Origin of the sequence: Methylobacterium sp. J-068 (genome assembly GCF_022829445.1) — a bacterium.
Classification (GTDB): Bacteria; Pseudomonadota; Alphaproteobacteria; order Rhizobiales; family Beijerinckiaceae; genus Methylobacterium.
Genome location: NZ_JAKSXY010000073.1, coordinates 1 through 55890, shown reverse-complemented (window position 1 = coordinate 55890; position 55890 = coordinate 1). Strand labels below are relative to the sequence as shown.

At 70.9% G+C, this 55890-nt stretch carries 52 protein-coding genes (1 of these 52 only partly in view); 25 read left to right on the top strand and 27 right to left on the bottom strand.

Annotated elements, in window-relative coordinates; translation table 11 throughout:
* From MKK54_RS11320 to MKK54_RS11310, 3 genes are all read left to right on the top strand, one after another.
* Nucleotides 1-498, top strand: partial view of an amino acid ABC transporter permease gene (locus MKK54_RS11320; protein ID WP_244010893.1) — the 3' portion only. It extends 195 nt beyond the left edge of the window; the window shows 498 of its 693 coding nt (coding positions 196-693); its start codon lies beyond the left edge, outside the window; it ends in the stop codon at nucleotides 496-498.
* A 108-nt stretch (nucleotides 499-606) separates the two neighbouring features.
* Nucleotides 607-1335 carry an amino acid ABC transporter ATP-binding protein gene (locus MKK54_RS11315; RefSeq protein WP_244010943.1) on the top strand — a complete coding sequence of 243 codons (729 nt, stop codon included), beginning with the start codon at nucleotides 607-609 and terminating at the stop codon, nucleotides 1333-1335.
* 215 nt (nucleotides 1336-1550) lie between these two features.
* Nucleotides 1551-2048: a lipocalin-like domain-containing protein gene (locus MKK54_RS11310; RefSeq protein ID WP_244010892.1), complete on the top strand. Its 498-nt coding sequence runs from the start codon at nucleotides 1551-1553 to the stop codon at nucleotides 2046-2048.
* Nucleotides 2049-2068: 20 nt separating this feature from the next.
* Here MKK54_RS11310 and MKK54_RS11305 read toward each other — a convergent pair whose 3' ends face one another.
* The 4 genes from MKK54_RS11305 to ptsP form a co-directional block, all read right to left on the bottom strand.
* Nucleotides 2069-3562 carry a carbohydrate porin gene (locus MKK54_RS11305; RefSeq protein ID WP_244010891.1) on the bottom strand — a complete coding sequence of 498 codons (1494 nt, stop codon included), beginning with the start codon at nucleotides 3560-3562 and terminating at the stop codon, nucleotides 2069-2071.
* Between the two features lie 86 nt (nucleotides 3563-3648).
* Entirely contained in the window at nucleotides 3649-5355 is a 1707-nt protein-coding gene (locus MKK54_RS11300; protein ID WP_244010890.1) for a fructose-specific PTS transporter subunit EIIC, read from the bottom strand.
* Between the two features lie 105 nt (nucleotides 5356-5460).
* Entirely contained in the window at nucleotides 5461-6426 is a 966-nt protein-coding gene (pfkB, locus tag MKK54_RS11295) for a 1-phosphofructokinase (protein ID WP_244010889.1), read from the bottom strand.
* Nucleotides 6423-8975 (bottom strand): phosphoenolpyruvate--protein phosphotransferase, encoded by a 2553-nt coding sequence (gene ptsP, locus MKK54_RS11290; RefSeq protein WP_244010888.1) that lies wholly within the window; start codon nucleotides 8973-8975, stop codon nucleotides 6423-6425. The genes pfkB and ptsP overlap by 4 nt, the downstream gene beginning before the upstream one ends.
* A 153-nt stretch (nucleotides 8976-9128) precedes the next feature.
* Between ptsP and MKK54_RS11285 the strand changes: the two genes are divergently transcribed.
* From MKK54_RS11285 to MKK54_RS11265, 5 genes are all read left to right on the top strand, one after another.
* Nucleotides 9129-10112: a LacI family DNA-binding transcriptional regulator gene (locus MKK54_RS11285; RefSeq protein WP_244010887.1), complete on the top strand. Its 984-nt coding sequence runs from the start codon at nucleotides 9129-9131 to the stop codon at nucleotides 10110-10112.
* 285 nt (nucleotides 10113-10397) lie between these two features.
* The gene (aceE, locus tag MKK54_RS11280) at nucleotides 10398-13061 is read left to right on the top strand and encodes a pyruvate dehydrogenase (acetyl-transferring), homodimeric type (RefSeq protein WP_244010886.1); all 2664 of its coding nucleotides are present in this window, start codon (nucleotides 10398-10400) and stop codon (nucleotides 13059-13061) included.
* 131 nt (nucleotides 13062-13192) lie between these two features.
* Nucleotides 13193-14512, top strand: coding sequence for a dihydrolipoyllysine-residue acetyltransferase (gene aceF, locus MKK54_RS11275; protein WP_244010885.1), 1320 nt, complete (start codon nucleotides 13193-13195; stop codon nucleotides 14510-14512).
* A 44-nt stretch (nucleotides 14513-14556) separates the two neighbouring features.
* Nucleotides 14557-16410, top strand: a complete 1854-nt coding sequence (gene lpdA, locus MKK54_RS11270; RefSeq protein ID WP_244010884.1) for a dihydrolipoyl dehydrogenase — start codon at nucleotides 14557-14559, stop codon at nucleotides 16408-16410.
* A gap of 142 nt (nucleotides 16411-16552) precedes the next feature.
* Nucleotides 16553-17026, top strand: coding sequence for a hypothetical protein (locus tag MKK54_RS11265; RefSeq protein ID WP_244010883.1), 474 nt, complete (start codon nucleotides 16553-16555; stop codon nucleotides 17024-17026).
* Between the two features lie 163 nt (nucleotides 17027-17189).
* Here MKK54_RS11265 and MKK54_RS11260 read toward each other — a convergent pair whose 3' ends face one another.
* Both MKK54_RS11260 and MKK54_RS11255 read right to left on the bottom strand, forming a co-directional pair.
* Nucleotides 17190-17432 (bottom strand): hypothetical protein, encoded by a 243-nt coding sequence (locus MKK54_RS11260; RefSeq protein WP_244010882.1) that lies wholly within the window; start codon nucleotides 17430-17432, stop codon nucleotides 17190-17192.
* A gap of 67 nt (nucleotides 17433-17499) precedes the next feature.
* Nucleotides 17500-18036, bottom strand: coding sequence for a L,D-transpeptidase (locus MKK54_RS11255; protein ID WP_244010881.1), 537 nt, complete (start codon nucleotides 18034-18036; stop codon nucleotides 17500-17502).
* A gap of 406 nt (nucleotides 18037-18442) precedes the next feature.
* Between MKK54_RS11255 and MKK54_RS11250 the strand changes: the two genes are divergently transcribed.
* The 5 genes from MKK54_RS11250 to MKK54_RS11230 all read left to right on the top strand — a co-directional run bounded on the left by MKK54_RS11250 (nucleotide 18443) and on the right by MKK54_RS11230 (nucleotide 22170).
* Entirely contained in the window at nucleotides 18443-19129 is a 687-nt protein-coding gene (locus MKK54_RS11250) for a response regulator transcription factor (RefSeq protein ID WP_244010880.1), read from the top strand.
* Nucleotides 19130-19192: 63 nt separating this feature from the next.
* A complete protein-coding gene (locus tag MKK54_RS11245; RefSeq protein ID WP_244010879.1) occupies nucleotides 19193-19651 on the top strand; it encodes a cyclic nucleotide-binding domain-containing protein in 459 nt (152 codons plus the stop codon).
* A 165-nt stretch (nucleotides 19652-19816) separates the two neighbouring features.
* The gene (locus MKK54_RS11240) at nucleotides 19817-20245 is read left to right on the top strand and encodes a hypothetical protein (protein WP_244010878.1); all 429 of its coding nucleotides are present in this window, start codon (nucleotides 19817-19819) and stop codon (nucleotides 20243-20245) included.
* A gap of 104 nt (nucleotides 20246-20349) precedes the next feature.
* A complete protein-coding gene (gene dapD, locus MKK54_RS11235) occupies nucleotides 20350-21192 on the top strand; it encodes a 2,3,4,5-tetrahydropyridine-2,6-dicarboxylate N-succinyltransferase (protein WP_244010877.1) in 843 nt (280 codons plus the stop codon).
* A 102-nt stretch (nucleotides 21193-21294) separates the two neighbouring features.
* Nucleotides 21295-22170 carry an alpha/beta fold hydrolase gene (locus MKK54_RS11230; RefSeq protein ID WP_244010876.1) on the top strand — a complete coding sequence of 292 codons (876 nt, stop codon included), beginning with the start codon at nucleotides 21295-21297 and terminating at the stop codon, nucleotides 22168-22170.
* A gap of 60 nt (nucleotides 22171-22230) precedes the next feature.
* On the opposite strand, the gene MKK54_RS11225 is transcribed toward MKK54_RS11230, so the two are convergent.
* The 3 genes from MKK54_RS11225 to MKK54_RS11215 form a co-directional block, all read right to left on the bottom strand.
* Nucleotides 22231-22893: an NrsF family protein gene (locus MKK54_RS11225; protein ID WP_244010875.1), complete on the bottom strand. Its 663-nt coding sequence runs from the start codon at nucleotides 22891-22893 to the stop codon at nucleotides 22231-22233.
* Entirely contained in the window at nucleotides 22886-23503 is a 618-nt protein-coding gene (locus MKK54_RS11220) for a sigma-70 family RNA polymerase sigma factor (RefSeq protein ID WP_244010941.1), read from the bottom strand. The genes MKK54_RS11225 and MKK54_RS11220 overlap by 8 nt, the downstream gene beginning before the upstream one ends.
* Nucleotides 23504-23638: 135 nt before the next feature.
* On the bottom strand, nucleotides 23639-24490 hold the full coding sequence (locus tag MKK54_RS11215) for a creatininase family protein (RefSeq protein ID WP_244010874.1): 852 nt from the start codon (nucleotides 24488-24490) through the stop codon (nucleotides 23639-23641).
* Nucleotides 24491-24673: 183 nt separating this feature from the next.
* On the opposite strand from MKK54_RS11215, the gene MKK54_RS11210 reads away from it, so the two are divergent.
* Nucleotides 24674-25612, top strand: a complete 939-nt coding sequence (locus MKK54_RS11210; protein WP_313898386.1) for a sensor domain-containing diguanylate cyclase — start codon at nucleotides 24674-24676, stop codon at nucleotides 25610-25612.
* An 81-nt stretch (nucleotides 25613-25693) separates the two neighbouring features.
* Here MKK54_RS11210 and MKK54_RS11205 read toward each other — a convergent pair whose 3' ends face one another.
* Entirely contained in the window at nucleotides 25694-26077 is a 384-nt protein-coding gene (locus tag MKK54_RS11205) for a CsbD family protein (RefSeq protein WP_244010872.1), read from the bottom strand.
* Nucleotides 26078-26279: 202 nt separating this feature from the next.
* On the bottom strand, nucleotides 26280-26492 hold the full coding sequence (locus MKK54_RS11200) for a CsbD family protein (RefSeq protein ID WP_244010871.1): 213 nt from the start codon (nucleotides 26490-26492) through the stop codon (nucleotides 26280-26282).
* A 369-nt stretch (nucleotides 26493-26861) separates the two neighbouring features.
* Between MKK54_RS11200 and oxlT the strand changes: the two genes are divergently transcribed.
* The 4 genes from oxlT to MKK54_RS11180 are packed head-to-tail and all read left to right on the top strand — an operon-like array spanning nucleotide 26862 to nucleotide 31572.
* Nucleotides 26862-28172, top strand: coding sequence for an oxalate/formate MFS antiporter (gene oxlT, locus MKK54_RS11195; protein WP_244010870.1), 1311 nt, complete (start codon nucleotides 26862-26864; stop codon nucleotides 28170-28172).
* Between the two features lie 5 nt (nucleotides 28173-28177).
* Nucleotides 28178-28942 (top strand): fumarylacetoacetate hydrolase family protein, encoded by a 765-nt coding sequence (locus tag MKK54_RS11190; RefSeq protein ID WP_244010869.1) that lies wholly within the window; start codon nucleotides 28178-28180, stop codon nucleotides 28940-28942.
* Between the two features lie 58 nt (nucleotides 28943-29000).
* Nucleotides 29001-30011 (top strand): ketopantoate reductase family protein, encoded by a 1011-nt coding sequence (locus tag MKK54_RS11185; RefSeq protein WP_244010868.1) that lies wholly within the window; start codon nucleotides 29001-29003, stop codon nucleotides 30009-30011.
* A 25-nt stretch (nucleotides 30012-30036) separates the two neighbouring features.
* Complete coding sequence (locus tag MKK54_RS11180) at nucleotides 30037-31572, top strand: acyl--CoA ligase (RefSeq protein WP_244010867.1); 1536 nt, start codon at nucleotides 30037-30039, stop codon at nucleotides 31570-31572.
* 60 nt (nucleotides 31573-31632) lie between these two features.
* Here MKK54_RS11180 and MKK54_RS11175 read toward each other — a convergent pair whose 3' ends face one another.
* The 11 genes from MKK54_RS11175 to ileS all read right to left on the bottom strand — a co-directional run bounded on the left by MKK54_RS11175 (nucleotide 31633) and on the right by ileS (nucleotide 45648).
* The gene (locus MKK54_RS11175; protein WP_244010866.1) at nucleotides 31633-32784 is read right to left on the bottom strand and encodes a sensor histidine kinase; all 1152 of its coding nucleotides are present in this window, start codon (nucleotides 32782-32784) and stop codon (nucleotides 31633-31635) included.
* A gap of 111 nt (nucleotides 32785-32895) precedes the next feature.
* Complete coding sequence (locus MKK54_RS11170) at nucleotides 32896-34746, bottom strand: potassium transporter Kup (protein ID WP_244010939.1); 1851 nt, start codon at nucleotides 34744-34746, stop codon at nucleotides 32896-32898.
* 257 nt (nucleotides 34747-35003) lie between these two features.
* A complete protein-coding gene (gene bioD, locus MKK54_RS11165; protein ID WP_244010865.1) occupies nucleotides 35004-35684 on the bottom strand; it encodes a dethiobiotin synthase in 681 nt (226 codons plus the stop codon).
* Nucleotides 35681-36454 carry a ferredoxin--NADP reductase gene (locus MKK54_RS11160; protein ID WP_244010864.1) on the bottom strand — a complete coding sequence of 258 codons (774 nt, stop codon included), beginning with the start codon at nucleotides 36452-36454 and terminating at the stop codon, nucleotides 35681-35683. Before MKK54_RS11160 ends, bioD begins: the two co-directional genes overlap by 4 nt.
* Before the next feature lie 145 nt (nucleotides 36455-36599).
* Nucleotides 36600-37535, bottom strand: a complete 936-nt coding sequence (locus tag MKK54_RS11155; RefSeq protein ID WP_244010863.1) for a ring-cleaving dioxygenase — start codon at nucleotides 37533-37535, stop codon at nucleotides 36600-36602.
* Nucleotides 37536-37619: 84 nt separating this feature from the next.
* The gene (locus MKK54_RS11150) at nucleotides 37620-38225 is read right to left on the bottom strand and encodes a HupE/UreJ family protein (protein ID WP_244010937.1); all 606 of its coding nucleotides are present in this window, start codon (nucleotides 38223-38225) and stop codon (nucleotides 37620-37622) included.
* Between the two features lie 145 nt (nucleotides 38226-38370).
* Nucleotides 38371-39666 carry a M16 family metallopeptidase gene (locus MKK54_RS11145; protein WP_244010862.1) on the bottom strand — a complete coding sequence of 432 codons (1296 nt, stop codon included), beginning with the start codon at nucleotides 39664-39666 and terminating at the stop codon, nucleotides 38371-38373.
* Nucleotides 39667-39735: 69 nt separating this feature from the next.
* Complete coding sequence (locus MKK54_RS11140) at nucleotides 39736-41115, bottom strand: M16 family metallopeptidase (RefSeq protein ID WP_244010861.1); 1380 nt, start codon at nucleotides 41113-41115, stop codon at nucleotides 39736-39738.
* Between the two features lie 154 nt (nucleotides 41116-41269).
* Nucleotides 41270-41908, bottom strand: coding sequence for a hypothetical protein (locus MKK54_RS11135; RefSeq protein ID WP_244010860.1), 639 nt, complete (start codon nucleotides 41906-41908; stop codon nucleotides 41270-41272).
* A 240-nt stretch (nucleotides 41909-42148) separates the two neighbouring features.
* Complete coding sequence (lspA, locus tag MKK54_RS11130) at nucleotides 42149-42670, bottom strand: signal peptidase II (RefSeq protein ID WP_244010859.1); 522 nt, start codon at nucleotides 42668-42670, stop codon at nucleotides 42149-42151.
* Nucleotides 42667-45648 (bottom strand): isoleucine--tRNA ligase, encoded by a 2982-nt coding sequence (ileS, locus tag MKK54_RS11125; protein WP_244010858.1) that lies wholly within the window; start codon nucleotides 45646-45648, stop codon nucleotides 42667-42669. Before ileS ends, lspA begins: the two co-directional genes overlap by 4 nt.
* A 389-nt stretch (nucleotides 45649-46037) precedes the next feature.
* Here ileS and MKK54_RS11120 point away from each other — a divergent pair, with 389 nt between their 5' ends.
* Nucleotides 46038-46301: a hypothetical protein gene (locus MKK54_RS11120; RefSeq protein ID WP_244010857.1), complete on the top strand. Its 264-nt coding sequence runs from the start codon at nucleotides 46038-46040 to the stop codon at nucleotides 46299-46301.
* On the opposite strand, the gene MKK54_RS11115 is transcribed toward MKK54_RS11120, so the two are convergent.
* The gene (locus tag MKK54_RS11115) at nucleotides 46292-47209 is read right to left on the bottom strand and encodes a DMT family transporter (RefSeq protein WP_244010856.1); all 918 of its coding nucleotides are present in this window, start codon (nucleotides 47207-47209) and stop codon (nucleotides 46292-46294) included. The genes MKK54_RS11120 and MKK54_RS11115 overlap by 10 nt on opposite strands.
* Nucleotides 47210-47435: 226 nt before the next feature.
* Between MKK54_RS11115 and MKK54_RS11110 the strand changes: the two genes are divergently transcribed.
* A complete protein-coding gene (locus MKK54_RS11110; protein ID WP_244010855.1) occupies nucleotides 47436-47816 on the top strand; it encodes a hypothetical protein in 381 nt (126 codons plus the stop codon).
* Nucleotides 47817-47860: 44 nt separating this feature from the next.
* Here the strand turns inward: MKK54_RS11110 and MKK54_RS11105 are convergent, their stop codons facing one another.
* On the bottom strand, nucleotides 47861-48502 hold the full coding sequence (locus MKK54_RS11105; RefSeq protein ID WP_409564161.1) for a MarR family winged helix-turn-helix transcriptional regulator: 642 nt from the start codon (nucleotides 48500-48502) through the stop codon (nucleotides 47861-47863).
* A 202-nt stretch (nucleotides 48503-48704) separates the two neighbouring features.
* Complete coding sequence (locus MKK54_RS11100) at nucleotides 48705-49025, bottom strand: DMT family transporter (protein ID WP_244010854.1); 321 nt, start codon at nucleotides 49023-49025, stop codon at nucleotides 48705-48707.
* A 340-nt stretch (nucleotides 49026-49365) separates the two neighbouring features.
* Here MKK54_RS11100 and rfbF point away from each other — a divergent pair, with 340 nt between their 5' ends.
* The 5 genes from rfbF to MKK54_RS11075 are packed head-to-tail and all read left to right on the top strand — an operon-like array spanning nucleotide 49366 to nucleotide 53957.
* On the top strand, nucleotides 49366-50133 hold the full coding sequence (gene rfbF, locus MKK54_RS11095; protein WP_244010853.1) for a glucose-1-phosphate cytidylyltransferase: 768 nt from the start codon (nucleotides 49366-49368) through the stop codon (nucleotides 50131-50133).
* Nucleotides 50134-50157: 24 nt separating this feature from the next.
* The gene (gene rfbG / locus MKK54_RS11090) at nucleotides 50158-51264 is read left to right on the top strand and encodes a CDP-glucose 4,6-dehydratase (protein WP_244010852.1); all 1107 of its coding nucleotides are present in this window, start codon (nucleotides 50158-50160) and stop codon (nucleotides 51262-51264) included.
* Nucleotides 51265-51269: 5 nt separating this feature from the next.
* Nucleotides 51270-52520, top strand: a complete 1251-nt coding sequence (locus MKK54_RS11085; protein ID WP_244010851.1) for a class I SAM-dependent methyltransferase — start codon at nucleotides 51270-51272, stop codon at nucleotides 52518-52520.
* A 4-nt stretch (nucleotides 52521-52524) separates the two neighbouring features.
* Nucleotides 52525-53055, top strand: coding sequence for a dTDP-4-dehydrorhamnose 3,5-epimerase family protein (locus MKK54_RS11080; RefSeq protein WP_244010850.1), 531 nt, complete (start codon nucleotides 52525-52527; stop codon nucleotides 53053-53055).
* A complete protein-coding gene (locus tag MKK54_RS11075; protein ID WP_409564160.1) occupies nucleotides 53043-53957 on the top strand; it encodes an NAD-dependent epimerase/dehydratase family protein in 915 nt (304 codons plus the stop codon). Before MKK54_RS11080 ends, MKK54_RS11075 begins: the two co-directional genes overlap by 13 nt.
* 7 nt (nucleotides 53958-53964) lie before the next feature.
* Here MKK54_RS11075 and MKK54_RS11070 read toward each other — a convergent pair whose 3' ends face one another.
* Together MKK54_RS11070 and MKK54_RS11065 are read right to left on the bottom strand one after the other, a co-directional pair.
* The gene (locus MKK54_RS11070) at nucleotides 53965-54357 is read right to left on the bottom strand and encodes a response regulator (protein WP_409564165.1); all 393 of its coding nucleotides are present in this window, start codon (nucleotides 54355-54357) and stop codon (nucleotides 53965-53967) included.
* Between the two features lie 165 nt (nucleotides 54358-54522).
* Nucleotides 54523-55776, bottom strand: coding sequence for an adenosylmethionine--8-amino-7-oxononanoate transaminase (locus MKK54_RS11065; RefSeq protein ID WP_244010847.1), 1254 nt, complete (start codon nucleotides 55774-55776; stop codon nucleotides 54523-54525).
* Between the last annotated feature and the right edge of the window lie 114 nt (nucleotides 55777-55890).

Here is a 55890-nt window from a genome sequence, read left to right as displayed (position 1 = left end):
CGGTCGCTGCCCCTCGTGCTGGTGATCTTCTGGTTCTACTTCCTGGTGCCCTATCTCGGGCAGTGGGTGACCGGCGCCGACCGGCCGATGAGCGTGGGCGCCTTCACCTCGTCGCTCGTGACCTTCACGCTGTTCGAGGCGGCCTACTTCTCCGAGATCATGCGCGCCGGCATCCAGTCGATCCCCAAGGGGCAGGCGGCGGCCGCTTCCGCTCTCGGCCTGACCTACTTCGCCTCGATGCGCAGCGTGATCCTGCCCCAGGTCTTCCGCAACATGACGCCGATCCTGCTGACCCAGACCATCGTGCTGTTCCAGGACACCTCGCTGGTCTACGTGCTCTCGATCACCGACTTCCTGGGCGCGGCCTCCAAGATCGCCCAGCGCGACGGCCGCCTCGTCGAAATGTACCTGTTCGCGGCCGTGGTCTACTTCGCGGTCTGCTTCGTCGCCTCCATGGCCGTGCGCCACCTGCAGAAGAAGATCGCCATCATTCGCTGACGCCGGACATCCCCCTTGTCGTGACGTCGCCGCCGCATCCGATCCGAGGATTCCTTACCCATGACCACGTCGCTGAACACCGCGCAGGCCCCCGAGACCACGGGCCCCATGATCACGATGAAGTCCGTCAGCAAATGGTACGGCGACTTCCAGGTCCTCACCGACTGCACCACCGCCGTGAACCGGGGCGAGGTGGTGGTGGTGTGCGGGCCGTCAGGCTCGGGCAAGTCGACCCTGATCAAGTGTGTCAACGCCCTCGAACCCTTCCAGAAGGGTGAGATCGTGGTCGACGGCACGCCCGTCCACGACAAGAAGACCAACCTGCCGAAGCTGCGCGCCCGCGTCGGCATGGTGTTCCAGCACTTCGAGCTGTTCCCGCACCTGTCGATCACCGACAACCTGACGCTCGCTCAGACCAAGGTGCTCAAGCGCGATACGGACACGGCCCTCAAGACCGGCCTGGCGCTGCTCGACCGGGTCGGCCTCTCGGCGCACGCCAAGAAGTTTCCGGGCCAGCTCTCCGGCGGCCAGCAGCAGCGCGTGGCCATCGCCCGCGCCCTCGCCATGAACCCGGTGGTGATGCTGTTCGACGAGCCGACCTCGGCCCTCGACCCCGAGATGGTCGGCGAGGTGCTCGACGTCATGGTCCAGCTCGCCCGCGAGGGCATGACCATGATGTGCGTGACCCACGAGATGGGCTTTGCCCGCAAGGTCGCCAACCGCGTCATCTTCATGGACAAGGGCGAGATCGTCGAAGACGCCACGAAGGACGATTTCTTCGGCAATGCCCGCTCCGAGCGCGCGCAGAACTTCCTGTCCAAGATCCTCGTCCACTGAGCCGACAGGCCCGATCGCTCCCGAGAGCCGGTTCCGGTGAGACGGAACCGGCTCTCTGTCGTTGCGGGACCCGTCTCAGCGCTCCGATCCGGCTCCCCCGATCCTGGAAACGCCCTATGCCTGTCGGGCCGAGACAATCGGCGGGCGGGCGCCCGGACCCCATCCCGCGGCGGGCAGGGACGGTGCGGCACGCACCTTCAGGGAGAGACACGGATATGCGGACGCGCACGACGACGATCCTGGCCACCCTCGCCACGGCCGGCCTGCTCTCAGGGCCGGCCCGGGCCGAGACGCCGGCCAGCCTGAAGGGGCTGTGGAAGCTGGTCTCCTACGAGGTCGAGGTCCGCGCGGACGGCAAGAAGCAGCCGGTGATGGGCGAGCACCCCACCGGCTACGCCTATTTCACCCCGGAGAACCGGGTCTTCTTCCTGCTCACGGGGGAGGGGCGCAAGCCCGCCGAGACCGATGCCGAGCGGGCCGCGCTGATGAAGACGCTCGTCTCCTACACCGGCAAGGTCACCCTCGAGGGGGACCGCTGGACCGCGAAGCTCGACGCGGCCTGGGACCCGAAATGGGTCGGCACCGAGCAGACCCGCACCTTCGCCTTCGAGGGAGACCGCCTGCGCGTCCTCACCCCCTGGCGCGTGATGCCGAACTGGGCCGACCAGGGCGAGACCCGCAGCATCGTCACCTTCGAGCGCACGACGGATTAGCGGGATCGCACGGTAAAGCCCTACTGCCCCGGCCCCTTCGCCAGCCCCGCCAGCGTGAACAGGTCCACCGAGAGCTTGGCGCCGATGACGAAGGCGTCGGGGATGTTCTTGCGGTAATAGGGAAAGCGGGTCTGGTCCGGGTTGATGATGTACTGGAGGTTCGGCGTCAGCCGCACCGAGGGCGCGACCTGGATGCCGTAGTTCAGCTCCATCATGATCTGCTGGCGCGGGATGGTCCGGTCTATCCCGAGGCCGTTCTGCGCCAGCACGATGTTCGAGAGCGCCAGGGGCGAGAACTTCTGGGTGTTGATCACGAAGCCCACCGTGTCGAAGGGCCGGCCCGCGAAGGTGCCGGTCTGCAGCGCGCCGATCTCCAGGAAGTAATCCTCCACGAGGCGCCCCGAGGTGCCCGCCATGGCGACGCCGAACAGGGTCAGGCCCTGGATGCCGGCGGGGTCGGGCCGCCAGACCATCTGGTCGAAGCGGGCATAGACGCCCGAGCGCCCGAAGCGGGTGGCGGGCGCGAGCCCCGTCAGCACCGAGCGCCCTCCCGTGACGTCGCGCACCGGGTCGGCGTAGTCGGAGGCGTCGTACCAGCCGCCGATGCCGTAGTTCCGGGGCAGGGGATCGTTGGCGAAGGTGGTGGAGTAACCGAGCTCGAACGGCAGGATCGCGCCGGTGGCGCCCCGCGTCGAGAAGTCGAGGCCGTTGTCGCCGAGCTGCTGGTGGCGCGGGTTCACCTCGTACACGCCCGCATGGACGAAGACCCGGTCGGTGAGCCAGGCCTTGGCGTGCGCGCCCCAGCTCGAGACCGGCCAGAACGTGAAGTTCGAGGTCTTGAACACGAAGGTCGGGTTGCCGCAGGCGGAGTTGGATTGGAAGTTGCAGTAGACCGGCGAATTCAGGAAGGCGATGTTCGCCACCAGCCGGCCGAACTCGACGATCAGACGATCGTCGAACAGCTTCTGTTCGTAGCTGAGCAGGGTGAGCCGGGTCGTCTGACCGCCGCCGAAGATCTCCTGCACCGAGGTGTTGTTGCCGATGTACCGGTCGGCGAGGCTGTTGCCGTGCCGGTTCGTCACCGCGATGTGCAGCGCGCCGCCCTGGATGCCGGCGAGGCGGTTCAGGTCGGCGTCGATGCCGAAGAACACCTGTCCCGCATAGGCGCCGCCCTGGCGGATGCCGCCGATGGGGTTGGCCGCCGCCTGACCCGTGTAGTTGGCGAGCAGGCTAAGGCCGTTGCCGAGGTCGAACGTGCCGGCCGGCAGGGTCGGGGGCGTCGCGGTCTGGCCCAGCGTGTCGGCGGCCCCCGCCGCGCTGTCGGCCCCGGCAAAGCCCTGCCCGTCGGGCGGCGTCGCCCGGCGCTGGGGCCGCCGCAGGGCCGGGCGCTGCACCGTCTCCGGCACGCCGAGGCCGGTCTCGGCCGCGCCGGTCGCCTGCGCCCAGGCGTCCGGTGCGAGTGCCAGCGTCGCCAGGCCGAGGCCGGTCGCGGCCGCTCTCAAAGTCTTGCCCATCTGTCGTCCCCTGAAATCGGTCGTGTTCGCGTGGCCGGTCTTCGTGCCGGGTAAGGTCCGTGTTGCGTTCGGGGGTGCGCCGTTCGTCAGGCGGCCCGATTCTTCAGGAGCCCGACCAGAAGTCCCGTCACCACCGTGCCGGCCACCAGCGCGATCAGCGCGCCTGGCAGGTTCGTCACCGCGTTGGGGATCGGCAGAATGAACAGGCCGCCATGGGGCACCTTGATCTCGACGCCGAGGCTCAGCGCGATGGCGCCGGCGAGGCTCGAGCCCACCACCATCGAGGGGATGACCCGCAAGGGGTCGGCCGCCGCGAAGGGAATCGCGCCCTCGGTGATGAAGGCCGCGCCGAGCACGGCCGCCGCGCCGCCGGCCTCGCGCTCGGGCTTGGAGAAGCGGGCCGGGAACAGGCGGGTGGCGAGCGCGATGCCGAGCGGGGGCGTCATGCCGCCGATCATCACCGCCGCCATCGGAGCCGTGACGCCGGAGGCGATCAGCGCGGCCGAGGAGGCGTAGGCCGCCTTGTTGACGGGGCCGCCCATGTCGAGCGCCATCATGCCGCCGAGCACGAGGCCGAGCACCACCGCGCTCGTGCCCTGCATGCCCTTCAGCCACTCCGTCAGGGCGGCGAGGATCGCCGCCACCGGCACGCCGATCACGTAGACCATCAGCAGTCCGGTGATCGTGGTGGCGAGCAGGGGCAGGATCAGGACGGGCTTCAGTCCCTCCAGGTTCTTGTGGAGCCGGATATGCTTGTTCAGGAAGGCCGTGGCGTAGCCGGCGATGAAGCCGGCCGCGATGCCGCCGAGGAAGCCGGCCTGGAGATTGGCCGCCAGCATGCCGCCGATCATGCCGGGGGCGATGCCGGGCCGGTCCGCGATGGAATAGGCGATGTAGCCGGCGAGCGCCGGCACGATCAGGGCGAAGGCCGCCTTGGCGCCGATCTCGCCCAGCACGAAGCCGAGGGAGCCGGCATGCTCGGGCTTCATCGCGTCGATGCCGCCGAAGGCGAAGGCGAGCGCGATGAGCAGGCCGCCCGCCACCACGAAGGGCAGCATGAACGAGACGCCGGTCATCAGGTGCTTGTAGGCGCCGGCCTTCTTCTCGGCGGCGGCCGGACGCGCCGGCCCCTCGGTGCCGGCCTCGCCCCGATGGACCTCGGCTTCGGCCAGGGCCGTGGCGATCAGGCCCTTGCCGTCGCGGATCGCCGCCTTCGTGTTGGTGGCGTAGAGGCGCTTGCCGGCAAAGCGCGCCCGGTCGACCCCGGTATCGGCGGCGATCAGCACGATGTCGGCCGCCGCGATCTCCTCGGCCGTGAGCGCGTCGCGGGCGCCGACCGACCCTTGCGTCTCCACCCGGACGTCGTGGCCCAGCGCCTGCGCGGCCGCCTGGATGCCCTCGGCCGCCATGAAGGTGTGGGCGATGCCGGTGGGGCAGGACGTGATCGCGACGATTCGTTTGGGTGCGTTCGCCGCGGGCGCGCCGCCGGCCTCGCCGGAGAGGACGCGGTCGAGCACCGCGTGGGCGTCGGTGAGCACGTCCTCGATCCGGATCTTGGCCCGGCGCATCGCCCCGAACCGGGCCTCGCCGAGATCGCCTTCGCCGATGAGCAGCACCGCGTCGGCGCCCTGGATCGCGCGGGCGCTGAGCGGGTTGCCGCCGACGCCCTTGCCGCGCAGTTCCACCTCGACGGCCTGCCGGCGCCGCTCGGCCGCCTTGCGCAGGGCCGCCCCGGCCAGCACCGCGTGCAGGCCCTGATCCCCGCCTCCCACCACCGCCAGCACCTGGGTCATGGCTTCCTCCTGTTGGGTCTTGTCTCGGTCGATGTTTCGATGTGCGGCTCGTCGGCCCGCGACGGGCGCCCTCTCCGTCCGGCAGAGGGAAGCCCCGCCCTCCGCTCAGCCCGCGAGGCGCTCGAGCCGCACCGTCGCGGCGATGGCCTCCACCACCGCGCGCGGCGGCAGGTTGGCGCCGGCCCGGGTCAGCTTGCCGGCCGCGAAGGCCAGGGCGAGGCGGGCGGTGTCGGGCAGGGGCAGGCCGGCATGCAGCCCGGCCACGAGCCCGGCCACCAGGGCGTCTCCCGCCCCCACCGTGCTGGCGATCTCGGTCGGCGGCGGGAGCGCGCGCAGGATCTCCGCGTCCGAGACGAACAGGGCCCCCTCGGGCCCGAGCGAGACCGCCACCAGGGCGATGCCGCGCGCCCGCAGGTCCCGGGCCGCATCGGCCACGTCGGCCAGCGTCGGCAGCGCGCGCCCGGCCCATTCCTCGAGCTCATGCCGGTTCGGCTTGATCGCGAAGGGGAGGGCACCGACCGGGGCCGCGAGGGCGGCCGCGAGCGCCGGGCCCGAGGCGTCGAGGATCACGCGGGCGCCGCGCGCGCGCAGGTCCGCCGTGAGGCCGGCATAGGTGTCGTCCGGCAATCCGCCGGGCAGGCTGCCGGCGAGCACCACCAGGGCATCGCGGGCGGCGCGCTCGCGCAGCACCGCCCGGACCGTCACGAGGGCGTCCGCCGTCAGGCGCAGCCCCGGCAGGTTGATGTCGGTGGTGTCGCCGGTGGCCCCGTCGAGGAGCTTGAGGTTGGTCCGGGTCTCGCCCGGAATCCAGGCGAAGCGGTCCTCGATGCCCTTGGCGTCCATCAGGGCCTGGAACGGCGCGGCGTTGTCCTGGCCGAGCACGCCGGTCGCGGCCACGGGCACGCCCCAATCGGCGAGGCAGGCGGCCACGTTGACGCCCTTGCCGCCGGCATCCTTGCGTACGCTGCGGGCCCGGTGGACCGCGCCGGGCGTGAGGGCGTCGAGCACCACGGTCTGGTCGAGGGCCGGGTTGAGGGTGACGGTGACGACGTGGGTCGCGAGCGGATTCATGCGGCGTCTCCCGTCCGTTCGCGGGCCAGCGCCCGGACGCCGGCCGCGTCCTCCTGGGCGCAGGCGCGGGCGGCCAGCGCCCGCAACTCGCCGATCTCCGAGGCCCGGAGCCGCGCCTTCACGGCAGAGACATCCCGGGGCGTCATCGAGAGTTCGTGCACGCCGAGGCCGGCGAGCAGGCAGGCGCCGAACGGATCGCCCGCGATGCCGCCGCAGACGCCGACCCAGCGCCGGTGCCGGGCGGCCCCCTCGCAGGTCATGTGGATCAGGCGCAGGACCGCCGGGTGCAGGCTGTCGGCCTCCGGGGCGAGGTCGGTGTTCTGGCGGTCGATGGCGAGCGCGTACTGCGTCAGGTCGTTGGTGCCGATCGAGAAGAAGTCGCAGTGGCGGGCCAGCGCGTCGGCCTGGATCGCGGCGGCCGGCACCTCGATCATGATGCCGAGCGGGACCTCCGGCGCGTCGAGTTCGGTCCGGATGCGCTCGCAATGGGCGCGCAGGGCCAGCACCTCGGGCACCGAGGTGATCATCGGGAACATGATCGAGAGCGGCGCGTGCTGGCCCCGCGGGGCGCCGGCCGGCACGCCGTCCTTCGCCGCGCGGTAGAGGGCGCGCAGCTGGGGCTCCATCAGGTCGGGCCGGCGCAGGAGCAGCCGGGCGCCGCGCACGCCGAGGAAGGGGTTCTCCTCCTTCGGCAGGTGAAGGTGCGCCACCTGCTTGTCGCCGCCGATGTCGAGGGCGCGCACGATCAGGGGCCGGCCGGACAGGGCCTCCAGCATGCCCCGGTAGGTGGCGTACTGGTCGTCCTCGCTCGGCGTGTCGCCGCGCTCGAGGAACAGGAACTCGGTGCGCATCAGGCCGACGCCCTCCGCGCCCTGGTCGAGGGCCAGCGGCACCTGCTCCGGGTTGTTGACGTTGGCGCCGATGGCGATCGCGTGTCCGTCCGTGGTGCGGGCGGGCAGCGCCCGGGCGCGGGCCTCGTCCTCGGCCTTGGCGCGCTGGCGCGCGCTCCAGGCCCGGGCCGAGGCGAGGTCGGCCTCGCTCGGGTCGAGGTAGAGGCGCCCCGTGCCGCCGTCGAGGATGGCCTGGGTACGGTTCTCCAGGGCCAGCAGCGTGGCCCCGCCCGCCACCATGGCGGGGATGCCGAGCGTGCGGGCGAGGATCGCGGTGTGCGAGGTCGGTCCGCCCTGCGCCGTGGCCAGCCCGATGACGCGGGCGGGATCGAGCCCGGCGGTGTCGGAGGGGGCGAGGTCGGGCGCGACGAGGATGCAGGGCACGTCCGGTAGGTCGTGGCCGCTCTTCAGGGCCGGGTCGATCTGGGCCAGCACCCGCCGGCCGACGTCGCGCAGGTCCGCCGCGCGGGCGGCCAGCACCGGGTTGCCGAGCGCGGAGAGCTTGTCCGCCATCCGCTCCACCGCCTGGTTCCACGCGAAGGCGACGCCGTGGCCCTCCACCATGAGCTGGCAGGCCAGGGTGATGAGGTCGGTGTCGGCGATCAGTTCGCCCTGGGCCCTGAAGATCCCCGCATCGGCCTTGCCGAGGCGGCGCTCTGTGTCGTCGGCGAGGGCCCGGAGCTGCCCGTCCGTGGCCTCCAGGGCCGCGTGCAGGCGGTCGCCGCCGCTGGTCAGCGGCTCGGGCTCGTCCGGCACCGCGACCTCGGCGAGGCTGAGCACGTGGATGGGGCCGATGACGAGGCCCGGAGAGGCGCCGAGGCCCGCCAGCGTACGCGGCGCGTCGGCCGGGTTCCAGCCCGCGACCGGCCCGGTGGCCCGCGCGGCGGCGTCGGCCGCCGCCTTGGCCGCGGCCTTCTCGCCGGCGCTGAGGCCGGTCACCGCCTTGCAGATCTTCGAGAGCGCCCCGGCCTCGTCGTCGCCTTCGGCCGAGATGGTGACGTCGTCGCCGCAGCGCAGGCCGAGCTGGAGCAGGGCGATGAGGTTCTTGGCGTCGGCCACCTCCGACCCGTGCCGCACCTGGATCCGGGCCGGACAGCTCCGGGCCACCTCGACCCAGTGCGAGGCGGGTCGGGCATGCAGGCCGGTCGGGTAATCCACCGTCCACTCGAAGCGCTGGCTGAGGTCGGTGGCCGGGCCGGTCGCGCGGGGCGCCGCCGCATCCTCGGTCAGCGCGGCCGCGATCTCCTCCTTGCGCGTGGTGGTGCGCAGGGCGGTGAGGCGCGCCTCGTCCTGGATCAGGCGGGTGAGCCGGCGCAGCACCGTGATGTGGGTGTCGGATTGGGCCGCGATGGCGACGACGAGGTACGCCACCTGCCCGTCGTGCCACGTGATTCCGGCGGGAACCTGCAGCACGGCGAGTCCGCTCTCGCGGACGTGGTGGCGGTCGTCGACCATGCCGTGCGGGATGACGACTCCGTGCCCCAGATAGGTGTTCGCCACGCCTTCGCGGCGCAGCATGCTGGCCTCGTAGGCCGGATCGATGCAGCCGCCCGCGATCAGCAGTTGAGCCGCCTCGCGAATGGCCTCATCCTTGGTTGTGGGCGTGGCCCCGAGGCGGATGAGCAGGCGCGGACTGATCTGTGGCGTCGGTGCGAGCATGGCGTGCTCCTCCCGTGTTGTCTGTTAATGCCACTGAAAACGTTTTCACGTCCGAAGTCAACGAATTTTAGCGAAATAGTGCCTACGCCCCGCTTGCCGCTCGGGCGTAGCGATGCCAGAACAGCGCATGCCGCTGAAAACGTTTGCCGACCGATGAGTGTGGGAATCCGCGATGTCGCCCGCGCGGCGGGGGTGTCGACCGCGACGGTGTCCCGCGCCCTCGGGCGTGGGCCGGTCAGCGAGGCGCTGCGCCGCCAGGTCGAGGCGGCGGTGCGCGCCACGGGCTACCGGCCCAACCTCTCGGCCCGCCGCCTGCGCTCGCAATCGACCCGGACCATCGGGCTGATCGTCGCCGATATCCGCAACCCGTTCTTCACGGCGGTGAGCCGGGCGGTGGAGGATGCGGCCTACGCCGCCGGCATGCGGGTGATCCTCTGCAACACCGACGAGGACCCGGCCCGCGAGGCCCTGTACCTGCGCCTGATGGAGGAGGAGCGCGTCACCGGCCTGATCTTCGCGCCGACCCGGATCACCGCCGAGGCGATGAAGGCGGGCGACCTCGACGTGCCGGCGGTGTTCATCGATCGCGCCGGTCCGCCGGGGGCCCATGACAGCGTGGTCCTCGACAACGTCTCCGCCGCCGGCCTGCTGGTCGAACACCTCTGGGCGCAGGGCTATCGCCGCATCGGCGGCCTGTTCGGCTCCACGAGTTCCACCGCCCAGGAGCGCCGTGCGGGCTATGAGGGCGCGCTGCGCCGGTTCGGGGCCGAATCGCTGGCGCGCGTGGTGCCCCCGAACGCCGCCGCCGCCGAGGCGGTGCTGACGGATTGGCTGGCGCGGGCGGACCGCCCGGACGCGCTCGTGCTGTCGAACGGCCTGATGCTGATGGGGGCGATGCGCGCGGCCCGGCGCCTCGGGCTCGCGGTTCCAGGGGCCCTCGGCCTCGCGGGCTTCGACAACGAGGCCTGGACCGACCTCGTCGAACCCGGCCTCACGGTGATCGAGCAGCCGGTGGCGGAGATCGGCGCCGAGGCGATGACGCTCCTGTTCGATCGCCTGAGGGCACCGGACCAGCCGGTGCGCAAGGTGACGCTGAGCGGGCGCCTCATCGTGCGCGGCTCCTCGCGCCGGGGGTGAGGCATCGCGCCGGCGATCCGCTCGCGCGTGCGGTGCCGTTAGGATCCGCACGCACGTGCGAGAGCCCGCGCCATTCCGTCAAAACCGGCGCGCCATGTCCGGGAAATCGGACAAAAAAACTGAAACCCGTAACAAATTCCGCAGACCAAATACCGCGCCGTTCATGGAAGCCATTGCCAGAAAAGACGAAAAGCGCTTGGCTGACATTGGCACGAACGCTGCTCGGCGGCGCTCAGTCAAATAAGCGGGTTCCCTGACCCGCATATAATTCGAAGGAGGATGCCCATGGAGCGTAGCCGCGACCTCGACCCCATCGAGACGCAGGAATGGCTCGATTCGCTGGACGGCGTTCTCGACGTCGACGGCCCGGAGCGAGCCCATTACCTGATCGAGCAGGTCATCGACGGGGCCCGCAAGAAGGGCGCACCGGTCCCTTACTCGGCCAATACCGCGTACCTGAACACGATTCTTCCCCAGAACCAGGACCCGCATCCGGGCGACCGGGCGATCGAGCACCGCATCCGCTCGGCGATCCGCTGGAACGCCATCGCGATCATCCTGCGGGCGAACAAGGATTCCTCCGAGCTCGGCGGCCACATCGCCAGCTTCCAGTCGGCCGCCACCCTCTACGACACCGGCTTCATGCATTTCTGGCGCGGGGCCGACGCCAATCACGGCGGCGACCTCATCTACGTGCAGGGCCATTCCTCGCCCGGCGTCTACGCCCGCGCGTTTCTCGAGGGGCGCCTCACGGAAGAGCAGCTCCTCGGCTTCCGCCAGGAAGTCGGCGGCAAGGGCCTGTCCTCCTATCCGCATCCCTGGCTGATGCCGGATTTCTGGCAGTTCCCCACCGTCTCGATGGGCCTCGGCCCCCTGATGGCGATCTACCAGGCCCGCTTCCTGCGCTACCTGCACCACCGCAACCTCGCGCAGACGGACGGCCGCAAGGTCTGGGCCTTCATGGGCGACGGCGAGATGGACGAGCCGGAGAGCCTGGGAGCGATCGCGCTCGCCGCGCGTGAAAAACTCGACAACCTCGTCTTCGTCATCAACTGCAACCTGCAGCGCCTCGACGGGCCGGTGCGCGGCAACGGCAAGATCGTGCAGGAGCTCGAGGCCGATTTCCGGGGTGCGGGCTGGAACGTCATCAAGGTGCTGTGGGGCTCGGGCTGGGACGCCCTGATCCAGCGCGACACCACCGGCATGCTGGCGCGCCTGATGGAGGAGTGCGTCGACGGCGAGTACCAGGACTTCAAGTCGAAGAGCGGCGCCTACGTGCGCGAGCACTTCTTCGGGAAGTATCCGGAGACGGCGGCCCTGGTGGCCGACTGGAGCGACGACGACATCTGGCGCCTGACCCGCGGCGGCCACGACCCGCGCAAGGTCTTCGCCGCCTACAGCGCCGCCTCCAAGCACAAGGGCCAGCCGACCCTCATCCTCGCCAAGACCGTCAAGGGCTACGGCATGGGCGAGTCCGGCGAGGGCCAGAACATCACCCACCAGCAGAAGAAGATGGGCGAGGCGGTCCTCAAGCAGTTCCGCGACCGCTTCCAGATCGATCTCACGGACGACCAGTTGAAGGAAATCCCCTTCATCAAGTTCCCCGAGGGCAGCCCCGAGCACCGCTACCTGATGGCGCGGCGCGAGGCGCTCGGCGGTCCGCTCCCGGCCCGGCGGCGCAAGTCGCAGGCCCTGGAGATCCCGCCGCTCTCGGCCTTCTCGGCCCAGCTCAAGGAGACGGCCGGCCGCGAGATCTCGACGACCATGGCCTTCGTGCGCATCCTCAACACGCTGCTGCGCGACAAGAACATCGGCAACCGCATCGTGCCGATCGTGCCCGACGAGAGCCGCACCTTCGGCATGGAGGGCATGTTCCGCCAGTTCGGCATCTTCTCCCAGGTCGGCCAGCTCTACCGGCCGGAGGATGCCAACCAGCTCATGTACTACAAGGAGGACAAGAACGGTCAGATGCTCCAGGAGGGCATCAACGAGCCGGGCGCGATGTCGTCCTGGATCGCGGCCGCGACGTCCTATTCCCACTCCGACGCGCCGACGATCCCGTTCTACGTCTACTACTCGATGTTCGGTTTCCAGCGGATCGGCGATCTCGCCTGGGCGGCCGGCGACATGCGGGCGCGCGGCTTCATGATCGGCGGCACCGCCGGGCGCACGACCCTGAACGGCGAGGGCCTGCAGCACGAGGACGGCCACAGCCACCTCATGTCGTCGACCATCCCGAACTGCGTCTCCTACGATCCGACCTTCTCGTACGAAGTCGCGGTGATCGTGCAGGACGGCCTGCGCCGGATGTATGCCGAGCAGGAGGACGTGTTCTACTACATCACCGTGATGAACGAGAACTACGAGCACCCGGGCATGCCCGAGGGCGCGGAGGCCGGCATCATCAAGGGCATGTACCTGTTCAGGGAAGGCCCGAAGGAGAAGACCAAGGGCCACCGGGTGCAGCTCTTGGGCTCGGGCACCATCCTGCGCGAGGTCATCGCCGCCGCCGAACTGCTGGAGCAGGATTTCGGGATCGGCTCCGACATCTGGAGCTGCCCGAGCTTCACGGAACTGCGCCGCGACGCCATGGCGGCCGAGCGCTGGAACCTGCTCCACCCGCTGAAGGGCAAGCGCCTCTCCCACGTCGAGACGTGTCTCGCCGGCCGCACCGGTCCGGTGATCGCCTCGACCGACTACATGCGCCTGTTCGCCGACCAGATCCGCACCTGGGTGCCCGGGCGCTACCGCGTCCTGGGAACGGACGGCTTCGGCCGCTCGGATTACCGGGTCCGCCTGCGCGACTTCTTCGAGGTCAACCGGCACTGGGTCGTCGTGGCGGCCCTGCACAGCCTCGCCGAGGACGGCATGATTCCCGCCCAGACGGTGGCCGACGCCATCGTCAAGTACGGCATCGACACGGACCGGCCGGCACCCTGGACCGTCTGATCCGCGCCGCGCTGCGCCGGCCGCCCGTTTCTGGCGGCCGGTGGTCAGCGCCCCGAATTCCCGACCCTTTCATCGAACGGACCGCCTGAGGGAGCCCGCGAGAGGCTCCGACTCACCAGGGAGAATGCGCAGTGGGTATCGAGATCCAGATTCCGGACATCGGCGACTTCAAGGACATTCCGATCATCGAGATCCACGTGAAGGAGGGCGACACGATCGGGCCCGACGACCCGCTGGTGTCGCTGGAATCCGACAAGGCGACGATGGACGTGCCCTCGCCCAGCGCCGGCGTGGTCGAGAAGATCCTGGTCAAGCTCGGCGACAAGGTGAGCGAGGGCTCGCCGCTCCTCGTGTTCAAGGGTGAGGCGTCCAAGGACGGCGCTTCGAAGGGGGCCGAGAAGGCCGCCGAGGCCCCGGCCGGCGCCGACGGCGCCGCCCTCGTGGCCAAGCAGGAGCCGGCCCCGAGCGCCGCTCCGAGCGCGCCCGCTCCGGCCGCGCCCGCCGGCAACCTCCCCGATTTCTCGCAGGTCCATGCCAGCCCCGGCGTGCGGCGGCTGGCCCGCGAACTCGGCCTCGACCTCACCGCCGTGAAGGGCACCGGCGAGAAGGGCCGGATCACCAAGGAGGACGTGAAGGGGCACCTCACGCGCTCGGCCGCTCCCGCACCCGCCGCCTCCGGCACGGCCGCCTTCTCGGGCGGCGGCATGGGCATCCCCGAGATCCCGGCCGTCGACTTCGCGAAGTTCGGCCCGATCGAGACCCAACCCCTGTCGCGGATCAAGAAGATCTCCGGCGCGCACCTGCACCGGTCCTGGCTCAACGTGCCGCTCGTCACCCACCAGGACGAGTCCGACATCACCGAGACGGAGGCCTACCGCAGGGAACTCGACAATGCCGGCAAGGAGCTCAAGGACAAGGGCTACCGCGTCACCCTGCTGGCCTTCCTGATCAAGGCCGCCGTCTCGGCCCTGCGCAAGCACCCCGAATTCAACGCCTCGCTCTCGCCCGACAAGGACGCGCTGATCCTCAAGCGCTACTACAATATCGGTGTCGCCGTGGACACGCCGGACGGGCTCGTGGTGCCGGTGGTGAAGGATGCCGACCGCAAGGGCATCATCGAGATCAGCCGCGATCTCGGCGCGATCTCGGCGAAAGCCCGCGACGGCAAGCTCGCGGCGTCCGACATGCAGGGCGCGACCTTCTCGATCTCGAGCCTGGGCGGCATCGGCGGCACGTCCTTCACGCCGCTGGTCAACGCCCCGGAAGTCGCGATCCTCGGCGTCGCCCGCTCGAAGATGGCGCCCGTCTGGAACGGCACCGAGTTCAAGCCCCGCCTGATCGTGCCGCTCGCGCTCTCCTACGATCACCGCGTCATCGACGGCGCGCTCGCCGCGCGCTTCGCCCGCCACCTCGCCCACGTCCTCGAGGACGTCCGGCGCCTCGTCGTCTGACGGCGAGGCCCGGTTGCGCGGAAAAAAACGAGTGAGGTGAAGCGATGAGCAGCAACGACGTCCACCTGCCGGATATCGGCGACTTCAAGAACGTGCCCGTGATCGAGGTCAGCGTCAGTCCCGGCGACGTGATCTCGGTCGACGACGTGATCATCGTGCTGGAATCCGACAAGGCGACCATGGACATCCCGTCCCCGGTGGCCGGCACGGTCGCGGAGGTGAAGATCAAGACGGGCGATACGGTCACCCAGGGCGACCTGATCCTGGTGATGGCGGGAGCCGCCGCCGCCACGGGTTCGCCGAAACCCACGGTGACCGACACCACGAGCACGGGCGGGTCCCCGGCGGGAGCCTCGGCCGGCCACGCGCCGGGCGAGGGCCAGGCCGGCTACGGCTCGTCGGCTCAGGCTCCGGGCGCCGCCGCCTCGGCGCCCGCGCCGAAGGGCGCGGCTCCGGTCTCCGGCGAGGAGATGCGGGCGCAGGTGCTCGTCATCGGCGCCGGCCCCGGCGGCTACACCGCCGCCTTCCGGGCGGCCGATCTCGGCCAGTCGGTGGTGCTCGTCGAGCGCTGGCCGAGCCTCGGGGGCGTCTGCCTCAACGTCGGCTGCATCCCGTCCAAAGCCCTGCTGCACGCGGCCAAGGTCATCGACGAGAGCCACGCCATGGCGGCGCACGGCATCTCCTTCACCGCGCCGCAGATCGACATCGACAAGCTGCGCGCGTGGAAGGACGGGGTCGTCAAGCGCCTCACCGGCGGCCTCACCGGGCTGGCCAAGCAGCGCAAGGTCACGGTGGTGACGGGCGAGGCCCGCTTCGTCAGCCCGAACCAGGTCGCGGTGGAGCACGAGGGCAAGACCCGCGTGATCGGCTTCGACCACGCCATCATCGCGGCCGGCTCGGAGCCGGTGCAGATGCCCTTCATCCCGCATGACGACGAGCGGGTGATCGATTCGACGGGCGCGCTCGAACTCGACGGCGTTCCGGCCCGGCTCCTCGTGATCGGCGGCGGCATCATCGGACTGGAGATGGCGACCGTCTACCACGCGCTCGGCTCGAAGGTGACCATCGTCGAACTGATGGACCAGATCATCCCAGGTGCGGACAAGGACATGGTCACGCCGCTGATGAAGCGGATCTCGAAGCAGTACGAGGCCATCCACCTCAAGGCCAAGGTCACGGCCGTCGAGGCGACGCCGGAGGGCCTGAAGGTCTCCTTCGAGGGCGGCACCGCGCCGGCGACCGACACCTTCGACAAGGTGCTGGTCTCGGTGGGGCGGCGCCCGAACGGCCAGCGCATCGGTGCGGAGGCCGCCGGGGTCGCCGTCGACGCGCGCGGCTTCATCCCCGTCGACCGGCAGATGCGCACCAACGTGCCACACATCTTCGCCATCGGCGACGTGGTCGGCCAGCCGATGCTCGCCCACAAGGCGACGCACGAGGGCAAGGTCGCGGCGGAAGTCGCCGCCGGCAAGGCCAGTGCCTTCGACGCCAAGGTCATCCCCTCGGTCGCCTACACCGATCCCGAGGTGGCCTGGGTCGGCATGACGGAGAACGAGGCCAAGGCGAAGGGCATCAAGGTCGGCAAGGGCGTGTTCCCCTGGGCGGCCTCCGGGCGCTCCCTGGCGCTCGGGCGCGAGGAGGGCCTGACCAAGGTGCTGTTCGATCCCGAGACCGACCGCATCCTCGGCTGCGGCATCGTCGGGCCGTCGGCCGGCGACCTCATCGCGGAAGCCGCGCTCGCCATCGAGCTGGGGGCGGATGCCGAGGATATCGGCCTGACCATCCACCCGCATCCGACCCTGTCGGAGACGATCGGATTGGCGGCCGAGGCCTTCGAGGGCACCATCACCGACCTCTACATGCCGAGGAAGGACGGGCCGAAGAAGGCCGGTCACTAGAGAAAGCCCGGTCTCCGGAGCCCGGAAAGCCGCGCAGGGGAGACGGCGCTCAGGCGGAAGGGCGGCATCAGGAAGACGGACCGCGCCGGATCGGTGCGGTCCCGGCGGGGTCCGTCGGGCTCCGGCTTCGGGAGACGCGCCGATGTCAACGAACGAATCCGAACCGCCGCATGACCCGGTGCCGCAGCGGACCGAGGCCGCCCGCGACGGGGTGGCCGAGGTCATCGAGGACTTCTTCGAGCGCCTCGTCGCGGCGAGCCGCACCGCGCGGACGGACGTCGACGCGGACCTGCGTGCGGCGGGCCGGCTGATGGCCCGCAACACGCAGCGGCAGCTCACCGCCAACCTCACCCTGGTGAAGGGATTGATGGAGGCGCGCAGCATCCCGGCGATGCTTCAGCGCCAGCAGGATTTCATGCAGCGGCAGGCGGAATGGGCGGTGCGCGACTGGGAACGGATGAGCACCCAGGCCCTCGACCTTCTGGAGGAGGGCGAGCGGGTGGCCAGGGGTGAACCGGCCATGCCCGAACCGGCCATGCCCGAACCGGCCCCGCGCACCGACGAGCCCGGCATCGACACGCGGGAATCCGGCCCCGCCGAACCGGGCACGGCCTGATCCCGGACGCGCCGGCCGCCACAGCCCCACACCCGATCCGGCTGTCACCCCGATCCATCGAAATGCGCTGCCGCCCGCAGAACAGCGGCGCACGGCCTTGGAAGCCGGGTTATTTCCAGCGGAAAAGATCGGATGCCACGTGCCCGACCAACCGACGAGCCGGCTACAGAACCGCGAGACACGTCGTCAGCGCCTCGCCCGGACGGTCGAACAGGGCGCGGATGCGGCGGGTGGCGCGCAGGTCCTCGTGCATCGCCAGCCCGATGCCGTCCTGACAGTAGCCGATGCCGAACCCCGCGTTGAGGGCCGCCCTGAGCCCGAGGTCGTCGTGGCAGGAGAGGGCGAAGGTCCGGTCGAGCCCGAGGGCCGGGCGAATCTCGTCGCGCGCCTCGGCGCTGAACCACACACGCGCCTCAACGAGGCCGTGCGGGCGAGCCTCGCCGCGCGACGGCGGCACACCGCCTGAGCGCAGCTCAGCCGATCCGCATGCGGGTGCCCGGGCCCACCCGGCGCAGCAGCCGGACGAGGTCGGCGCGCCGGAGGGCGACGCAGCCCTCCGTCGGCAGGAAGCCCAGTCGGGCCACGTGCAGGAAGATCGCCGAGCCGTGGCCGCGCCGGATCGGCCCCCGGTTGTAGTCGAGGTCGACCACGAGGTCGTAGAGCCCGTCCTCCCGCCACATCCGCTCGTGCCCGACGCCGGGCGCCGGCAGGCGGATCGGCCGGTTGTAGCGACGGTCGCGGGCATCGTCGCACCAGCCGTCGCCGGGGGCGCTGGGGCGCAGGGGCAGGGGGCTCGCGGGCCGGGCGCCGAAATGGTCGGGCCGGTAGACGCCGCCGCGCAGGCGGAACGCACCGCGCGGCGAGGCGCCGTCGCCCTCGCGCTTGGTTCGGGTGAGGCCGGCCCGTCCGAGGGCGCAGGGGATCGTCGCGGCACCGGCGATGAGCAGCCCCCGGGTCCGGTCGGTGACGAGGGCGCGCACGCGCAGGCGGGAGAGGGTGGTTCGTGTCATGAGGGGACTTATACGAGGTTTCGACGAGACCGACCCACCGGTCGGTCTCGTCGACGTCGGGCGGACGCGCGCTGCGGCACGGGCAGGCCTCGACGCGTCACGCTCATCGCGGTCCGGTCTCGTCGCCCGCGCGGGTGACTGGCGGCAATTTCGTGGGCGGAGGCCTGAAACTTCCCGTCTTCCGCCCACGTTGTGAGGTTGTTTGGCTGCGCACAACCGTATTGTGCGCAGCCGGGATTGCTGCGTATGTGTGGACGACGTGAATTGTGAGGAAGCGGGAGGGCGTGGCCGTGTCATCATCGTATCGCCCGCTTGCGCTCAACGCGTTCCTTCGTTCCTTCACCCGTCGCCGGCCGATTGCCGACCCCCGGCGCGCCCCTGAATTTGTCAGAAAGTTCTTCGGTCGATGCCGAATACCCATCGCTTGCTGATCTGTGACGACGACGCCTCGCTGCGCGAGACGTTGATGGAACAGCTCGCCCTCAACGAGGAATTCACCGTGCTCAGCGCCGTGGACGGGCAGAGCGCGGTCGCTCGCGTGACCGACGACCGCATCGACCTCGCCGTCATGGATGTCGGGCTGCCCGACATGGACGGGCGCGAGGCCGTGCGCGCCATGCGCCGCAACGGCTATCGCGGGCCGGTCATCATGCTGTCGGCGCAGGATTCCGAGGACGACACGGTCGAGGGCCTGGAGGCGGGCGCCAACGACTATGTTACGAAGCCGTTCAAGTTCGCGGTGCTGCTGGCGCGCATCCGCGCCCACCTGCGCAGCCACGAGGCCTCCGAGGACGCGGTCTTCCAGATCGGCCCCTACACCTTCCGGCCCGGCGCCAAGCTGCTGGTGGGCGAGCGCGGCTCCAAACTGAAGCTCACCGAGAAGGAGACCGCGATCCTGCGCTTCCTCTACCGCGCCGGGCGCGAGGTGGTGGGCCGCGACACGCTGCTGGCCGAGGTCTGGGGCTACAACGCGCAGGTGACCACCCACACCCTTGAGACGCACATCTACCGCCTGCGCCAGAAGATCGAGCCGAATCCGGCGCTCGCCGCAATCCTCGTCACCGAGGGCGGTGGCTACAAGCTGCTGCCGTAGCGCGTATCGCCGGCCGCGCGTCTCGGCTAAGCTCCGGCCGCGCGCGTGGAGGCTGGACAATCCGTGGGGCTCGACGACGACATCGCGATCCTGAGTTCCGCCCCCCTGTTCGGGTTCATGGGTCGCGATGCCCTGCGCCTGCTCTCCTTCGCGGCCGAGCGCCGCAACCTCGCGGCCGGCGACCGCCTGTTCGCCCATGGGGAGCGCGCCGATGGCGGCTTCGTGGTGATGTCGGGCACCCTGACCCTGACCGGGCGCGGCAGCCACGCGACTCCCGTGACCGTGGGCCGTTCGAGCCTGATCGGCCGTCTCGCGCTGTTCCAGCGCGGCGAGCGCCCGTGCGACGCCGATGCGGCGAGCGCGGCCGAGGTGGTCCGCATCACCCCGACGCTGATGCGCCGCGTGCTGGAGGAGTTTCCCGACGCCGCGCAGGCGATCCACGACGATCTGGCCGAGGATCTGGCCACGTTCGCGGGCGACCTCGTCGATCTCGGCGCCCGGTTCGAGGCCATCGCGCCCTGAACGGGGCGGACCCTCCGGCACGCGCAGGGTCGTGCGGATTGCCGCGACTTTCGAAAGGGTTTGTCACCACATTCCGGCTATCCCCGTGGAAGCGGATGAGGTCGGCCCGGCGCGTTCGGCGTCCGAGTCGGACGTCATGGGGTCGAGCCGGGGGGTGTGGGTGCGATGGCGGATCGCCATGACGTGGAGGAGCGGGGCTGGGCCACGCGCTCGGCCGGAATCGCCTTCGTCGTGACGGCGGTCGTCGGCGTGGGTTGTCTAATCTACGTGCAGTCCACCCGTCTCCTGATCTGCCACGAGACCAACGCCACGCTGTCCGACGAGGCCTATATCGACATCATGATCCGCGACATCGTCAAGAACGGCGATCACGGCGGCCGGGCCTATGCCACCCGGCTCGATTACCTCGGCGACCGGACCGAGTGCTGCACCATCGACCGGGTGCCGAGCGCCGTCTCCGAGGGACGGCCGGTCAAGCGCGAGGTCTCCGTCTCGGCCAAGTACTTCAACACCACGATGAAGGACTACTTCGCCATCGAGCGCCGCTACGATGCCTGCGGCCATGCCAGCGCGAAGCCGATGACGGCGGGGTGAGCCTTCGACGTGCCGTTTCACCGCGAACCCGAAGGTGACAGGCCGAACGGGCTTTTGTAAGCACGGGGCCCGACCCGATCGCCCGTTCCGGAAAGCGCCTCCCCATGTCCCATGCCGACCTCGCCGCCACCATCGAGTCCGCCTGGGACGAGCGGGCCGGCATCGACACCGGCACCAAGGGCGCCGTGCGCGAGGCCGTCGAGGAGGCCCTCGACCTGCTCGATTCCGGCAAGGCCCGCGTCGCCGAGAAGTCCGGCGACGACTGGCAGGTCAACCAGTGGCTCAAGAAGGCGGTGCTGCTCTCCTTCCGCCTCAACGACATGGAGATCATCCATGGCGGTCCCGACGGCGCGAACTGGTGGGACAAGGTGCCCTCGAAGTTCGAGGGCTGGAAGAAGAAGCATTTCCGGGAGGCCGGCTTCCGGGCCGTGCCGGGCTGCTTCGTGCGGCGCGGCTCCTACATCGCCCCCGGCGCGGTGCTGATGCCGTCCTTCATCAACCTCGGCGCCCATGTGGGCGAGGGCACCATGGTCGACACCTGGGTGACCATCGGCTCCTGCGCGCAGGTGGGGAAGAACTGCCACATCTCCGGGGGCGCCGGCATCGCGGGCGTGCTCGAGCCGCTCCAGGCCAACCCGGTCATCATCGAGGACAATTGCTTCATTGGCGCCCGCGCCGAGGTGGCCGAGGGCGTGATCGTCGGCGAGGGCAGCGTGCTCTCGATGGGCGTCTATATCGGCGCCTCGACCAAGATCATCGACCGGACCACCGGCGAGGTCATGTACGGCCGCGTGCCGCCCTATTCGGTGGTGGTCTCCGGCACCACGCCCGGCAAGGACCTGCCCGACGGCACGCCGGGCCCCGGCCTGTACTGCGCCGTGATCGTCAAGCGCGTCGATGCCGGCACCCGCTCCAAGACCGCGATCAACGAGCTTCTGCGCACCTGATCCGGCGCCGATGGGGCGTCGGTCGGTCGCGTGCCCGTGGCCGGCGGCCCGCCCCATCTGGTGCCGGGGGCATCGTCCCGGATGCGAAGGAAGAGGCGTGCGATGATCGAACCGGCCCATTCCGCCCGAAGCTTCGAACTGGCCTTCGCGGGGCGCCGCGTCCCGACACCCTACGACGTGATCGGCAACGGGCCCGACGCGCTCTTGCTGCCGGCCCTGTCGTCGATCTCGGCGCGGGTGGAGATGCGCGCGCTCGCCAAGGATCTGGGTCACGCCTATCGCTGCCTCGTGCCGGACTGGCCGGGCTTCGGGGACCATGTCCGGGCCCGCGTGCCGCTGAACCCCGGCACGATGCACGCCTTCCTCGACGCGCTGCTCGCGGCCGCGCCCGGCCCCTACGCGCTCGGCGTCGGGGCGGGCCACGCGGCCGGTTACCTGATCGCCGCCGCGCGGCGCCATCCCCGGGCCTTCGAGCGCCTCGTCCTCGTGGCGCCGACCTGGCGCGGGCCCCTGCCCACCGCCATGGGGCCGGAGCGCAAGGGTCTGTTCGCCGGCCTGCGCCGCGCCGTCGAACTGCCGCTCCTCGGCGATGCGCTCTACCGCATCAACATCAGCCGGCCCGTCATCGGCCGGATGATGCGCGCCCACGTCTATGCCGATCCCGACCACGTCACCCCGGGCGTGATCGCCGACAAGCACGCCATCACGCGCCAGAACGGCGGCCGCTTCGGCACCGCCGCCTTCGTCACCGGGGGCCTCGATCCGGTCGAGAACCGCAAGGCGTTCCTCGATCAGTTCGAGGCGCCCGGCCTGCCGCCGGTCCTGGTGCTGCGGCCGGAGCGGGCGCCGCGCCGTTCCGGGGCCGAGATGGACGCGCTCGTCGCCACGGGCCGGGTCGCCCGCGCCTTCATCCCCGGCGCCCTGAGCCCGCACGAGGAGTATCCGGGCGAGGTCGCGGACGCGATCCGCGCCGCCTGATACGAGGTCCGGTGTGAGTACCCCCGACCGGGCCCAGCGCCGTACGCCCGGGCCCGATCCTCACCTCTTGCCGGCGAGCAGACGTCCGCCGGCCAGGCGGTTGACGACGATCACGAGGCCGACCGCGACGCCGTGCAGGGCGAGGTCCGTGGCCGTGGCGTCGTGGGGGTGGAAGGGCACGAGGAGAGCGGCGGCGGCGGCCGCCGCCGAGAGACCCACGAGGGCCGCCGTCAGGTTGGGGCGCAGGGGGCAGGCCCGGCGCAGCATGAGCACGAGGCCGAGGGAGAATGGCACCGAGACGCTGAGCAGGAAGGCGAAGCATCCGCCGACCTCGTGCGCATCGGGCAGGTCGGTGCCCGGCACCACCCAGCCCCGCAGGCAGCCCATGCCGCTGGCCCCGATCCAGAGGGCGGCCGGGAGCACCGGCGCCAGCACCCAGAGGGCGGAGCGCCCCGGCACGCTGGTCTGGAAGGCGGCGAGCGCGGCCGTGACGGCGGTCAGCACCGCCCCGAGGGCGGCATAGCGCAGGTCCGGCACCGCCATGCGGATGTGCAGGGCGTCGAGATCGGCGAAGGGCATCGCCACGAGGCCGACGCCGAAGACCGCCGCGCACCAGGTCAGGGCCCGCAGCGAGGGGGCGGGCAGGCGCCGGACCGGCTTCAGGTCGCCCGCGAGCGCATCGACCAGACGGTCGTGAGAGGGAGAGTGGACGCCGTCAGACATCGTGCGTCCCTCGTTCGCGCTCATGGCCCGGCGTCCGTTCGTCGGGATTGGGTCCAAGGGTCCGCCGCAGGGCCTTCAGGGCCCGATGCAGGTTCACCTTCAGGGCGCCCTTGCTGCGCCCGGTCAGTTCCGCCGTCTCGTCGAGGCTGCGCTCGCCGAGCGCCAGGTGCTCCACAGCCTGTCGCTGCCCTTCGGGCAGGGCGGCCACCGCCTCCGCCAGGATCCGCGCCCGGTCGCGCGATTCGAGACCCTGGCCGGGCGCCGGACCGGAATCGGCCCGCGTCTCGTAGGCGATCGGATCGTGGACCTCCTGCGGCCGCCGGCCGGCCCGGCGCATCCGATCGATGGCCCGGCGCTGGGTGATGGCCCGCAGCCAGGGCAGGAAGGGGCGGGCCGGATCGTAGGTCGCCCGCGCGCGGTGGATCGTCAGCAGCACGTCCTGCACCACGTCGTCCACCGCGTCGGGCCGCACACCCTGGGTCCGTGCCATCCCGGCGATCACCGGCAGGCAGTCGCGCAGCAGGCGGCGATAGGCCTCACCGTCACCGCCCTGCGCCGCCGCCATGGCGGAGGCGAGCGTCTGGTCGAGGATCGTCCGGTCCGGCGTCATGCGCCTCTCCGTGAGGCGCCGCGCCGCGCCGTGCCAGACAAATCCCGAGGCGGGATCGTAGGCGAAGCTTGGTCCGGCCGGGACGGCAAAGGCCACGATGCGGGCTCCCTGATCGGAGAGGACGGATCTCTCATCTCAAAGGTATTCGCCATCGGGTGCGCCGACGTTACGCGGCGCGAGGGAGGCGGGCTGAAAGTTTTCACGTCGGTCGACAAGGTCGAAGCGATCGACGTCGCGCAGGAGTTCGAGGAACGCGCGGGCGCCGTGCGCAAGGGCGGCGGCCCCCGCCTCCGCCGTGCCGAGGGTCGCATCGCCGATGGCGCCCGCCGGGTTGAGGTCCTGCGCCTTCCAGGCGAAGGCGGCGGGCCGCCCGGCGCGCAGATGCGTGAAGCTCCGGGCCATCGCCAGCGTGCGGGGCGTGAAATCCGCGATCGCCGCGCGGCGCACGAGATCGGGCCGCAGGGCCAGCATCAGCGCGGTCTCGATGCCGCCGCCATGGATACCGTGGCGGATCTCGTCCTCCGGAAACAACCCTTCCGGATAGCCGAAGCGGCTCCAGGCGGTGGTGACCGCCACCATGGCGTGGCGCCCGCGTAACGCGCCCGCCACGAGGTCGATGAGGCCGCTGTTGCCGCCATGGGAGGTCACGAGGACGAGCTTGCCGCAGCCCGTGCGCCGGACGGCGTCGCCGATCCCGGTCCAGGCCCGCAGGGCGGTCTCGGTGGAGAGCGTCAGGGTGCCGGGGAAGCCGTCATGCTCGTCGGACTTGCCGACCGGCTGGACGGGCAGCAGCAGCACGTCGAGGTCGTCGGCGGGCAGGGCCGCGAGCCGGGCGAGGTAGCCCTCGGCGATGATCGTGTCGGTGGCGAGCGGCAGGTGCGGCCCGTGCTGCTCGATGGCCGCCACGGGCAGGACCGCGATGGCGCGCGTCATGTCGCGGCTCCGGAACTCCTCCGTCGTCAACTCGGCCCAGTGGCGTATCGGCATTCCGGCGACGTCTCCCGCGCCGCGCCAAGCCCGGCCGCCGCGCCTCGTTCGATTCCCGCCTAGGAGGATCGGGTGATTCCGTATACCAATCCTTATCTCTGACCGTGGTCTCGGAACAGAGTCGACCGAGAACGCCCGCCGATCCAGCCCATGCGAACCAAGAACCGCCGCGCATCCGGCCGGATTTCGGCTGACGAAAGGTCCGGTGCTTCGCTGCCGGCAACCCCGAGCCCGGACGATCTCCGCCGCGAGATCGAGCGTCTGAACGGGATGCTCGACACCAATTCCGACTGGATCTGGGAGGTGGATGCGCAGGGACGCTACACCTACGCGTCACGCCACGCGCTCGCGCTGCTCGGCTACGAGCCGCGCGAGATGCTGGGGCGGACCCCCTTCGACTTCATGCCGGCGGACGAAGCCGCGCGGGTGGGAGAGATCTTCGGCGGCATCGTCGCGGAGAAGCGGGCCTTCGCCGGCCTGATCAACCGCAATCGGCACCGAGACGGGCGCATCGTCGTGCTGGAGACCAGCGGCGTGCCGCTCCTCGACGCGGATGGCAGCCTGCTCGGCTATCGCGGGATCGACCGGGACGTGACGGCGCGCGACGCGGAACTCGCGCGCCAGCGCGACCTGGCGCGGCGCGACGACCTCACGCAGCTGGGCAACCGTCTCGCCCTGCGCGAGCGGCTGATCGACGTTCTCGATGCGTCCGCGCCCCGCCCGCCGCATCTGGTGATCATGCTCGACCTCGACCTGTTTAAGGCCGTCAACGACAGCCTCGGCCACAAGGCCGGCGACACCCTCCTGGCGCAGGCCGCCGCCCGGCTCGACCGCGCCTCGGCCACGTGCGGCGCGCGGACGTTCCGCCTCGGCGGCGACGAGTTCGTGGTGGTGGGGGAGGCGGACGGGGCGGCCGCGGAGGCGCGGCTCCTCACCGCGATCGAGGATTGTTTCCTGATGCCCTTCGACCTCGACGGGCGCCTGCTCTGCATCTCCGCGAGCCTCGGCGTCGCGACCTGCCTTCCGGGTCAGGAAACACCCGAGGTGACGCTCGCGCGGGCGGATCACGCCCTCTACCAGGCCAAGGAGAAGCGCCAATCCCCGCGCTCGTCACGCCTCTAGGCGCGACGCATGGGGCACCGGCCCCGTTGGCCGGTGTCGTCCTGTCCGGGATTGAGCGTCAGCCCGGCGCGCGATGTCGCCTCAGCGCGTGCGGCGCATCAGCCAGCCGGCGCCGAAGGCGGCCAGGGCGACCAGCAGCAGCGTGGTGCCCTTGTTCTCGTCGGCGCGGGCCGCCACGACGCGGCCCCGCCGCACGGCCTCGCCCTGATAGGTGCGGCCCCGCTCCTGCAGGTCGTCGGCGATGGCCCGGCCCCGGTGGCGGGCCTCCTCGACAAACTGCGTGCCGTCCCGGTGCAGGTCGTCGGCCGCATCGCGCGCGCGGCCATAGGCGTATTGGACGGCGCCGGCCGCCTGATCGAAGGCACCCTCGGCCTGGGGACGGACCCGGCCCGTCACCGCTCCGAGCGCGGAACGCCCGCGACCCCGGATGTTGCGAATCCCACCCTCGATCTGATCCCGGTTCATGGTCGAAAATCCTTGTCTGGCGCGCCCGGCCGGGGCCTGCGGGACCGTGTACCGGCAAGCCCCGCTCGGGCTCTTGAAAGTCCTCGCTCGGGCCCTTGAAAGCCCCGCTCGGGCCGTTCCTCGCGTGCGGCGGGTGGGGCCCGCCGCCGCGTCACCGCATGCGCGCCCGGCGATCGTCGGATCGCGGCGCGATCGAGGCGGCTCAGATCTTCTTGACGGCGTCGGCCGCGCTCTGGGCCGCGCCCTTGATGCCGTCCTTGGCGTCGCCGACGGTCTTCTGGGCCTCGCCCTTCAGTTCCTGGGCCTTGCCCTCGGCCTGCAGCTTGTCGTTGCCGGTTGCCGAGCCGATGCCCTGCTTGATGTTGCCGACGGCCTCGTTGGCCAGACCCTTGATCTTGTCCGTCGTGCTGCTCATCAAAATCTCCGTGAAGATGGTGCCCCGTGAAAGCTTCGGTCACCTTGTGCGACCGGCTCGTCGTCGGCCAAGCGGAACGGTGCAGACAGGCGTTTGTTCCCTATCCGGTATTCCTCATCCGGATGTCTGGATCCGGATGTCTAGCGATGGACGCGACCGGAATGGTGCAACGCAGTCGTCGACTTATTGCGTCGCAGAAGAGCGAGGTCGAATGGAGCAAACCGCCCGACGCCTCAAATTTTTTGCAGGGTGAGGCCAAAAATTTTGCAGCCGTCGCAAAGGCTTGATCGAGGCAAAGCTTCTTGAATTCAAAATAACTGCGGATAAAACCGAACGGCCTAAACAAGATTTGAGCCGAGGAAGACGCCCATGACTGCGCGTATTGCGCCCGCCGCCGCCGGCCCGACGTCGATCGCGGCGGCCGGGGTGGATTCGCCGCCGCTCGGCCGCTGGGGCCAGCTGTTCCTCGGCGTCCTGTGCATGTCGATGATCGCCAACCTGCAATATGGCTGGACGCTGTTCGTCGATCCGATCCAGCAGAAATTCGGCTGGGAGCGCACCGCGATCCAGTGGGCCTTCACGATCTTCGTGGTCATGGAGACCTGGCTCGTGCCGATCGAGGGCTGGTTCGTCGACAAGTACGGCCCGCGCCTCGTCACGATCTTCGGCGGCGCCCTCTGCGCCCTCGGCTGGGTGATGAATTCCTATGCCGACACGCTGGGCATGCTCTATGCGGCGGCCGCGATCAGCGGCGTCGGAGCGGGCGCGGTCTACGGCACCTGCGTCGGCAACGCCCTGAAGTGGTTCCCCGACCGGCGCGGCTTCGCGGCCGGCCTCACCGCCGCCGGCTTCGGCGCGGGCTCGGCCCTCACCGTGATCCCGATCGCCAACATGATCCGCGATTCCGGCTACCAGCACACCTTCCTGGTGTTCGGCCTCGGCCAGGGCCTGATCGTCATGCTGGCGGCCCTGCTCCTCGTCTCGCCGAGCGCCGCCTTCAAGGACCGCATGCTCGCCGGGCGTAGCGCCACTGTGAACACCGTCACCCGGCGGCAATACACCACCGGCGAGATGGTGCGCACGCCGGTCTTCTGGCTGCTCTACCTCATGTTCGTGATGATGGCGGCCGGCGGCCTGATGGCGGCGGCCTCCCTCGCGCCCATCGCCAAGGACTTCAAGGTCGCGGGCGTCCCCGTCTCCCTGATGGGCCTGACCCTGCCGGCGCTCACCTTCGCGCTCACCATCGACCGGGTGCTCAACGGCGTCACGCGGCCCTTCTTCGGCTGGGTCTCGGACAAGATCGGCCGCGAGAACACCATGGTCATCGCCTTCCTGATCGAGGGCGCCGGCATCCTGGCGCTCGGCATGTTCGCCCATATCCCGATGGCCTTCGTGCTGCTCACCGGACTCGTGTTCTTCGCCTGGGGCGAGATCTACTCGCTGTTCCCCGCCACCTGCAGCGACACTTACGGCGACAAGAACGCGGCCGCCAATGCGGGCCTGCTCTACACCGCCAAGGGCACGGCCGCCCTGCTGCTGCCGATCCTGCTGACCATCCAGGCCAAGACCGGCACCTGGCAGACGGTGTTCTACGCCGCCTCCGGCATGGCCTTCCTGGCCGGGTTCCTCGCGCTCTTCGTGCTGAAGCCGATGCGCGCCCGGTTCATCGCCCGGAGCTGACCGCCATGGCCCGCTGGCTTCGCTACCTCCACGACGGCGCGAGCGGCTTCGGCCAGCTCGACGGGGAGACCATCGCCGTCCATACGGGCGACCTCTTCGCCGACCCGACGCCGACCGGCGCGACGCTTCCGCTCGCGGACGTCACCCTCGACCTGCCGTGCCGGCCCTCGAAGTACATCGCCCTGTGGAACAACTTCCACGCGATGGCCGAGAAGCAGGGGCTGAGCCGGCCCGAGGCGCCCCTCTACTTCGTGAAGCCCGCGAGCTGCTACCTCGCCAGCGGGCAGACGGTCACGGCGCCGGCGGGCGCCGGCCGCCTCCTGTTCGAGGGCGAACTCGGGATCGTGATCGGCCGGCGCGGCCGCGACCTCACGCCGGAGACGGCGGCCGCGCACATCTTCGGCTATACCTGCGTGAACGACGTCACGGCCCTGGAGGCCCTGAAGGCCGACCCGAGCTTCGTCCACTGGACGCGCTCCAAGGGCCAGGACGGCTTCGGTCCCTTCGGGCCGGTCATCGCCACGGATCTCGACCCGGAGGCGCTGGAGGTCGCGGTGCGGATCAACGGACGGGAGCGCCAGCGCTATCCCCTCGCCGACATGATGCGCCGCCCGGCCGAGCTGGTGGCCGAACTCTCCCGGGACATGACCCTGGAGCCCGGCGACCTCATCGCCTGCGGCACCTCGGTGGGGAACGGGCCGATCCCGAAGGGGGCCACGGTCGACGTGGAGATCGCCGGCATCGGGATCCTGTCGAACGGGTTTTCGTGAGACACCCGACCCCGGACGCGACCAGAACGAATTCCAGGACGGATTCAAGGACACCCACATGAGCATCGCGATCGTCGGCGCCGGCGCCATCGGAGGATTCCTGGGCGTGCGCCTCGCCCATGCGGGCGAGGACGTCACCTTCATCGCCCGGGGCGCCAACCTCGAGGCCATCCAAGCCAACGGCATGCGGCTGATCGAGGAGGACGGCTCCGAGATCCACGTGACGAACCTCAAGGCCACCAAGTCGATGGCCGAGGCGGGCCCGCACGACATCGTGCTCCTCACCGTGAAGGCGCACCAGGTCGGGCCGATCGCGGCCGACCTCCACCACCTCATCGGCCCCGACACGATGGTGGTGACGATGCAGAACGGCATCCCGTGGTGGTACTTCTCGCAAGGACACGGCGGCGATCTCACCGGCACGCACCTGGAGACCGCCGATCCGGGTGCGCTCATCGCCAAGCACCTCGATCCGAAGCACGTCATCGGCTCGGTGGTCTACCCGGCCGCCGTGCTCACCGAGCCCGGCGTGGTTCAGGTGGTCGAGGGCCACCGCTTCGGCCTCGGCGAGCTCGACGGCGCGATGTCGCCGCGCGTGCAGTCGCTGGCCCAGACCCTGATCAAGGCGGGCTTCCGCGCGCCCGTGACCAGCGACATCCGGGCGGAGATCTGGCTCAAGCTCTGGGGCAACCTCAGCTTCAACCCGATCTCCGCGCTCAGCCACGCCACCCTGGTGGACATCTGCCAGTTCCCCGAGACCCGGGCGCTCGCCGCCGACATGATGCGCGAGGCGGAGACGATCGCGAACCGCCTCGGCGTCACCTTCAAGCTCGGCATCGAGCGGCGCATCGCGGGGGCCGAGAAGGTCGGCGCGCACAAGACCTCGATGCTGCAGGACGTGGAGGCCGGGCGGCCGATCGAGCTCGAGGCCCTGGTCGGCTCGATCATCGAGCTCGGGCGCCTCACCGAGACGCCGACCCCGCATATCGGCACCGTCTACGCCCTGATGCGCCTCCTCTCCCAGAGTCTGGAGCGGGCGCAGGGGCGCCTCTCCATCACGCCGGCCTGACCCCAGACATTCGAGGACGATGACCATGGCCGAGATTGCCGCCACCACCCTCCACGCCCTGATCCAGGCCGGCGCCGACGATGCCACCGCCCTGTCGAGCCCCGGCGGCGTGCCGCTGACCTTCGGGCAACTGCGCGCGCTGACGGACCGGACCATCGCGGCCCTGAACGCGCGCGGGATCGGCCGGGGCGACCGGGTCGCCATCGTCCTCGACAACGGCCCCGAGATGGCGGCGGCCTTCATCGCCATCGGGGCGGGCACCACCCCGGCGCCGCTCAACCCGAGCTACAAGGCCGACGAGTTCACGTTCTACCTCACCGACCTGAACGCCCGGCTGCTCGTGGTGGCGGAAGGCTCCGAGAGCCCGGCCGTGGCGGTGGCCGGCCGTCTCGGCGTGCCGGTGGTGCGCCTGACGCCGACGCCCGAGGCGGGAGCGGGCAGCTTCACCCTGTCCTTCGCGGGGAGCGAGGCCGCGCCGGCCGCGCAGGGGGGGCCGGCCCATCCCGACGATATCGGCCTCGTGCTGCACACCTCCGGCACCACCTCGCGCCCGAAGATCGTGCCCCTGCGGCAGTCGAACGTCTGCGCCTCGGCGCGCAACATCCGCACCACCCTGGCCTTCACGGCCGGGGATCGCGGCCTCAACATCATGCCGCTCTTCCACATCCACGGGCTGATCGCCGGCATCCTGGCGCCGCTCTCGGCCGGGGGCCAGGTCTCCTGCACGCCGGGCTTCAACGCCCTGAAGTTCTTCGGCTGGGTGAGCGAGGTCCGTCCGACCTGGTACACGGCGGTGCCGACCATGCACCAGGCGATCCTGGGCCGCGCCGCCCGCAACCGCGAGGTCATCGAGGCCAACCCGCTGCGCTTCATCCGCTCCTCCTCCTCCTCCATGCCGCCGCAGGTGATGAAGGAGATCGAGGACGTGTTCGGCGCGCCCCTGATCGAGGCCTACGGCATGACCGAGGCCTCGCACCAGATGGCCTCCAACCCGCTGCCGCCGCGCCCGCACCACGCCGGCTCGGTCGGCCTCGCGGCCGGCCCCGAGATCGCCATCGTGGACGAGGACGGCGAACCGCTGCCCAATGGCGAGACCGGCGAGATCGTCATCCGCGGCGACAACGTGATGTCGGGCTACGAGAACAACGACAAGGCCAATGCCGAGGCCTTCACGCGCCAGGGCTGGTTCCGCACCGGCGACCAGGGCTCGCTCTCCCCCGAGGGCTACCTGTCCATCACGGGCCGCCTCAAGGAGATCATCAACCGGGGCGGCGAGAAGATCTCGCCGCGCGAGGTCGACGAGATCCTGATGGACCACCCGGCCGTGTCGCAATGCGTCACCTTCGCGATGCCGCACGACAAGCTCGGGGAGGATGTCTGCGCGGCCATCGTGCTGCGCGAGGGCCAGACCCTCGCCGAGAAGGAGTTGCGCGGCTTCGCCTCGGAGCGGCTCGCCGCCTTCAAGGTGCCGGCCAAGATCCTGATCCTCGACGAGATCCCGAAGGGCGCCACCGGCAAGCTCCAGCGCATCGGCCTGGCGCAGAAGCTCGGGTTGGTGTGATCGGTCCGGGATCGATGGCACGACGCGGCCCTCCTCCCCGCAAGGGGGAGGGGAACCCGCTCACCCCAGCGGCGGGATCACCAGCGAGAACTGCGCGCCCTGGACGTCGGGGGCGACCCGCAGCGCGCCGCCGAGCTGGCGCGCCAGGCTGTTGACGATGCGCATGCCGAGGCTGGCGCTGCGCGCGGCCGAAGGGTCGAACCCCTCCGGCAGGCCGATGCCGTCATCCTGCACCCCGAGGATCAGGCCGCCGGCCCCGTCGGGCCGGGCCTCGATCCGGATCTCGCCCTCGCCGTCCGCGTAGGCGTACTTGATCGCATTGGTGACGAGTTCGTTGACGAAGAGCCCGAGCGGGATCGCGAGATCGGCGGGGATGTTCATCCGGGCCGCGCGACAGACGAGGCGATGGCGCGGGGCGCTCTCCTGCAGCTTGGCGCAGAGCGCGTCGAGGAAGCCCGCCACGTCGATCGCCTCCAGGCTCGGCTGGCGCCAGAGCTGGTCGTGGACCTGGGCCACCGCCTCGACCCGGGTGCGGGCATCGGCGAGCGCGCTCTTCACGTCGTCATTGTCGGAGCCCCGTGCCTGGAGCCCGAGGAAGCCCGCGACGACCGCGAGGCTGTTCTTCACCCGGTGGCTCATCTCGCGCGACAGGAGTTCCTGGCGCTCCAGGGCCGCCTTCAGCCGCGCCTCGGCCCGCTGGCGCTCGATGGCGCCGCCCACGAGGTTGGCGAAGCCCTGCATGAAGGCGATGTCGGCCTCCTCGAACTGGCCCTCGCGGGTGTCGTCCACCTCCAGCACGCCGTAATTGCCGTCGCGGTTGGCGATCAGCACGTTGATCGCCCGGCGGATGCCGTGATCGGCCATCAGCTTCGGGGTGCGAAAGCGCGTCTCGTTCTCGAGGTGGTTCGAGATCACGGGGCGCCCGGTCTTGAGGGCGTAGCCGGCGGGCGAGGCGAGGTCCGCGCCGATGATCGTGGAGCCCACCGCGTCCGGCGCCCAGCCGATCCCGGCGCAGACGAGGAGGCAATCCTGGTGCGGCTTGTATTCCAGCGCCTTGCAGAACTCCGCCTCCATGCCCTCGGCGCAGAGCTCGGTGGCGCGCTGGAGCAGGGGCAGCAGCTCGGTGGCGCGCAGGGCCTCCACGCCGAAATCGGAGAGGATCGCCTGCTGCCGCAAGCGGATCGCCAGGGCCTTGGGCGCCAGTTCGGTCATCGCAGCACTACGCTTCTGGGATTCGGCCCGGCCGGGTCCTCCGCCGCGCCCGCTCCTTGTGCGACAGCCGAAGCGATCGCCGCAAGTCCATCGGGCCCTGGTCGAGCCGGGTCAAATCTCGATCTCGGTGCCGACCTCCACGAGCTGTCGGGTCGGCACGCAGAAATGCGCGCCCGTCCGCTCGGCGTTGCGCAGCAGGAAGGCGTAGATCCCCTCGCGCCACGTCACCATGCCGCGCTGGTCGCTCTTCGGGATGATGGTCTCGTGGCCGATGAAGATCGTGAGGTCGTGCAGGCAGTCGGCGGGCAGGCGCTTCGATTCCACCGCGCAGCGCAGGCCGTCGGGCACCGAGGCGTCCTCCATGAAGCCGTAGCGCAGGATGACCCGCGTGATGTCCGGCGTGATCACGATGACCTCGGCGCGCTGGTCGCGCGGTAGGGTGGGCTCCTCCTCGTAGCGGGCGGTGACGATGAGGATGCGTTTGTGGAGGGCGTGGCTGCGCTCGACGAAGCGCGACAGGTGCAGCGGGATGGCGCTGGTGGCCGAGGACAGAAAGGCGGCGTTGCCCGGCAGGGTGATCGGGGGATCGACCCGGATCTGCTCCAGGAACGCGTCCTCGGGCTGGCGCAGGGAGGTCCGCGCCGCCTCCACGAGCTGGTTGCCCTTGCGCCAGGTCAGCATGAGGAAGGCGACCAGGGCGGCGAGCAGCAGGGGAAACCAGCCGCCCTCGAACAGCTTCACGCTGTTGGCGCCGAGGAACACGATGTCGATGGCCAGGAAGAAGCCGTTGAGCGCCACCACGGCCACGGGGTTGTAGCCCCATTTCAGGGCGACCAGGGCGGCGAGCAGGGTGGTGATCGCCATCAGGGAGGCCACCGCGATGCCGTAGGCGCCGGCCAGCGCATCCGACGAGCCGAAGATCAGGACCGCGCTCAGGGTCGCGGCGGCGAGCAGCCAGTTCACCATCGGCACGTAGATCTGTCCGCGCTCGTTCCGGGCGGTGTGGACCACCCGCATCGGCGGCAGGAAACCGAGCTGGATCGATTGCTGGGTCAGCGAGAAGGCCCCCGAGATGATCGATTGCGAGGCGATCACGGTGGCGACCGTCGCCAGTCCGATCAGCGGGTAATGCGCCCAGTCGGGGCTGAGCCGGTAGAACGGGTTCTCGATGGCGTCGGGCTCGACCAGAAGCAGCGCGCCCTGGCCGAAATAGTGGATCACGAGGGCCGGCAGCACGAGGCCGAACCACGAGGCGCGGATCGGGCCGGCGCCGAAATGCCCGAGATCGGCATACATCGCCTCGCCGCCGGTGACGGCCAGGAAGGCGGCGCCCAGCATGGCGAAGCTGACGCGCCAGCCGGCATGCAGCAGGAATTCGACGGCCTTCAGCGGGTTCACGGCCTCGAGAATCTGCGGCGCGTGCCAGATGCCGCCGAAGCCGAGCAGCGCCAGCACCACGAACCACGCGAGCATCACCGGCCCGAAGATGCGGCCGATGAAGGCCACGCCCCGGCTCTGCACCAGGAACAGCCCGACGAGGATCAGGATCGTGATCGGCACCACGAAGCGCGCGAGCCCGGGTGCCTCGACCTTGAGGCCCTCCACGGCGCTGAGCACCGAGATGGCGGGCGTGATGGCGCCGTCACCGTAGAGCAGGGCCGCGCCGACGAGGCCGACCACCAGGAGCACGCCGGTCCAGGAGCCGGGTTTGGCGTGGCGGGCCCCGAGCAGCGCCAGCATCGCCACGATCCCGCCCTCGCCGCGGTTGTCGGCGCGCAGGATGAGCACCGCGTACTTGATCGACACGATGAGGATCAGCGACCACAGGATCAGCGAGACGGCGCCCGTCACCGCGATGGGCGTGGGCGGCGCCCCCGCGCTGGCGGCGCGCACCGCTTCCTTGAAGGCATAGAGGGGCGAGGTGCCGATATCGCCGTAGACGATGCCGAGCGCGCCCAGCATCACGGCCGGTCGCAGGGCTCGATGCGGCGTTCGCGCCCCCGCGTGGATCTCCGCGCGGGTTTCTTCGTGAACCACGGGCACGCTCTCCGGCAACGGCGACGGTTCGCCTCGTGCGAGCGAGGTAGGCGCGCGCGCTTGGGCGACCAGGGGCGAAATGAGCGCGGGCGTTTCGAACCGCGTCGTCCGTTCCAATGCGGGCGGACCGGGTCACGCCAAATCCGATTGCTCCCGTCGGGATGGCGGATCCGGGCTTGCTCTCAGACGAGCCGGGCGAGATCGTCCGGACACGCGCCGTCGCGGGCAACGATCGCGGTCGCGGCCCTTCCGTGCCGGGCGATCGCCGCGGCGACGGTCTCGGGCGGCGTCGGGGCGTCCGCGCTCTCGCAGACCGCGATGCCGAGGAGCGGCACGCCGTGCCCGCGCAGCGTCTCGATCGCCGTCAGCGCGTGGCTGATCGCGCCGAGATAGGAGCCGCAGACGAGAAGGGCGGGCAGGCCGAGGGCCTCGAGCCAGTCGAGGCCTGTCGCCTCCGGGGTGATCGGGCTCATCAGGCCGCCGACCCCCTCGATCAGCAGCGTGGTCTCGGGGGGCGTCGCGCGGATCGCGTCCCGGCACCAGCCGGTGAGGTCGGCGAGGGCCAGGGACCGGCCCTCGCGCGCGGCGGCGAGATCGGGGCTCAGCGGAGCCGAGAAGCGCCAGGGCGAGCAGGCGGCCACCGTATCCGGCGTGATGGCCAGCCCCTGCGCGGCGAGCAGCCGCGCCGTGTCGCTCGTCACGAAGTCGGGATCGCCGAGGGCGGGCACGCCGCTCGCCAGCGGCTTCAGGGTGCGCACGGCCCGCCCAGAGGCCCGCAGCCGCCGGGTCAGGGCGGCGGTGACGTAGGTCTTGCCGATCTCGGTCCCGGCGCCGGCAACGAAGACGGCGCGGGGCGCGCTCACTTCTCGACGAAGGCCTTCTCGATGACGTAGTGGCCGGCCTCGCCGTGGTTGCCCTCCTCGTAGCCGCCATCGGAGAGGAGCATGCGCGTGTCGCGGATCATGTCCGGCGAGCCGCAGAGCATGAAGCGGTCGTTCTCGATCGACATCGGGGCCAAGCCGATATCCTCGAACAGCTTGCCCGAGGTCATCAGGTCGGTGATGCGGCCGCGATTGCGGAAGGGCTCGCGCGTCACGGTGGGGTAATAGATCAGCCCGGCCGAGATGACCTCGCCGAGGAACTCGTGGTTAGGCAGGTCCTGCGTGATGGTCTCGCCGTAGGCGAGTTCCTGCACCTGCCGGCAGCCGTGGACGAGCACCACCTTCTCGAAGCGCTCGTAGGTCTCCGGGTCCTTGATGATCGACATGAAGGGCGCCAGCCCGGTGCCGGTGCCGAGGAGGTAGAGGTGCCGGCCCGGCATCAGGTTGTCGAGCACCAGGGTGCCGGTGGGCTTCTTGCCGACGATGATCGGGTCGCCGACCTTGAGGTGCTGCAGCTTCGAGGTGAGCGGACCGTTCGGCACCTTGATCGAGAAGAATTCCAGTTCCTCCTCGTAATTGGCCGAGACGACGCTGTAGGCGCGCAGGAGCGGCCGGCCCTCGACCTCGAGGCCCATCATCACGAACTCGCCGTTGCGGAAGCGGAAGGCCGGGTCGCGGGTGGTGCGGAAGGAGAACAGCGTGTCCGTCCAGTGATGGACGCTCAGCACACGCTCCTCGTTGAACTTGCTCATCGACGGGTCCGTCTCGAATGTCGCTCGAATCTGAAGCTTTGCGTGGGGTCTTCTCGCACCTGCGGTAGGCCCGTCAAGGCGGCGCGCGTACGCAGGCGCACGAGGGTGCAATGGGTTGGAATCGTTCTTAATTCCGGGCCGGTCCTCAGAGCGGCTTCAGCCCCGCCTCGATCTCGGCGCGGCGGCCCTCCAGGAAGGGCGGCAGGGCCAGGCGCTCGCCCAGCGTCTCCATGGGCTCGTCGGTGGCGAAGCCCGGCCCGTCCGTGGCGATCTCGAACAGGATGCCGTTGGGTTCGCGGAAGTAGAGGCTGCGGAAATAGTAGCGGTCCACGGGCCCGCTGGAGGGCATCCGCGTCACCTTGAGTCGGTCGGCCCAGGCCGCGTGATCGGCGTCGGGAATGCGGAAGGCGACGTGGTGGACGGCGCCCGCGCCCTGGCGGGCCGGCGGCAGATCGGGCTGCGACACGAGGTGGAGTTCGGCGGCCGGCCCACCCGCGCCCATGCGATAAACGCGGACCTCGCCCTCGGGCAGCTCATAGTTCCGGTCGTGGCTCATGCCGAGCACGTCGGCCAGGACGGCCTCGGTCCGTCCGATCTCGGCCACGCTGAGGCGAATCGGCCCGAGGCCGCGAATCTGGTGCTCGGCCGGCACGGGGCTCCGCGCCCAGGGGTGGGCGTCCCCGGCCCCGCCATCGTCCACCAGCATGAGCCGCTGGCCCTCGCCATCCTCGAAGTCGAGGCTGAGCCGGCCGTCGCGCGCCACCGGCACGGTGTGGGCCACCCCCTGCCGGGCCAGGTGCTCGCGCCACCAGTCGATCGCCGCCGGTCCGGAGACCCGCAGGGCCGTGCGGGCGATGCTGTTCGTGCCGCGCCGCTCGGGAGGCGCCGGCCAGTCGAAGAAGGTGACGTCGGTGCCGGGGGAGGCGAGGCCATCGGCGTAGAACAGGTGGTAGGCGGAGACGTCGTCCTGGTTCACCGTCTTCTTCACGAGGCGCAGGCCGAGGACGCGCGTGTAGAAGGCGAGGTTGTCGGCGGCCCGCGCGGTGATAGCGGTGAGATGGTGGATTCCGGTGAGTTGCATCGGGGATTCCGGATCTGCGAGGGGCGCTCGAAACCAGAACGGCCCCCGTGAAGGGGGCCGCGCGATCGGTCGGGCGTGTCGATGTCAGAGGGCGCCGGCGAGGAGGCCGAGGCCCGCCACCGCGAGGCCGGCTCCGGCCACCCGAAGCGCGGCCAGGCTCTGCATCAGGCGGCCGGCGGAGAGGCCGAGACCGAGCCCGGCCGCATGCAGCAGGGCGGTCGCGCCGATGAAGCCGAGGCCGTAGCTCAGGCCGGAGGCGGTCTCCGGCATCTCCGCGCCGTGGGCATGGCCGTGGAACACCGCGAAGGCGCCCACGAGCACCATGGCGGCGACGACCGGCAGGGCGGGCCGCAGGGCGAGGGAGGCGCCGAGCACCACGACCGAGAGGGCGATGCCGATCTCGACGAAGGGCAGCGCGATGCCGCCGGCGCCCAGGATCCCGCCGACCACCATCATGCCGAGGAAGGCCAGGGGCACGAGGTACAGGGCCCGTCCGCCGATGCGCGCCGCGATCAGGCCCACGGCCACCATCGCGAGCACGTGGTCGAGCCCGGTCAGGGGGTGCAGGAAGCCGTGCGACAGGCCGGACGCCGCCTCGTGACCCGGATGCGCGAGGGCGGGCGTCGCGGCGAGAACCGTCGCCGCCGCGATGGCGAGGCGGGCCGGCAGGGAGGCGAGGCGTGCGGTCATTCGGACGATCCCGAGCTTGAAGGTGAGCGGCGCGGCATCGTCGGCGCCCGGACGGTAACTAGCAACCGCCATGCCCGCGCACAGCCCCGAACGTCCGCCGCGGGACAACGTCCGCCCCGCCCCGCGGCCGTTCGTTTCGTGGCCTTCAGAAATCCGTGGGCCGGCCGGCGGCCACCACCAGCATCCGGCCGTCCGCGAAGGTGCGGGCGCCGGCGCGGCGGATATCGGCCTGGGTCACGTTGGTGACGAGGTCGTTGCGCCGGGCGATGTAGTCCATGCCGAGCCCTTCGAAGGCGATCTGCACGAGCTGGTGGGCGATCTTGGTCGAGGTATCGAAGCCCAGCGCGTAGGAGCCGGTGAGATAGTCCTTGGCTTTCTGCAGCTCCTCGTCCGAGGGGCCTTCGGTGATGAGGCGGCCGATCTCCTCGCCGATCACCGACAGGGCCTCGCCGACGCGCTCGTTCTTGGTGGCGGTGTAGCCCCAGGTCATCGAGGCGGCGCGGTGGCTGACGAGCGAGGTGCCCACCGAGTAGGCGAGGCCGCGCTTCTCGCGCACCTCCTGGAACAGGCGCGAGGTGAAGGAACCGCCGCCGAGGATGTGGTTCAGGACGTAGGCGGGGATGAAGTCCGGGTCGCGCCAGGCGACGCCGTTCATGCCGAAGCGGATCACCGATTGCGGCACGTCGAGGTCGACCACGTGGCGCTGGCCGAGGTTTCGCACCTGGGTCTCGGGCACGGCCTTGAGGGGGGCGGCCATGTCGAGCCGGCCGAAGGCGCGGTCGAGGGCCTCGGCGAGGCGGTCCGCGTCGATGGCGCCCACCGCCGCGACCTTCACGGCGCCGCGCCCGATGATCCGGCGGTGCATCGCCACGAGGTCGTCGCGGGTGATCGCCGCGATGCTCTCCGGCGTGCCCGAGGAGGGGCGCGCATAGGCGTGGCCCGGATAGGCCTCGGCGAAGAAGCGGCGCGAGGCCATCACGCCGGGGTCGTTCTGCTGGTAGCGCAGGCCGGCGAGGGTCTGGGCCCGCACCCGCTCGATCGCGTCGGGATCGAGACGGGGCTTGGCCAGGGCCAGGGCGAGGAGCTCGATGGCCTCGTCGGTGTGCTTGACGAGCATCTTGAGCGAGCCGCCCAGCGCGTCGGCGCCGGCATGGAACGAGAGCTCGATGGCCCGGGCCGCGAGCCGTTCCTGGAAGGCGTCCGAGGAGAGATCGCCCGCGCCCTCGTCGAGGAGGCGGGCGAGCATCTGGGCGACGCCCGCCTTGCCCTCCGGGTCCTGCGCCGCGCCGCCCTCGAAGGTGAAGGCCAGGGCGATCAGGGGCACCACCTGGGATTCGACGTGCCACGCCTCGATGCCGGGGGCGGCCGCCACGGGCACGGCCTGGGTCGGCGACGTCGCGGAGCGGGTGCTGTCGACCAGATGGGTGGTGGCCACGGTCATGGAAACCTCATTCTGTGCGGGGGGCGCGGGCGAAAGCCGCTGCCTCGCGAAGGGCGTGGGACGGCCGCTTCAGGCCGCGTCGGCCTCACGGGCCTTGGTCAGGTAGCCGGTGACGGACCGGGACGGCGTCAGGTAGCGTTCGGCGACGGCCGCGAGGCGGCTCTGCGTCACGCCCTCGATGTCGGAGGGCCAGCGGCGGACCTCCTCGATCGACTCGCCGATGGCGAGCGCCGATCCGTAGATGCGCGCGAGCGAGGACTGGCTGTCGGAGGAATAGACCGTCTCGGCCACGAGCCGGGTCTTGGCCCGCTCGATCGCTTCCGCGCTCAGGGCCTCGGAGGGGACGCGGCGCAGGACGCGGTCGACCTCCTCCTCCAGCTTCTCCAGGCTGACGCCCTCGGCCGGAATCGCGTAGACCGAGAAGCGGGTGTCGTCGATGGCCGAGCCCATGTACCAGGCGCCCGCGTTCACGGCGACGCCGAGTTCCATCACCAGCTTGCGGTAGAGGTAGGAGGTGGAGCCCCCGCCCATCACCTCGGCGAGCAGTTCGAGCGCGTGGCACTCGCCGTCGCGCGCCGTGATGCAGGACGGGGTGAGGTAGAGCCGCTGCAAGGTGGGCTGCTCGACCTTGGGGTCGGCGACCGCGAGGCGGCGCAGGGCCCTCGGCTCCGGCTCCCTGGCGCGGATGCGCAGCGGCCGGGCGCCCTGGGGCGTGACGCGGCCATAGGTGTCGTCGGCCATGCGGCGGACGTCGTCCGGCGTCACGTCGCCGGCCACCACCAGGATCGCGTTCTCCGGCGTGTAGAAGCGCTTGTAGTAATCGAGGGCGTGGGTGCGATTCAGCTCCTCGATCTCGTGCATCCAGCCGATGATCGGCGTTCCGTAGGGGTGATGCACGAAGAGCGAGGCGGCCATGGCCTCGGAGAGCTGGGCCGAGGGGTCGGTCTCGACCCGCATGCGGCGCTCTTCCAGCACCACGTCGCGCTCGGGCGCCACCACGGCGTCGTCGAGGACGAGGCCGGTCATGCGGTCGGCCTCGAATTCCATCATGGTCTTGAGATGGTCGCGGGCGACGCGCTGGAAATAGGCGGTGTAATCGTAGGAGGTGAAGGCGTTTTCCTGGCCGCCGAGGCCCGAGACGGCCTTCGAGAAGGCGCCGATCGGGTGCCGCTCGGTGCCCTTGAACATCAGGTGCTCGAGGAAGTGGGCGATGCCGGACTGGCCCAGCGGATCATCGGCCGAGCCGTTGCGGTACCACACCATGTGGGTCACGACGGGGGCGCGGTGGTCCGGAACGACGACGACGTCGAGGCCATTGTCGAGCGCGAAGGCGCTGACCTCGGGTCCGCCCGCCTCGGAGCGCCCGAAGGGCGCGGCTTCCGCCCGGCCCGCGCTGGCATGGCCGCGCGTCGGTCCGAAGAGGGGCGTGTCCTTCCTGAACAGATGCATCAAAGCTGATCCTTCCGCGGCCGGCCTTTGCGGGGGCCGTGCCTCATGTTGGCGTTGCGCCGGCCCCGCGCCACTGGGCATGCGTCGGAGGGGCCGGGCGTGGTGGGTCCTCGACGGCGACCGGTGCCCACGCGACACCGGCCCGGACCCGGACTCAGTTCGCGGATCGTGCGCGCAGGTAGGTGCCCGGATCGGATTCCTCGCGCTCGCGCGAGGGGTTGTTGACGGGCTCGCCGTTCGACTTCGCGATCTTGCGCGGCGGCTTGCGGTAGCCCGTCGGCGGATCGGTCAGCACGTCGCGGTCGGGCTCGACGGCGGAGGGCTCCTGGGCCTCGGCGGAGCGCAAGCCGAAGGGGTTCGACCAGAACGAATTCCTGTCGTCGTTCTCACCCTCGGTCCGGCCCGGCTCCGTCCGGACCTGGGCGCCGGCCCGGCGGCCGCCGCGCATCTCGTCGATGGACAGCGTCATATTGTTGTCGTTCATCCGGCCCTGCGTCCCGCGCGCGATCGGCTTGCGGGCCTCCTCGCGCTCGCGTTCGCGCTGGACGATCTCGGGGTCCTTCGGCCACTGGGCCGAGGCCTCGGGCCTGCGCGGCTCCGGCAGGGCCTTGCTGTCGAGCTTGGGCGGCATCACCAGGGGGGCCCGCTCGCGGTAGTTGATCGCGGGCTTCTCGGGCTCGATCAGGCCGATGTTGCTGAGGGCGTCGCGCATGAACACGCCCTGTTGCGCCTGCGCGCTTCCGGCGGTCAGAACGCCCGCCACCACCATCAGCAAACCGCGATGCCCGATCATGCTATCCCCGTTCTCCGCCCGGTTGGCCGGGCCCGGATGACCGCGTCGTCCCGCGATCCCGTTCCGACTCGCCCGAATCCGATTTGCCCGATCCGATCCCGCCTGATCCGACCCAACGCGGCCTGATCCTGGTTTCAGGCGATCGTATGGCGCCTTGACCGCAGCGCACCAGCCTCGGCCGCACAACGATCCCCGGTGTGGTTTACGGATCACATCTCCAGGCGGAATGCGGGCACGCCCTCAACGTTCGGAACCGGTGCGCCGGGGCGCGGGCCAGAGGCTGTCGAGGATCAGCCCGATCACGCCCGCGACGATGGCCGCGTCCGCGACGTTGAACACGTACCAGGACCAGCCGCCCCAGTGCAGGTGCACGAAATCGAACACCGCGCCGTAGGCGGCCCGGTCGATGGCGTTGCCGATGGCGCCGCCCGCCACCAGCCCGAGGGCGAGGCCCAGCAGGCGCGATTCGGCCCGCCGCATCCAGACCGACAGGGCGATGGCCGCGAGACAGGAGACGGCCACCAGCACCCAGCGCCCGAGGCTGCCCTCCTGCTGGAACATCCCGTAGGACACGCCCCGGTTCCAGACCACGAGGAAGTCCGCGAAGGGCGCGACCCGCCAGGGCTGGGTCAGCACGAGGTCGGTGCCGAAATAGAGCCCGAGCTTCGAGGCCTGGTCGAGGATCAGGGTGACGAGGAGCGCCGCGAGGCCGAGGCGGAACGGGGTCGGGCGCCCGTTCCGGTTCGCCGGGACGGCGCTCACGCGGCGTCCGTGCCGGGATGCGCCGCGTCCCACTCGCGCAGGGCCCGCGCGTCGCGCGGCGTCACGTCGGGGTAATCCGGGTCGCTGCCGACCTCGGGCGTCACCCGCCAGGAGCGGGCGCATTTGCGGCCCTCGGCCAGGGCCGGGACCACCGCGACGCCGCGCACGTCGTCGAGGCGGAAGGCCTCGGCCGGGCCCTCGCCGTCCGCGATGCGGATGGCGGAGGTGATGCAGATGTCGGCGAAGTCGACGCCCGCGATGATGGCGCGCAGGTCGGCATCGGCGATGTGGACGGTGGGCGCCGCCTCCAGGCTGGCACCGATGCGCTTGGCCGTGCGCTCGATCTCCAGGGCGCCGGTCACGACCCGGCGCACCCGGCGGATCGTCTGCCAGCGGGTCGCCAGGGCCTCGTCACGCCAGGAGGCCGGTGTCTCCGGCAGCGTCTGGAGGTGGACGGAGCCGGTCTGCGACGGATACCGGTCGAGCCACGCCTCCTCGGCCGTGAAGGCCAGCACGGGCGCCAGCCAGATCGTGACCCGGCGGAAGGTCTCGTCGATCACCTGCAGGGCGGCCCGGCGCACGGCCGAGGAGGCCGGGTCGCAGTAGAGCACGTCCTTGCGGACGTCGAAGTAGAAGGCCGAGAGGTCGCCGGTCATGAAGCCGTTGAGGAGCGCCACCACCCGCTTGGTGTCGAAGGTCGCGTAGGCCTCGCGGATCTCGCCGTCGAGTTCGGCCAGCCGGTGCCGGATCAGCCGCTCCAGTTCGGGCAGATCCGCGTGGGCGATCTCCGCGCCGGGCTCGAAATGGGCCAGCGAACCGAGCATCCAGCGCACGGAGTTGCGCAGCTTGCGATAGGTCTCCGCGAAGGTCTTGATGATCTCCGGGCCGATGCGCAGGTCGTCCGCGTAGTCGGAGGCCGCCACCCAGAGGCGCAGGATGTCGGCGCCGGAATCCTTGATGACGTTCTGGGGGGCGACGACGTTGCCCTTCGACTTCGACATCTTCAGGCCCTTGGGGTCGAGCACGAACCCGTGGGTGAGGACGATGTCGTAGGGTGCGCGCCCGCGCGTGCCGGCGGATTCCAGCAGCGAGGATTGGAACCAGCCGCGATGCTGGTCGGAGCCCTCCAGGTACATCACCGTGTCGGTGCCGCCGTCGCGGCGGCGCTTGACGCCGGAGAGGCCGGGGAACTGCTCGGGATCGTCGAGCACGAAGGCGTGGGTCGAGCCGGAATCGAACCAGACGTCGAGGACGTCCGTGACCTTCTCGTAGTCGGCCGGATCGTGCTCGGGCTTCAGGAAGCGGGCGCCGTCCGGATCCGTGAACCAGGCATCGGCGCCCTCCGCCTCGAAGGCGTCCGCGATGCGGGCGTTCACGCGGTCGTCGCGCAGCACGTCGTGGGTGCCCTTCTTGACGAACACCGTGATGGGCACCCCCCAGGCGCGCTGGCGCGAGACCACCCAGTCGGGGCGGTTGCCGACCATGCCGTTGATACGGTTCTTGCCTTGCGGCGGGACCCATTGGGTGTCGTCGATGGCCTGGAGCGCCGTCTCGCGCAGGGTGCGGTTGCCCAGCGATTCCACCGGCTTGTCCATCGCGATGAACCATTGCGGCGTGTTGCGGAAGATGACGGGCTTCTTCGAGCGCCAGGAATGGGGATAGCTGTGCTTGAGGGTGCCGCGCGCCACCAGGGTGCCGGCCTCGGTGAGGGCGGCGATGATCGCCTTGTTGGCGTCGCCCTTCTCGCCCTTGTGGTTAAGGACGAGTTTTCCCGTGAAACCGGGCGCGTCCTCCGTCAGGGTACCATCGGCATCCACGGTGTAGGGGATGCGGGTGTCGATGCCGCGCTCGGCGAGCGCCCTTCCGTTGGCCATCCAGACCTCGAAATCCTCGCGGCCATGGCCCGGGGCCGTGTGGACGAATCCGGTGCCGGCCTCGTCGGTGACGTGGTCGCCGTCGAGGAGGGGGACGGGGAAGTCGTAGCCGGCGACGTGGCCGGCGAGCGGATGCGCCAGGGTCAGGCCGGCGAGTTCGGCCGGGGTGACGTCGCGCAGGCGTTCGAAGCCCTCGACGCGGGCGCTCGCGAAGACCGAGACCGCGAGGGTGTCGGCGAGGAGGTAGGCGTCCCCGACCTTGGCCCAATTCTCTTCGGCGGCGGCCGTCACCCGGTACAGCCCGTAGGCGACGCGCTTCGAATAGGCCACGGCGCGGTTGCCCGGCATGGTCCAGGGCGTGGTGGTCCAGATCACCACGCGGGCGTCCGCCAGATCCCCGGCCGCGCCGGCGGTCGGCCGGAACGCCGCGAAGATGGTGTCGCTGACGACGTCCTCGTACTCGACCTCGGCCTCGGCGAGCGCGGTCTTCTCGACCACGGACCACATCACCGGCTTCGAGCCGCGATAGAGCTGGCCGGTGGTCGCGAAGGTCATGAGTTCGCGGGCGATGGTGGCCTCCGCCGGGAACGTCATGGTGGCGTAGGGGTGATCCCAGTCGCCGGTGACGCCCAGGCGCTTGAACTCGCTGCGCTGCGTGTCGAGCCACTGGCCGGCGAAGGCCCGGCATTCCTGGCGGAATTCGAGGACCGGTACGCTGTCCTTGTTGCGGCCCTTGGCGCGGTACTGCTCCTCGATCTTCCACTCGATCGGCAGGCCGTGGCAGTCCCAGCCCGGCACGTAATTGGCGTCGTAGCCGAGCGCCCCTTGAGCCCGGACGATGACGTCCTTCAGGATCTTGTTCAGCGCCGTGCCGATGTGGATGTTGCCGTTGGCGTAGGGGGGGCCGTCGTGCAGCACGAATTTCGGCCGGCCGGCGGCCGTCGCGCGGATCTGTCCGTAGAGGTCGGTGGCGGCCCAGCGCTCCAGCAGCAGCGGCTCGCGCACCGGCAGGCCGGCCCGCATGGGGAATTCGGTCCGGGGCAGGAACAGGGTCTTCGAATAGTCGCGGGCGGGCGCACCGGCGGGGGGGGTCTGGTCGCTCATGGGGATCTGTGAAGTCTTTGACGCGGGGTCGGTCATGAAGGCGGTCGGCGGGCGATCGCGCCACCGGGGCCGGCGGAATGGAGGCGAATCCTCGCCCTCCCGGCCTTCGCATCGGTCCGCCGCGGCGGCCCTCAGGCGCAGGCCGGGCTGATAATTCGCGACGCGGACGGAGCCGGCAGGCCGGGCCGCGTCCTTGGATCACCCTGAGCGCACATGCGGCGGCTTCTAGCAGCGGCGCCGGCCCGAGACCAGCGAGCTTTCACGCCCGGTCAACCACCGCGAACGTTCGATGCCACCTTTTTCAAGCTCGGCCGTTGTCCCGCACGCGTTCGAGCGCTGCCGGGGCTCCGGGTAAGTCGCCCGCACGCAACGATCCAGGGAGAATCATCATGAGAAAAGCTCTGCTCGCCGCCAGCCTCGTTCTGTCCGCCTTCGCCCTGTCCGGCGCCGCCGAAGCGCAGGGATTGCCCGGCGGCATCCGGCGCGGCGCGGCCGAGGGCGATCGTGTCGCCGGTCCGGTGGGCGGGATCGTCGGCGGCGCCGTCGGCGGTGCGGTCGGCACCGTGAACGGGGCGCTGGGCATCGATCCGGGCCGTCGCGCCTACCGCACCCGCATGCATTCGCGCCATCGGCACCACCGCCGTCACCGCTGAGGCCGGCGCCGCTCCTGGGCCAGCAGGTAGAGGCCCGAGCCAATGACGATGGACGCGCCGATCAGCGTCCATCGGTTCGGCACGTCGCCGAAGACGAGGTAGCCCAGCATCAGCGACCACACGAGCTGCGTGTAGATGAAGGGCGCGAGCACGTTGGCGGGTGCGCGGGCGTGAGCCAGCACCAGCAGCCAGTGCCCCATCGTGCCGAACAGGCCGACCCCGATCAGCAGGGCCCAGGTGACCCAGGTCGCGGGCGTGGTCCAGATCCAGGGCAGGAGCGGGCTCATCACCGCAAGGCCCGCGAGCCCCGAGTAGAACACCGTGGTGGCCGTGGAATCGACCGCCGCCAGCTTGCGCGTGGTGAGCACGTAGAACGCGTAGCACAGCATGTTGCCGATGCTGAGGAGCACCGCCGGCTGGAACGCGCCGACACCCGGCCGGACGATGACGAGGACGCCGAGGAAGCCGATCCCCACCGCCACGAGCCGGCGCGGCGACGACCATTCGCCGAGCAGCGGCCCCGCGAGCAGCGCCACCATCAGGGGCGTCGCGAACTGGATCGACAGGGTCTCGGCGAGCTGGAGCTTGCGCAGGGCCAGGAAGTTGAGCGCTGTCGAGCCGAACAGCAGCAGGGAGCGCAGGACCTGCAGGGTGAGGCGGTTCGTGCGCGCGACGCCGGGCGTGCGCACCGGGTTCAGGACCATCAGCACCAGGCCGACATTCACCGCGTAGCGCATGAACGTCGAGAGAAGCGGGTCGACGCCCATCCCGGCGAGCGTCTTGGCCGAGGCGTCGAGGCAGGCGAAGAACGCCAGCGTTCCGCACATCAGGGCAATGCCGATCAGTCGCCGGTTCGGCGCGATCCGGTGGCGGCTCGGCGCCGGCTCAGCCCCCGTCTCTTGCAACACGATTCGATCCCGACTTGCGGCGTTCCGCCCGATGCGGATGGCGCGACCGGCGGAGCTTTAGAACAGGGACCTTTCGGCGGACACCCGCGCCGCCGTCGGGGCGGACCCGCCACGGCGGCAAAATCATGCCCCACCCATGGAATCCGGCGGCGATTCCGAGGCGCGTCGACAGAATTTTATGATTCGACGCGCCATAACCCGGCGGAAGGATCTCGGCGGAGGGCCGATGACGGCGAAGACGATTCCGCTGCTTGCCACGATCGGTCTGATCAGCCTGATGGTCTTCCCAGCGCCGGGGCTCTGTGGCCTGCTGATCGGGGTGGCTTGCAGCCTCGCGATCATCCTGTCGGCGCTCCTGTGGCTGCTCGACCGGATCGTCACGCGCCTCGCGCTCCTGTGGGACCGGAAGGCCGGGCGCCGCGTGCGCCGCCAGGTGCATGCCGGCTCGGGCATGACGCGCAGGAGCGGGACGCCGCAAGGGGCTTCCGAAGCCTTCCCTCCGGCCGCTTCCCTGGAGCCGCCGCGTCTCTCGCCCGTCCAGGTCCGGTCCCAGATCGCCGCGCGTCGGCGCGCATCGAAAGATCTGGAGCCCTTCCGGATTCGCTGATCGGACCCCGGGCGATCCGCCGTCTCGAGGCTTCGCCCGATGCGCTACAGCGCCTCCGGCACCGCGAGGGTGTCGGGCTCGTCCTCGTCCATCTCGGAATCGCCCTCGACCTCGTGGCCGGTGACACCGGAGACCTCGGCGAGGTTGCGGGCCGCCTTGCGCAGCAGCTTGCGCAGGCGGCGCTTCTCCTTGCCGTCGAACCCGTCGAGGAGTTCGGCCTCGACCTCGTCCCAGATCCGCTCGATGGCGGCGGCCTTGGCCAGCCCCGTCTCGGTAAGGCGCACGCGCACGATGCGGCCGTCGCCCGCCTCGGCCCGGCGCTCGACGAAACCGAGTGCCGCCAGCCGCGAGATGGTCTTCGAGGCGGTGGGTGGGCGCACCCGCAGGGTCGCGGCGAGGTCGCCCATCGTCATGGTGCCGGCCGCGGCGAGCGCCTGCACCACCTGTTCCTGGCCGGCGAAGAGATCCAGGGTGGCCAGCCGGTCGCCGACGCGGGAGCGGTGAAGACGCGCGGCCTGCACCAGGGCCCAGCCCACGCTCTTGGAGCCGGGCGGACGCAGGCGCTTGTCGGACTTGCTCATGTTCGGCTCGGGCTCCCGATCATCCTTCGCCCCGGCGCGCGCGGCCATCGCGGCGCGAGCCAGGCCCTCGCCGGGTTCGGCCTCCATGCGCTCGTCCGCCCGCATTGTCCGCCCTCTTCGACACGATAGCGCACGGGCGATGCGCCCGCGCGGTCCTTCCCGCCGCATCCACCGGCAAGGTGGCGCGTTTGTCACGGGACTCTTGCCAAGGGGCATGGGCCGTGCGTGTGAAGCTGAGATGACAGAGGCGGATCGGGGGGCGTTTCGGGGCGGGAGCGCGCCCGAGCCGATTCGCCCGTACGGCGGCTCAGTGCGGGCTCGACAGCTTCATCAGGACGAGGCCGGAGACGATCAGGCCGGCCGCGACGAGGCGCGCCGGGCTCGCCTGTTCTCCGAGCACGCCGATGCCCACGAGGAACGCGCCGACGGCGCCGATGCCCGTCCAGATCGTGTAGGCGGTGCCCAGGGGCAGCGTCCGCATGGCCAGCGCCAGCAGGCCGACGCTGCCCAGCATCGCCACGGCCATGATCGCGGTCGGCCAGGGCCGCGTGAAGCCGTCGGATTGCTTCATGGCGTAGGCCCAGACGACTTCGAGCATGCCGGCGGCGACGAGGATGATCCAGGCCACGGAAGCCCTCCTGAAAGGGCCGGGCCGTCCCGGACTTCTGCCCCGCGCGGGCGGGGGGGAGGACGTGGCCTCGCCGGGGCCGGGTAGACGGAGGCTTCGCGCCGGTCAACCGCCCCTCGGAGCGGGGGCCGCGGTCCCGTTCCGGGTCCTGCATCCGGGCTTTGCCGCGCGGACCGGTGCGCGGGCCTGCCTGGACGAAGCCGACCCCCTCGCTTAAGCCTTGCGGGCTCGGACTCGGTTGTTTCGCCGGAAACGCGGATCGCGTTCGAAAACCCACGTCCACCCTTGAGCGATCCCGGGCGGCGCGCGGGACGGACGCCGCTCGGACTTCAGGACACCCATGAAGGCAGTCATCCTCGCAGGCGGTCTCGGCACGCGCCTCTCCGAGGAGACGGTGACGCGCCCCAAGCCCATGCTGGAGATCGGCGGCCGGCCGATCCTCTGGCACATCATGCAGATCTTCGCCGCCCACGGGGTGCGCGAGTTCGTGATCTGCCTCGGCTACAAGGGCTACGTCATCAAGGAGTTCTTCCTGAACTACCGCCTGCACCTCTCCGACGTCACCGTCGACGTCGGGCGCGGCCACGTCGATTTCCACCGCAGCACCGCCGAGGACTGGCGGGTCTCGCTGATCGAGACCGGCGAGACCACGATGACGGGCGGGCGCCTGAAGCGGGTGCGGGACTATCTCGGCGACGAGGACTTCTTCATGACCTACGGCGACGGCGTCGCCGACGTGGACCTGACGGCGCTCGCCGCCTTCCACCGCGCGCACGGCAAGCTCGCGACCCTGACGGCGGTGACGCCGCCCGGCCGCTTCGGCGCCCTCGAACTCGAAGGGGGCTGCGTGCGCAACTTCCGCGAAAAACCCGCCGGGGACGGGGCGACGATCAACGGCGGCTTCTTTGTGCTCTCGCCGCGCGTGCTCGACCGGATCGAGGGCGACGCCACCGTGTGGGAAGCCGAGCCGCTGGAGAGCCTCGCCCGCGAGGGTCAGCTCGCGGCCTTCGTGCATTCCGGCTTCTGGCAGGCGATGGACACCCTGCGCGACAAGAACCATCTCGAAGCGCTCTGGGCCGGCGAGGCGCCGCCCTGGAAGTGCTGGTGACCCCCAGCGGAGATCGTTGACAGCGTGCAGCCCTCGCCCTTTCCCCTGCCGCGCAGCCGCGACGCGAATCCCGATCCCGCCTTCTGGGCCGGGCGGCGGGTGCTGGTCACCGGGCATACCGGCTTCAAGGGCGGCTGGCTCTGCCTCTGGCTGGAGCGCCTGGGCGCGCGGGTGAGCGGGCTGTCGCTGGCCCCGGAGGGGACGCCGAACCTGTTCGAGGCGGCAATGGTCGGGGCCGGCCTGGACTCGCACCTCGCCGACATCCGCGACGCCGATGCGGTGCGCGCGTGCCTTGCCGCCACGAACCCGGAGATCGTCCTCCACATGGCGGCCCAGGCCCTGGTGCGGGCCTCCTACCGCGACCCGCTCGGCACCTACGCCACCAACGTGATGGGCACCGCCCACGTGCTGGAGGCGGTGCGGGCGACGCCCTCCGTGCGGGCCGTCGTGGTGGTGACGAGCGACAAGGCCTACGCGAATCGCGAATGGCCCTACGGCTACCGCGAGACCGAGGCCCTGGGGGGACACGACCCCTACAGCAGTTCCAAGGCCTGCGCGGAGCTGGTGGCCGGCGCCTACCGCGCCGCGTTCCTGGCGGAGCGGGACTGCCGGGTCGCCACCGCGCGGGCGGGCAACGTCATCGGCGGCGGCGACTGGTCGGAGGACCGGCTGGTGCCCGACATCGTCCGGGCCTTCGCGCGCGGCGACTCCGTCGAGATCCGCGCGCCCCACGCGACCCGGCCCTGGCAGCACGTGCTCGAACCCCTGAGCGGCTATCTCCGCCTCGCCGAGTGCCTGGCCGGCGCGGACGGCGCCCGCTACGCCGAGGCCTGGAATTTCGGACCGGCGGACGAGGATTGCCGGCCCGTGGCCCATATCGTCGACGAACTCGCCCAGGCCTGGGGGGCGGACGCCCTCTGGCACCTCTCCGACGCCATCCACCCGCACGAGGCGACCTTCCTCAAGGTCGATGCCGCCAAGGCCCGCGCCTATCTCGCCTGGGACCGGCGCCTGCGCCTCGACGCCGCCCTGGCCTGGACCGCCGCCTGGCACCGGGCCGAGGCCAGCGGCGCCTCGGCCCGCGACCTCACCCTGGCGCAGATCGGCGCCTACGAAGCCCTCGGAGCGTGACAGGCGTGACCGGAACCCGCTCCTCCTCCGGAGATCGTCCTTGCCGCGCCTGCGGCGCCTCCCTGCACCGGAGCGTGGCCGATCTCGGCCTCTCGCCGCTGGCCAACGCCTACGTGCCGGCGGACCGCGCGCACCGGGGCGAGATGTTCCACCCCCTCCACGCCTATGTCTGCGAGGCCTGCTACCTCGTGCAGCTGGAGGCCTTCGAGACGGCGGAAGCGATCTTCTCGGATTACGCCTACTTCTCCGGCTTCTCGGCGGGCTGGCTGGCGCATGCCGAGGCCTACGTCGCGGCCATGCAGGCGCGCTTCGGCCTCGGCCCCGGAAGCCGAGTTGTGGAGGTCGCGAGCAACGATGGCTACCTGCTGCAATACGTCGTCGCGCGCGGCATCCCGGCGCTCGGGGTCGAGCCGGCCGCTAACGTGGCGGCGGTGGCGCGGGCGCGCGGCATTCCCACCGAGGTGGCGTTCTTCGGCGCCGAGACCGCCCGCCGCCTGACGGCGGCGGGGCATGCGGCCGACCTGATGGCGGCCAACAACGTGCTCGCCCACGTGCCCGACATCCACGACTTCGTGGAGGGGTTCCGAATTCTCCTGAAGGCGGACGGCGTCGCCACCTTCGAATTCCCGCACCTCCTGCGGATGATCGAGCAGCGCCAGTTCGACACGATCTACCACGAGCACTTCTCGTACCTCTCCCTCGGCGTCGTCTCGGGCATCCTGGAGGCGCACGGCCTGCGGGTGTTCGACGTCGAGGTCTGGCCGACCCATGGCGGCTCGCTGCGGGTCTTCGCCTGCCACGCCTCGGCGGCCCACCCGGCGACCCCGGCGGTCGCGCGGGTGCTGGCGCAGGAGCGCGCCGGCGGCCTGTTCGAGCCCGCAGGCTACGCCGCTTTCGCCGAGGACGTGGTCGCCATCAAGTGCGCCACGCTCGCCTTCCTGGCGGATCTGCGCCTGACGGGGGAGACGGTCTGCGCCTACGGGGCGGCGGCCAAGGGCAACACCTTCCTCAATTACTGCGGCATCGGCCCCGAACTGGTGCGGGCGGTGGCGGACCGCTCGCCGCACAAGCAGGGCACGCTTCTGCCCGGCAGCCGCATCCCGGTGGTCGCGCCGGACGCGCTGCTGGCGCTGCGGCCGGATTACGTCCTCATCCTGCCCTGGAACCTGAAGGACGAGATCGCGTCCGAGATGGCGGCGATCCGTGCCTGGGGAGGACGCTTCGTCACCGCGATCCCGCGCCTGACGGTGTTCTGACCCCATGCGCTTCGAGGCCCTCCCGCTCGCCGGCGCCTTCCGCGTCGCTCCGGAACCCCACGCCGATGCGCGCGGGTTCTTCGCCCGCACCGCCTGCGCGCAGGATTTCGCCGCGCATGGGCTGATCGGTGGGTTCAGCCAGTCCAGCATCTCGTACAATGCCAGGCGCGGCACCGTGCGGGGCCTGCACTTCTCGGCCGAGCCGCACGCGGAGACCAAGCTCGTGCGCTGCACGGCGGGTGCGATCCACGACGTCGTCGTCGACCTGCGGCCGGATTCCCCGACCTATCTCCGGAGTTACGGGGCCGAACTCAGCGCCGCCAACCGGCACGCCCTCTACGTTCCGGCCGGGTTCGCGCACGGGTTCCAGGCGCTCGGCGACGGGGCGGAGGTGCTCTACATGATCGACCGCCCCTACGTCGCCGGTAGCGCGCGCGGCCTGCGCTGGAACGACCCGGCCCTCGACGTCACTTGGCCGGAACCCGTCACGGTGATCGCCGAGCGCGACCTCGCCTATCCGGATTGGGTGGCGTGACACACCGCGTCCTCGTCACCGGCGCGACCGGTTTCGTCGGCCGCCACGTCGTGCCGGCCCTGGCGGCGCTCGGTTTCGAGGTTCACGGCGTCGGCCGCTCGCCCCGGGACGGCGCGAGGTTTCACGCCGCCGACCTGCTGGTGCCGGAGGCGCGGCGCGCGCTGGTCGCGCATGTCCGGCCGAGCCACCTGCTGCACCTTGCCTGGGATGCCGAGCCCGGACGCTACTGGACCTCCGCGGCCAATCTCGATTGGGTCGCGGCCAGCCTCGACCTCGCCCGGCTGTTCGCGGCGCAAGGGGGACGACGGTTCGTCGGAATCGGCACCTGCGCCGAGTACGCGTGGGGCGCGGCCCGCCTCGACGAGGCGGCGACGCCCTGCCGGCCCGCCACCCTCTACGGGGCGGCCAAGGACGGCACGCACCGCATCCTGGCCGCCTATGCCGGCACGCAGGGGCTCGGCCTTGCCTGGGGCCGCCTGTTCTATCTCTACGGACCGGGCGAGCGGCGCGGGCGCCTCGTTCCCGATGCGATCCGCGCCCTGACGGCCGGCACGCCGTTCCCGACCTCGGACGGGTACCAGCGCCGGGATTATCTCCACGTCGCGGATGCGGCCGGTGCCCTCGCCACGCTTCTGGCGAGCGACGTGACCGGGCCGGTGAATATCGGCTCGGGCACGGCGATTCCGGTGCGGACCCTCCTCGACGGACTGGCCGCGCGGATCGGGGGCGCCGACCGGCTGATCTACGGCGCGCGGCCGCTCGGCCCGGGCGAGCCGCCGGTCATCGAGGCCGAGACGCGCATCCTGAACGACGCGGTCGGCTTTCGTCCGGCCTACGGATGGGCGGAGGGGCTCGACGATACCGTGGCCTGGTGGCGCCGGCAGGACGCGCCGCCGCGCTGATCTGCGCTCAGCAGGGCAGCAGCCCCTTCAACTGCGAGAGGATGTCCTCGCCCGTGCAGGGACGGGAGATGAAGCGGGCGCCCGGCGGCATCCGCTCGGGGTCGGGCGCGGCCCGGCCCGAGACGATGACGATCGGCAGGCGGGGGCGCGCTTCCGAGACGGCGGTGGCGAGTTCGAAGCCGTTGGTCTTGCCGGACAATTCGACGTCGGTGATGAGGCCGCAGATGTCGGGACGGGCCTCGATGATGCCGAGGGCGCGCTCGGCGGACGCGCATTGCACGGTCTCGTAGCCGCCGTTCTCGAGCACGTCGCCGAGATCCATGATCGTCAGGGCCTCGTCCTCGACCAGGAGAATCACCGGCCGGTCGTCGTTCGCGTTCGTCGCCTCATCCACCACGATGCACCCTCCCAGCCCGTTTGGCGGCGAGCGCCGTCCGGACCCGACCGCCGGACGGAGCCCGAACTCCGTGACCGTGCGGTCGCGGGCCCGGGGCCAGCGCCACGTATCCCAACGAGCGACGGGGGCGCAGGTTGCAAGGTCCGGCGGTGAGGCGAGCGCCGGGGCTCAGGGGGCCGTTTCGCTCACCACCGCGCGCATCGCGTCGAGGAGCCGGGCGAGGTCGTCCGCCCCGATGGTGAGGGCGGGCGTGAGATAGACGATGTCGCCGAACGGCCGCACCCAGGTGCCGCGCGCGAGGAAGCGGCGCTTCAGGTCGGAGAGGTCGGGAGCCTGGCGGAACTGGACCGCGCCGATCGCGCCGAGGACGCGGATGTCGGCCACGTGGGGGAGGGCGCGCAGGGGTTCGAGCCCGTCCGCGAGGGCGGCCGCGATGGCGGCGGCCTGCTCCAGGCGCGGCTCCCGCGCGAACAGGTCGAGGCTGGCATCGGCCGCCGCGCAGGCGAGCGGGTTCGCCATGAAGGTCGGCCCGTGCATCAGGGCGGCGGCCGGATCGTCGGACAGGAAGCTCTCGAACACGGCGCGCGTGGCGATCGTGGCGGCCAGCGCCATCGTCCCCCCCGTCAGTGCCTTCGACAGGCACAGGATGTCGGGCACGAGGCCGGCCTGCTCGCAGGCGAACAGGGTCCCGGTGCGCCCGAACCCCGTGAAGATCTCGTCGGCGATGAGCGGCAGGCCGTGGCGCTTGGCGAGGCGGGCGATCGTCGCCAGAACCTCGGGCGGGTGCATCCGCATGCCGCCGGCTCCCTGCACGAGGGGCTCCACGATCACGGCCGCTAGGGTCCCGCGCTCGGCCGCCATGCGGGCATCGAGGGCGGACGCCGCGTCGTCCGTCCGCGGCAGGTCGCAGAAGACCTGGGCCGGCAGGTAGGCGCCGAAGCGCCGATGCATGCCCTCGTCGGGATCGCAGACCGACATCGCCCCGAGGGTGTCGCCGTGATAGCCCTCGCGGAAGGCCAGGATGCGGGTGCGCCCGGTGACGCCCCGGTTGATCCACATCTGCACCGCCATCTTCAGGGCGACCTCGACGGCCACCGAGCCCGAATCGGTGAAGAACACGTGGTCGAGATCGCCCGGCAGCAGGGCCGCGAGCCGCGCCGCCAGCCGCTCGGCGGGGGCGTGGGTGAGGCCGCCGAACATCACGTGCGGCATCGTCTCCAGCTGGGCCGCCACGGCAGCCCGGATGTGGGGATGGTTGTAGCCGTGCGCGGCGGTCCACCACGAGGCGATGCCGTCGATCAGTTCGCGGCCGTCCGCGAGGACGATGCGCGACCCGTGCGTGCGCACGGCCTCCAGCGGCGGGGCTGCGCCCCGCATCTGCGTGTAGGGCCGCCAGAGGTGTTGGGTGCGCGGGCTGTCCATGCGGCAAGGGGATGAGAGCCCGCGCGCATCGGGTCAAGGCCGCGACCGCGCCGGGAGCGCGGCCGTCGCCATTCCGGTTCCGGGGCACGACCTGCCCAGCCGCGCCCCCCCCCC

Excerpts from the sequence above, each read along its gene's own strand:
- MKK54_RS11315 (WP_244010943.1), top strand. The coding sequence starts at position 607 with ATGATCACGATGAAGTCCGTCAGCAAATGGTACGGCGACTTCCAGGTC.
- MKK54_RS11310 (WP_244010892.1), top strand. The coding sequence starts at position 1,551 with ATGCGGACGCGCACGACGACGATCCTGGCCACCCTCGCCACGGCCGGC.
- MKK54_RS11305 (WP_244010891.1), bottom strand. The coding sequence starts at position 3,562 with ATGGGCAAGACTTTGAGAGCGGCCGCGACCGGCCTCGGCCTGGCGACG.
- MKK54_RS11300 (WP_244010890.1), bottom strand. The coding sequence starts at position 5,355 with ATGACCCAGGTGCTGGCGGTGGTGGGAGGCGGGGATCAGGGCCTGCAC.
- pfkB (WP_244010889.1), bottom strand. The coding sequence starts at position 6,426 with ATGAATCCGCTCGCGACCCACGTCGTCACCGTCACCCTCAACCCGGCC.
- ptsP (WP_244010888.1), bottom strand. The coding sequence starts at position 8,975 with ATGCTCGCACCGACGCCACAGATCAGTCCGCGCCTGCTCATCCGCCTC.
- MKK54_RS11285 (WP_244010887.1), top strand. The coding sequence starts at position 9,129 with ATGAGTGTGGGAATCCGCGATGTCGCCCGCGCGGCGGGGGTGTCGACC.
- aceE (WP_244010886.1), top strand. The coding sequence starts at position 10,398 with ATGGAGCGTAGCCGCGACCTCGACCCCATCGAGACGCAGGAATGGCTC.
- lpdA (WP_244010884.1), top strand. The coding sequence starts at position 14,557 with ATGAGCAGCAACGACGTCCACCTGCCGGATATCGGCGACTTCAAGAAC.
- MKK54_RS11265 (WP_244010883.1), top strand. The coding sequence starts at position 16,553 with ATGTCAACGAACGAATCCGAACCGCCGCATGACCCGGTGCCGCAGCGG.
- MKK54_RS11255 (WP_244010881.1), bottom strand. The coding sequence starts at position 18,036 with ATGACACGAACCACCCTCTCCCGCCTGCGCGTGCGCGCCCTCGTCACC.
- MKK54_RS11250 (WP_244010880.1), top strand. The coding sequence starts at position 18,443 with ATGCCGAATACCCATCGCTTGCTGATCTGTGACGACGACGCCTCGCTG.
- MKK54_RS11240 (WP_244010878.1), top strand. The coding sequence starts at position 19,817 with ATGGCGGATCGCCATGACGTGGAGGAGCGGGGCTGGGCCACGCGCTCG.
- dapD (WP_244010877.1), top strand. The coding sequence starts at position 20,350 with ATGTCCCATGCCGACCTCGCCGCCACCATCGAGTCCGCCTGGGACGAG.
- MKK54_RS11230 (WP_244010876.1), top strand. The coding sequence starts at position 21,295 with ATGATCGAACCGGCCCATTCCGCCCGAAGCTTCGAACTGGCCTTCGCG.
- MKK54_RS11225 (WP_244010875.1), bottom strand. The coding sequence starts at position 22,893 with ATGTCTGACGGCGTCCACTCTCCCTCTCACGACCGTCTGGTCGATGCG.
- MKK54_RS11220 (WP_244010941.1), bottom strand. The coding sequence starts at position 23,503 with ATGACGCCGGACCGGACGATCCTCGACCAGACGCTCGCCTCCGCCATG.
- MKK54_RS11215 (WP_244010874.1), bottom strand. The coding sequence starts at position 24,490 with ATGCCGATACGCCACTGGGCCGAGTTGACGACGGAGGAGTTCCGGAGC.
- MKK54_RS11205 (WP_244010872.1), bottom strand. The coding sequence starts at position 26,077 with ATGAACCGGGATCAGATCGAGGGTGGGATTCGCAACATCCGGGGTCGC.
- MKK54_RS11200 (WP_244010871.1), bottom strand. The coding sequence starts at position 26,492 with ATGAGCAGCACGACGGACAAGATCAAGGGTCTGGCCAACGAGGCCGTC.
- oxlT (WP_244010870.1), top strand. The coding sequence starts at position 26,862 with ATGACTGCGCGTATTGCGCCCGCCGCCGCCGGCCCGACGTCGATCGCG.
- MKK54_RS11190 (WP_244010869.1), top strand. The coding sequence starts at position 28,178 with ATGGCCCGCTGGCTTCGCTACCTCCACGACGGCGCGAGCGGCTTCGGC.
- MKK54_RS11185 (WP_244010868.1), top strand. The coding sequence starts at position 29,001 with ATGAGCATCGCGATCGTCGGCGCCGGCGCCATCGGAGGATTCCTGGGC.
- MKK54_RS11180 (WP_244010867.1), top strand. The coding sequence starts at position 30,037 with ATGGCCGAGATTGCCGCCACCACCCTCCACGCCCTGATCCAGGCCGGC.
- MKK54_RS11175 (WP_244010866.1), bottom strand. The coding sequence starts at position 32,784 with ATGACCGAACTGGCGCCCAAGGCCCTGGCGATCCGCTTGCGGCAGCAG.
- MKK54_RS11170 (WP_244010939.1), bottom strand. The coding sequence starts at position 34,746 with ATGCTGGGCGCGCTCGGCATCGTCTACGGCGATATCGGCACCTCGCCC.
- MKK54_RS11160 (WP_244010864.1), bottom strand. The coding sequence starts at position 36,454 with ATGAGCAAGTTCAACGAGGAGCGTGTGCTGAGCGTCCATCACTGGACG.
- MKK54_RS11155 (WP_244010863.1), bottom strand. The coding sequence starts at position 37,535 with ATGCAACTCACCGGAATCCACCATCTCACCGCTATCACCGCGCGGGCC.
- MKK54_RS11150 (WP_244010937.1), bottom strand. The coding sequence starts at position 38,225 with ATGACCGCACGCCTCGCCTCCCTGCCGGCCCGCCTCGCCATCGCGGCG.
- MKK54_RS11145 (WP_244010862.1), bottom strand. The coding sequence starts at position 39,666 with ATGACCGTGGCCACCACCCATCTGGTCGACAGCACCCGCTCCGCGACG.
- MKK54_RS11140 (WP_244010861.1), bottom strand. The coding sequence starts at position 41,115 with ATGCATCTGTTCAGGAAGGACACGCCCCTCTTCGGACCGACGCGCGGC.
- MKK54_RS11135 (WP_244010860.1), bottom strand. The coding sequence starts at position 41,908 with ATGATCGGGCATCGCGGTTTGCTGATGGTGGTGGCGGGCGTTCTGACC.
- ileS (WP_244010858.1), bottom strand. The coding sequence starts at position 45,648 with ATGAGCGACCAGACCCCCCCCGCCGGTGCGCCCGCCCGCGACTATTCG.
- MKK54_RS11120 (WP_244010857.1), top strand. The coding sequence starts at position 46,038 with ATGAGAAAAGCTCTGCTCGCCGCCAGCCTCGTTCTGTCCGCCTTCGCC.
- MKK54_RS11110 (WP_244010855.1), top strand. The coding sequence starts at position 47,436 with ATGACGGCGAAGACGATTCCGCTGCTTGCCACGATCGGTCTGATCAGC.
- MKK54_RS11105 (WP_409564161.1), bottom strand. The coding sequence starts at position 48,502 with ATGCGGGCGGACGAGCGCATGGAGGCCGAACCCGGCGAGGGCCTGGCT.
- rfbF (WP_244010853.1), top strand. The coding sequence starts at position 49,366 with ATGAAGGCAGTCATCCTCGCAGGCGGTCTCGGCACGCGCCTCTCCGAG.
- MKK54_RS11080 (WP_244010850.1), top strand. The coding sequence starts at position 52,525 with ATGCGCTTCGAGGCCCTCCCGCTCGCCGGCGCCTTCCGCGTCGCTCCG.
- MKK54_RS11065 (WP_244010847.1), bottom strand. The coding sequence starts at position 55,776 with ATGGACAGCCCGCGCACCCAACACCTCTGGCGGCCCTACACGCAGATG.